58 protein-coding genes and 1 tRNA gene (2 of these 59 running past the window's edge) are annotated in these 55,211 nt (G+C 68.6%); 30 read left to right on the top strand and 29 right to left on the bottom strand.

The genetic code is table 11. From position 1 onward, the window contains the following. The 6 genes from H5V44_RS10900 to H5V44_RS10875 form a co-directional block, all read left to right on the top strand. A protein-coding gene (locus tag H5V44_RS10900; protein WP_185193136.1) for a hypothetical protein crosses the window boundary here: on the top strand, positions 1-224 show its 3' portion. 130 nt of this gene lie to the left of the window's left edge; only the last 224 of its 354 coding nucleotides appear in the window; its start codon lies off the left edge, out of view; it ends in the stop codon at positions 222-224. A 68-nt stretch (positions 225-292) separates the two neighbouring features. Then, on the top strand, positions 293-2,086 hold the full coding sequence (locus H5V44_RS10895; RefSeq protein WP_185193135.1) for a nitrite/sulfite reductase: 1,794 nt from the start codon (positions 293-295) through the stop codon (positions 2,084-2,086). Between the two features lie 80 nt (positions 2,087-2,166). Then, entirely contained in the window at positions 2,167-2,457 is a 291-nt protein-coding gene (locus H5V44_RS10890; RefSeq protein WP_185193134.1) for a DUF6360 family protein, read from the top strand. A gap of 107 nt (positions 2,458-2,564) precedes the next feature. Next, positions 2,565-3,158 (top strand): AsnC family transcriptional regulator, encoded by a 594-nt coding sequence (locus tag H5V44_RS10885; RefSeq protein ID WP_185193133.1) that lies wholly within the window; start codon positions 2,565-2,567, stop codon positions 3,156-3,158. A 107-nt stretch (positions 3,159-3,265) separates the two neighbouring features. Further along, a complete protein-coding gene (locus tag H5V44_RS10880) occupies positions 3,266-5,935 on the top strand; it encodes a heavy metal translocating P-type ATPase (protein WP_185193132.1) in 2,670 nt (889 codons plus the stop codon). Between the two features lie 107 nt (positions 5,936-6,042). Next, the gene (locus H5V44_RS10875) at positions 6,043-6,207 is read left to right on the top strand and encodes a hypothetical protein (RefSeq protein WP_185193131.1); all 165 of its coding nucleotides are present in this window, start codon (positions 6,043-6,045) and stop codon (positions 6,205-6,207) included. A 223-nt stretch (positions 6,208-6,430) separates the two neighbouring features. Here the strand turns inward: H5V44_RS10875 and H5V44_RS10870 are convergent, their stop codons facing one another. The 6 genes from H5V44_RS10870 to H5V44_RS10845 form a co-directional block, all read right to left on the bottom strand. After that, positions 6,431-7,441, bottom strand: a complete 1,011-nt coding sequence (locus tag H5V44_RS10870) for a lysylphosphatidylglycerol synthase domain-containing protein (RefSeq protein ID WP_185193130.1) — start codon at positions 7,439-7,441, stop codon at positions 6,431-6,433. A gap of 771 nt (positions 7,442-8,212) precedes the next feature. Beyond that, complete coding sequence (locus H5V44_RS10865) at positions 8,213-8,680, bottom strand: HVO_A0114 family putative DNA-binding protein (RefSeq protein ID WP_185193129.1); 468 nt, start codon at positions 8,678-8,680, stop codon at positions 8,213-8,215. Next, positions 8,661-8,969: a toxin-antitoxin system TumE family protein gene (locus tag H5V44_RS10860; protein ID WP_185193128.1), complete on the bottom strand. Its 309-nt coding sequence runs from the start codon at positions 8,967-8,969 to the stop codon at positions 8,661-8,663. The genes H5V44_RS10865 and H5V44_RS10860 overlap by 20 nt, the downstream gene beginning before the upstream one ends. A 439-nt stretch (positions 8,970-9,408) precedes the next feature. Further along, a tRNA-Gly gene (locus H5V44_RS10855) sits at positions 9,409-9,479 on the bottom strand. Between the two features lie 109 nt (positions 9,480-9,588). Beyond that, on the bottom strand, positions 9,589-10,401 hold the full coding sequence (gene panB, locus H5V44_RS10850) for a 3-methyl-2-oxobutanoate hydroxymethyltransferase (protein WP_185193127.1): 813 nt from the start codon (positions 10,399-10,401) through the stop codon (positions 9,589-9,591). A gap of 204 nt (positions 10,402-10,605) precedes the next feature. After that, on the bottom strand, positions 10,606-11,562 hold the full coding sequence (locus H5V44_RS10845; RefSeq protein ID WP_185193126.1) for a ketopantoate reductase family protein: 957 nt from the start codon (positions 11,560-11,562) through the stop codon (positions 10,606-10,608). Positions 11,563-11,743: 181 nt separating this feature from the next. Between H5V44_RS10845 and H5V44_RS10840 the strand changes: the two genes are divergently transcribed. Together H5V44_RS10840 and H5V44_RS10835 are read left to right on the top strand one after the other, a co-directional pair. Next, positions 11,744-12,577 carry an NAD+ synthase gene (locus H5V44_RS10840; protein WP_185193125.1) on the top strand — a complete coding sequence of 278 codons (834 nt, stop codon included), beginning with the start codon at positions 11,744-11,746 and terminating at the stop codon, positions 12,575-12,577. A gap of 84 nt (positions 12,578-12,661) precedes the next feature. After that, positions 12,662-12,913, top strand: a complete 252-nt coding sequence (locus H5V44_RS10835) for a DUF7533 family protein (protein ID WP_185193124.1) — start codon at positions 12,662-12,664, stop codon at positions 12,911-12,913. Positions 12,914-12,928: 15 nt separating this feature from the next. Here H5V44_RS10835 and H5V44_RS10830 read toward each other — a convergent pair whose 3' ends face one another. The 7 genes from H5V44_RS10830 to H5V44_RS10800 all read right to left on the bottom strand — a co-directional run bounded on the left by H5V44_RS10830 (position 12,929) and on the right by H5V44_RS10800 (position 20,195). Next, positions 12,929-14,134 carry a M24 family metallopeptidase gene (locus H5V44_RS10830; RefSeq protein WP_343067720.1) on the bottom strand — a complete coding sequence of 402 codons (1,206 nt, stop codon included), beginning with the start codon at positions 14,132-14,134 and terminating at the stop codon, positions 12,929-12,931. A gap of 6 nt (positions 14,135-14,140) precedes the next feature. Beyond that, the gene (locus H5V44_RS10825; protein ID WP_185193123.1) at positions 14,141-15,997 is read right to left on the bottom strand and encodes a UvrD-helicase domain-containing protein; all 1,857 of its coding nucleotides are present in this window, start codon (positions 15,995-15,997) and stop codon (positions 14,141-14,143) included. Positions 15,998-16,072: 75 nt separating this feature from the next. Then, positions 16,073-16,252: an HVO_0416 family zinc finger protein gene (locus H5V44_RS10820; protein ID WP_185193122.1), complete on the bottom strand. Its 180-nt coding sequence runs from the start codon at positions 16,250-16,252 to the stop codon at positions 16,073-16,075. A 100-nt stretch (positions 16,253-16,352) separates the two neighbouring features. After that, the gene (locus H5V44_RS10815; protein ID WP_185193121.1) at positions 16,353-17,897 is read right to left on the bottom strand and encodes a carboxypeptidase M32; all 1,545 of its coding nucleotides are present in this window, start codon (positions 17,895-17,897) and stop codon (positions 16,353-16,355) included. Positions 17,898-17,961: 64 nt separating this feature from the next. Further along, positions 17,962-19,074 (bottom strand): M20/M25/M40 family metallo-hydrolase, encoded by a 1,113-nt coding sequence (locus H5V44_RS10810; RefSeq protein ID WP_185193120.1) that lies wholly within the window; start codon positions 19,072-19,074, stop codon positions 17,962-17,964. Positions 19,075-19,378: 304 nt separating this feature from the next. Further along, positions 19,379-19,975, bottom strand: a complete 597-nt coding sequence (gene pdxT / locus H5V44_RS10805) for a pyridoxal 5'-phosphate synthase glutaminase subunit PdxT (RefSeq protein ID WP_185193119.1) — start codon at positions 19,973-19,975, stop codon at positions 19,379-19,381. 55 nt (positions 19,976-20,030) lie between these two features. Continuing rightward, positions 20,031-20,195: a preprotein translocase subunit Sec61beta gene (locus H5V44_RS10800; RefSeq protein WP_185193118.1), complete on the bottom strand. Its 165-nt coding sequence runs from the start codon at positions 20,193-20,195 to the stop codon at positions 20,031-20,033. A 210-nt stretch (positions 20,196-20,405) separates the two neighbouring features. On the opposite strand from H5V44_RS10800, the gene trxA reads away from it, so the two are divergent. Together trxA and H5V44_RS10790 are read left to right on the top strand one after the other, a co-directional pair. Continuing rightward, positions 20,406-20,684 carry a thioredoxin gene (gene trxA, locus H5V44_RS10795; protein ID WP_185193117.1) on the top strand — a complete coding sequence of 93 codons (279 nt, stop codon included), beginning with the start codon at positions 20,406-20,408 and terminating at the stop codon, positions 20,682-20,684. Positions 20,685-20,778: 94 nt separating this feature from the next. Beyond that, positions 20,779-20,928 (top strand): 50S ribosomal protein L40e, encoded by a 150-nt coding sequence (locus tag H5V44_RS10790; RefSeq protein ID WP_185193116.1) that lies wholly within the window; start codon positions 20,779-20,781, stop codon positions 20,926-20,928. 276 nt (positions 20,929-21,204) lie between these two features. Here the strand turns inward: H5V44_RS10790 and H5V44_RS10785 are convergent, their stop codons facing one another. Beyond that, complete coding sequence (locus H5V44_RS10785; protein ID WP_185193115.1) at positions 21,205-21,837, bottom strand: MBL fold metallo-hydrolase; 633 nt, start codon at positions 21,835-21,837, stop codon at positions 21,205-21,207. Between the two features lie 202 nt (positions 21,838-22,039). Between H5V44_RS10785 and H5V44_RS10780 the strand changes: the two genes are divergently transcribed. The 8 genes from H5V44_RS10780 (at position 22,040) to H5V44_RS10745 (ending at position 28,679) form a co-directional block, all read left to right on the top strand. Beyond that, positions 22,040-22,216, top strand: coding sequence for a DUF5786 family protein (locus tag H5V44_RS10780; RefSeq protein WP_185193114.1), 177 nt, complete (start codon positions 22,040-22,042; stop codon positions 22,214-22,216). 46 nt (positions 22,217-22,262) lie between these two features. Then, entirely contained in the window at positions 22,263-22,877 is a 615-nt protein-coding gene (locus tag H5V44_RS10775; protein WP_185193113.1) for an endonuclease dU, read from the top strand. A 24-nt stretch (positions 22,878-22,901) separates the two neighbouring features. After that, the gene (locus H5V44_RS10770) at positions 22,902-23,552 is read left to right on the top strand and encodes a uracil-DNA glycosylase (protein WP_185193112.1); all 651 of its coding nucleotides are present in this window, start codon (positions 22,902-22,904) and stop codon (positions 23,550-23,552) included. Positions 23,553-23,638: 86 nt separating this feature from the next. After that, entirely contained in the window at positions 23,639-25,285 is a 1,647-nt protein-coding gene (locus H5V44_RS10765; protein ID WP_185193111.1) for a histidine kinase N-terminal 7TM domain-containing protein, read from the top strand. A 71-nt stretch (positions 25,286-25,356) separates the two neighbouring features. Then, entirely contained in the window at positions 25,357-26,058 is a 702-nt protein-coding gene (gene hisH, locus H5V44_RS10760; RefSeq protein ID WP_185193110.1) for an imidazole glycerol phosphate synthase subunit HisH, read from the top strand. A 45-nt stretch (positions 26,059-26,103) separates the two neighbouring features. Then, the gene (gene pheA / locus H5V44_RS10755) at positions 26,104-26,910 is read left to right on the top strand and encodes a prephenate dehydratase (RefSeq protein WP_185193109.1); all 807 of its coding nucleotides are present in this window, start codon (positions 26,104-26,106) and stop codon (positions 26,908-26,910) included. Positions 26,911-27,267: 357 nt separating this feature from the next. Then, the gene (locus H5V44_RS10750) at positions 27,268-27,573 is read left to right on the top strand and encodes a CopG family transcriptional regulator (RefSeq protein WP_185193108.1); all 306 of its coding nucleotides are present in this window, start codon (positions 27,268-27,270) and stop codon (positions 27,571-27,573) included. A gap of 653 nt (positions 27,574-28,226) precedes the next feature. Further along, entirely contained in the window at positions 28,227-28,679 is a 453-nt protein-coding gene (locus H5V44_RS10745; RefSeq protein ID WP_185193107.1) for an Hsp20/alpha crystallin family protein, read from the top strand. A 301-nt stretch (positions 28,680-28,980) separates the two neighbouring features. Here the strand turns inward: H5V44_RS10745 and H5V44_RS10740 are convergent, their stop codons facing one another. Beyond that, a complete protein-coding gene (locus H5V44_RS10740; RefSeq protein ID WP_185193106.1) occupies positions 28,981-29,403 on the bottom strand; it encodes a UPF0146 family protein in 423 nt (140 codons plus the stop codon). 39 nt (positions 29,404-29,442) lie between these two features. Here H5V44_RS10740 and H5V44_RS10735 point away from each other — a divergent pair, with 39 nt between their 5' ends. From H5V44_RS10735 to H5V44_RS10725, 3 genes are all read left to right on the top strand, one after another. Next, on the top strand, positions 29,443-29,964 hold the full coding sequence (locus H5V44_RS10735; protein WP_185193105.1) for an archaemetzincin family Zn-dependent metalloprotease: 522 nt from the start codon (positions 29,443-29,445) through the stop codon (positions 29,962-29,964). 64 nt (positions 29,965-30,028) lie between these two features. Beyond that, positions 30,029-30,472, top strand: coding sequence for a universal stress protein (locus tag H5V44_RS10730; protein WP_185193104.1), 444 nt, complete (start codon positions 30,029-30,031; stop codon positions 30,470-30,472). Positions 30,473-30,503: 31 nt separating this feature from the next. After that, positions 30,504-31,592 (top strand): RNA 3'-terminal phosphate cyclase, encoded by a 1,089-nt coding sequence (locus H5V44_RS10725; protein WP_185193103.1) that lies wholly within the window; start codon positions 30,504-30,506, stop codon positions 31,590-31,592. 136 nt (positions 31,593-31,728) lie between these two features. Here H5V44_RS10725 and H5V44_RS10720 read toward each other — a convergent pair whose 3' ends face one another. From H5V44_RS10720 to H5V44_RS10710, 3 genes are read right to left on the bottom strand one after another with little or no spacing between them, the layout of a single operon-like run. Further along, positions 31,729-31,995, bottom strand: coding sequence for a hypothetical protein (locus tag H5V44_RS10720; RefSeq protein ID WP_185193102.1), 267 nt, complete (start codon positions 31,993-31,995; stop codon positions 31,729-31,731). A 12-nt stretch (positions 31,996-32,007) separates the two neighbouring features. Beyond that, positions 32,008-33,837 (bottom strand): ribosome biogenesis/translation initiation ATPase RLI, encoded by a 1,830-nt coding sequence (locus H5V44_RS10715; RefSeq protein ID WP_185193101.1) that lies wholly within the window; start codon positions 33,835-33,837, stop codon positions 32,008-32,010. Between the two features lie 3 nt (positions 33,838-33,840). Next, positions 33,841-34,155, bottom strand: a complete 315-nt coding sequence (locus H5V44_RS10710) for an EMC6-like membrane protein (protein ID WP_185193100.1) — start codon at positions 34,153-34,155, stop codon at positions 33,841-33,843. A gap of 257 nt (positions 34,156-34,412) precedes the next feature. Between H5V44_RS10710 and H5V44_RS10705 the strand changes: the two genes are divergently transcribed. Next, positions 34,413-35,003 (top strand): 50S ribosomal protein L15e, encoded by a 591-nt coding sequence (locus tag H5V44_RS10705; protein ID WP_185193099.1) that lies wholly within the window; start codon positions 34,413-34,415, stop codon positions 35,001-35,003. 225 nt (positions 35,004-35,228) lie between these two features. Here the strand turns inward: H5V44_RS10705 and H5V44_RS10700 are convergent, their stop codons facing one another. The 3 genes from H5V44_RS10700 to H5V44_RS17855 all read right to left on the bottom strand — a co-directional run bounded on the left by H5V44_RS10700 (position 35,229) and on the right by H5V44_RS17855 (position 38,306). Further along, entirely contained in the window at positions 35,229-35,825 is a 597-nt protein-coding gene (locus H5V44_RS10700; RefSeq protein ID WP_221625679.1) for a DUF7384 family protein, read from the bottom strand. Positions 35,826-35,869: 44 nt separating this feature from the next. Beyond that, positions 35,870-37,786, bottom strand: a complete 1,917-nt coding sequence (locus tag H5V44_RS10695; protein ID WP_185193098.1) for a beta-CASP ribonuclease aCPSF1 — start codon at positions 37,784-37,786, stop codon at positions 35,870-35,872. 154 nt (positions 37,787-37,940) lie between these two features. Then, on the bottom strand, positions 37,941-38,306 hold the full coding sequence (locus H5V44_RS17855) for an alcohol dehydrogenase catalytic domain-containing protein (RefSeq protein ID WP_343067719.1): 366 nt from the start codon (positions 38,304-38,306) through the stop codon (positions 37,941-37,943). A 246-nt stretch (positions 38,307-38,552) separates the two neighbouring features. Between H5V44_RS17855 and katG the strand changes: the two genes are divergently transcribed. Next, positions 38,553-40,688, top strand: coding sequence for a catalase/peroxidase HPI (gene katG / locus H5V44_RS10685; protein ID WP_185193097.1), 2,136 nt, complete (start codon positions 38,553-38,555; stop codon positions 40,686-40,688). Positions 40,689-40,995: 307 nt separating this feature from the next. Here katG and H5V44_RS10680 read toward each other — a convergent pair whose 3' ends face one another. After that, on the bottom strand, positions 40,996-41,181 hold the full coding sequence (locus tag H5V44_RS10680) for a hypothetical protein (protein WP_185193096.1): 186 nt from the start codon (positions 41,179-41,181) through the stop codon (positions 40,996-40,998). Positions 41,182-41,363: 182 nt separating this feature from the next. Continuing rightward, a complete protein-coding gene (locus tag H5V44_RS10675) occupies positions 41,364-42,668 on the bottom strand; it encodes a hypothetical protein (protein ID WP_343067718.1) in 1,305 nt (434 codons plus the stop codon). A gap of 232 nt (positions 42,669-42,900) precedes the next feature. On the opposite strand from H5V44_RS10675, the gene H5V44_RS10670 reads away from it, so the two are divergent. The 4 genes from H5V44_RS10670 to eif1A all read left to right on the top strand — a co-directional run bounded on the left by H5V44_RS10670 (position 42,901) and on the right by eif1A (position 46,485). Further along, positions 42,901-44,391: an amidase gene (locus H5V44_RS10670; protein ID WP_185193094.1), complete on the top strand. Its 1,491-nt coding sequence runs from the start codon at positions 42,901-42,903 to the stop codon at positions 44,389-44,391. 64 nt (positions 44,392-44,455) lie between these two features. Then, positions 44,456-45,214: an IclR family transcriptional regulator gene (locus tag H5V44_RS10665; protein ID WP_185193093.1), complete on the top strand. Its 759-nt coding sequence runs from the start codon at positions 44,456-44,458 to the stop codon at positions 45,212-45,214. 110 nt (positions 45,215-45,324) lie between these two features. Further along, positions 45,325-45,663, top strand: coding sequence for a hypothetical protein (locus H5V44_RS10660; RefSeq protein ID WP_185193092.1), 339 nt, complete (start codon positions 45,325-45,327; stop codon positions 45,661-45,663). 537 nt (positions 45,664-46,200) lie between these two features. Further along, positions 46,201-46,485: a translation initiation factor eIF-1A gene (gene eif1A / locus H5V44_RS10655; RefSeq protein WP_185193091.1), complete on the top strand. Its 285-nt coding sequence runs from the start codon at positions 46,201-46,203 to the stop codon at positions 46,483-46,485. 57 nt (positions 46,486-46,542) lie between these two features. On the opposite strand, the gene H5V44_RS10650 is transcribed toward eif1A, so the two are convergent. Beyond that, positions 46,543-47,658, bottom strand: coding sequence for a glycosyltransferase (locus H5V44_RS10650; protein WP_185193090.1), 1,116 nt, complete (start codon positions 47,656-47,658; stop codon positions 46,543-46,545). A 106-nt stretch (positions 47,659-47,764) separates the two neighbouring features. On the opposite strand from H5V44_RS10650, the gene H5V44_RS10645 reads away from it, so the two are divergent. Together H5V44_RS10645 and H5V44_RS10640 are read left to right on the top strand one after the other, a co-directional pair. Further along, complete coding sequence (locus H5V44_RS10645; protein WP_185193089.1) at positions 47,765-49,768, top strand: aldo/keto reductase; 2,004 nt, start codon at positions 47,765-47,767, stop codon at positions 49,766-49,768. Then, positions 49,765-50,640, top strand: coding sequence for a CDP-alcohol phosphatidyltransferase family protein (locus H5V44_RS10640; protein ID WP_246403907.1), 876 nt, complete (start codon positions 49,765-49,767; stop codon positions 50,638-50,640). Before H5V44_RS10645 ends, H5V44_RS10640 begins: the two co-directional genes overlap by 4 nt. A 172-nt stretch (positions 50,641-50,812) precedes the next feature. Here the strand turns inward: H5V44_RS10640 and H5V44_RS18265 are convergent, their stop codons facing one another. Together H5V44_RS18265 and H5V44_RS10630 are read right to left on the bottom strand one after the other, a co-directional pair. Beyond that, a complete protein-coding gene (locus H5V44_RS18265; RefSeq protein WP_343067717.1) occupies positions 50,813-51,730 on the bottom strand; it encodes a class II aldolase/adducin family protein in 918 nt (305 codons plus the stop codon). Then, the gene (locus tag H5V44_RS10630; protein ID WP_185193087.1) at positions 51,720-52,319 is read right to left on the bottom strand and encodes a hypothetical protein; all 600 of its coding nucleotides are present in this window, start codon (positions 52,317-52,319) and stop codon (positions 51,720-51,722) included. Before H5V44_RS10630 ends, H5V44_RS18265 begins: the two co-directional genes overlap by 11 nt. Positions 52,320-52,553: 234 nt before the next feature. On the opposite strand from H5V44_RS10630, the gene H5V44_RS10625 reads away from it, so the two are divergent. Beyond that, the gene (locus H5V44_RS10625) at positions 52,554-53,168 is read left to right on the top strand and encodes a molybdenum cofactor guanylyltransferase (protein WP_185193267.1); all 615 of its coding nucleotides are present in this window, start codon (positions 52,554-52,556) and stop codon (positions 53,166-53,168) included. A gap of 6 nt (positions 53,169-53,174) precedes the next feature. Here H5V44_RS10625 and yqeC read toward each other — a convergent pair whose 3' ends face one another. The 3 genes from yqeC to epsC all read right to left on the bottom strand — a co-directional run. Beyond that, positions 53,175-53,912 (bottom strand): selenium cofactor biosynthesis protein YqeC, encoded by a 738-nt coding sequence (gene yqeC / locus H5V44_RS10620; RefSeq protein WP_185193086.1) that lies wholly within the window; start codon positions 53,910-53,912, stop codon positions 53,175-53,177. 70 nt (positions 53,913-53,982) lie between these two features. Further along, a complete protein-coding gene (locus H5V44_RS10615; RefSeq protein WP_221625678.1) occupies positions 53,983-54,354 on the bottom strand; it encodes a CBS domain-containing protein in 372 nt (123 codons plus the stop codon). 55 nt (positions 54,355-54,409) lie between these two features. After that, on the bottom strand, positions 54,410-55,211 hold the 3' portion of the coding sequence (epsC, locus tag H5V44_RS10610) for a serine O-acetyltransferase EpsC (protein WP_185193085.1). 71 nt of this gene lie beyond the right edge of the window; only the last 802 of its 873 coding nucleotides appear in the window; its start codon lies off the right edge, out of view; its stop codon occupies positions 54,410-54,412.

The raw sequence follows: 55,211 nt of genomic DNA, 5'->3' as shown, positions 1-55,211 counted from the left end.
TCGTCGAGAACTTCCTCGACGTGGGGGTCGACGGCCGGACCGTGACGGCCCGCGTCTACGGCCAGTGCATCGCCTGCGGCACGAAATCGACGGTCGAGTGGGTTCCGGTCGGCCGGATCGTCGACGGCGAGTTCGTCCACATCGACCGCGAAGGCGTCCTCAGCGTGCGGGGAAGCACCCCCGACAGGGCTGCCGCCGAGGAACCGGAAAGAAGGTCCGGTTAGCGGGAGCAGCGGGGAGGGTTGACGCCATACGCCCTTCTTTGAGGGTGGAGGGTGTGTACCCGACAACGATGCCAACGGACGTGGAAAACTGGAAGTCGGAGGTCTACGGGAACGAGATCCGCGAACATCTCTTCGAGTTTGCGGAGGAAGGCTACGACTCGATCCCCGACGACGAGCAGGACGCGTGGTTCGAGCGCTTCAAATGGTGGGGGCTGTACCATCAGCGGAACGGCCAGGAGGGATACTTCATGATGCGGATCGGGACCCCGAACGGGGTACTCGAACCCGGCCAGCTCCGCGTCGTGGGCGAGATCGCCGACGAGTACGCCCGCGGTCCCGGCGTGAACCCGATCTTCGGCGACTCCTACGCGGACTTCACCACGCGGCAGTCGATCCAACTTCACTGGATCGAACTCTCCGACGTGCCCGCGGTCTTCGAGAAACTGGAGGAACACGGCCTCTCGACCCAGCAGGCCTGCGGCGACTCCTGGCGGAACATCGTCGGCAACCCCGTGGCGGGCAAGGACGGACAGGAAGTCATCGACGCCTGGCCCGTCATCCGCAGCCTCAACGAGGAGTTCAAAGGCAACGACGACCACTCGAACCTCCCCCGGAAGTGGAAGGTGTCGGTGACCGGCTCCGCCGACGGCTCCGGCCAGGGCGACATCAACGACCTCGCCTTCGAGCCGGCGTACAAGGAGATCGACAGCGTCGAGGGGACCTCGACGGGCAGCCGGACGGAGTCCGGCGACGGCGAGGACGTCGTCGGCTTCAACGTCCGCGTCGGCGGCGGCCTCGCCCGCAACGAGCCGCGGTTCGCCCGCGACATCGACGTGTGGGTCTCCCCCGACCGCGTCTCCGACGTCGCCGGCGGCCTCTCGGCGCTGTTCCGCGACCACGGCGACCGCGAGGACCGGTACAACGCCCGGATCAAGTTCCTCGTCGACGAGTGGGGTGCCGACGCGGTCAGGGAGACCCTGCAGGACGACTACGTCGACTTCGAGCTTCACACCGCGGGCCGGGACGTCCGCGAGGAGTACACCTACAACACCGGCGGCGGCGAGCGCAACGACCTCGTCGGCGTCCACGACCAGAAGGACGGTAAAAACTTCGTCGGCCTGAACGTCCTGGTCGGCCGGATGGGCGCCGAGGACGTCCTCGAACTCGCCGACCTCGCCGACGAGTACGGCTCCGGGGAGGTCAGGCTCTCCCAGCGCCAGAACGTCATCGTGACGGATATCCCCGATTCCGAACTCGACGAGTTCCTCGCGGAGCCGCTGTTGGAGCATTACTCCCCGGAGCCCTCGCCGTTCATGCGCGGGTCGATCGCGTGTACCGGCACGGAGTTCTGTTCGCTCTCGATCGTCGAGACGAAGAACCGTCAGGTCCGCTACGCCCGGTGGCTGAAGGAGAACGTCGCCCTCCCCGACGACGTCGAGGAGTTCCACATCCACCTTTCGGGGTGTACGGCGTCGTGTGCCCAGCCGCAGATCGCCGACGTGAGTCTCCGCGGTATGAAGACGCGGAAGAACGGCGAGGCCGTCGAAGCGCTCGATGTCGGCCTCGGCGGCGGCCTCGGCGACGACCCGCAGTTCGCGCGGTGGGTCACCCAGCGGGTCCCGGTCGACGAGGTTCCCGGCGCGCTCGCGAACCTGATAGAGGGGTTCGCCGAGCGGCGGGCCGAGGGAGAGGGCTTCCGCGAGTTCGTCGCCCGCCACGACGACGAGGAACTCGACGACCTCGTCGACCCCGAGGAGACCGACTACGAGGACCCGATGATGCACAACACCAAGATGACGTGGTACCCCTACGCCGACGACGACGGGCTGGACGCGAGTCCGCCCGCCCCCGCCGACGACTGAGGTCGCCGGCGGGGTTCGCGTTCCGCGCGTCCGATCCGACTACCGACACCGACTTCCCACCGACACGTCACAATACGCCAATGCCGAACCGACTGCTCAAGGTGAACGCCTACACCACGCTCGATCTCGTCGACGCCACCGCCCGCGGCCACGACTTCGAGGAGTCGGGCGTGGCGGTGTTGAACGTCACCTCCCCGCGGGAGAACCCCGACCACGTGAAGTTCCAACTGGAGATCGACAACAGCCACCTCGATTCGGTTCCCGCCCACGCCGACGAGGCGACGCTGTCGGCCGACCAAGCGCGGACGCTGGCGGACGCACTCAACTCACACGCTGACACGGTCGAGGCCGCCCAGGCCGACGAGGACTGACGGTCGGCGGCGGCAAGCCTTCGAAAGCTGTGGCTGATGAGTCCGCAAACTTTCGAATCCAAACTGTCGTGGGCAGCGGTTTTTAGCCTCCGGATCGAACGGCCGGTATGTCCACGCTCGACGAGACCGACGTCCGTATCCTCGAACTCCTCGTCGCGGACGCGCGACGCCCCTATAGCGACATCGCTGCGGAGGTCGACCTCTCGCCGCCGGCGGTCTCCGCCCGTATCGATCGGCTCCGCGAGTCCGGCGTGATCCGCCGGTTCACCGTCGACCTCGACCGCTCGCAGCTCCGGGCCGGCGTGCCAGTGCTGGTGACGCTTGCGCTCCCCGCCGACGTCGTAAGCGAGGTCCGCGAGGCGGTCGTGGCCGCTGACGCCGTCGAACACGCGTTCGTGACCGCCGAGGGCGACGTCGTCTTCCACGCGCGGTTCCGCGCCGACGCGGTCCGCGAGCAGCTCGGCCGGCTCGTCGACCTCTCTCTGGTCGACGACTACGAGGTGACGGTCGTCAGCGACGCGGAGTGGACCCCCTCGCTCGGGGGCGCGGAGTTCGCGCTGTCGTGTGCGGAGTGCGGCAACACCGTCACCAGTGAGGGGCGAAGCGAACGGTTCGACGGCGAGCAGTACCACTTCTGCTGTCCGTCGTGTCTGGCACAGTTCCGCGAGCGCTACGAGGAACTCGAAGCCGGTGCCGGGTGAGGCTTCGAGCCGGACCCCCACTTTTCGTTCGAAGGTTTCGATCCCCCGCGAGGACTGCTTCGAAAGGGACAATCGAGGTAAGAGTGGGACTCCTACACTGGCGTACAATGAGTACACGGACGATCCACCTCGACGTCGGGGGGATGACCTGCGCGAACTGCGCGGGGACGGTACAGGACGCCATCGAATCGCTCGACGGCGTCGAGGCCGCGTCGGTCAACGTCGCGACCGACGAGGCGACGGTGACCTTCGACCCGGAGCGAACGTCGCTGGCGGACGTGTACGGCGCGATCGAGTCGGCGGGCTACGACCCGGTTGCCGAGAGCGTCACCGTCGGCATCACCGATATGACGTGTGCCGACTGCGCGGCGACGAACCAGTCGACCCTGGAGTCGACGCCGGGCGTAATCCGCGCGAACGTGAATTTCGCGACCGACGAGGCGCAGGTGGAGTACGTCCCCGGTGAGGTCTCGATCGAGGAGCTCTACGACGCGATCGAGGCGGCGGGCTACACGCCCGTCCGGGAGACCGGGGATGACGGCGGCGACGCCGGTGCTGGTGACGGTGACGACGCCCGCGACGTGGCCCGGAACGACGAGATCAGACGGCAGAAGCGACTCACCCTGTTCGGCGCCGCACTCTCGACGCCGCTGGTTGCGATGCTTGCGCTCCACCTGTTCGCGCCCGGCGCGGTCCCGGCGACGATCCCCGGAACTCGGGTCCCGTTCGGGTGGGTCGCGTTCGCGCTCGCAACGCCCGTGCAGGTCGTGCTCGGCCGGGAGTTCTACGAGAACAGCTACACGGCCGTAGTCCGGAACCGGACCGCGAACATGGACGTGCTGATCGCGCTGGGGTCGACGACGGCGTACCTTTACTCCGTCGTCGCCCTGGTCGGGATCCTCCCCGGCGCGGGGCTGTACTTCGACACCGCCGCCCTGATCCTCGTGTTCATCACACTCGGCAACTACCTCGAAGCCCGCTCGAAGGGCCAGGCGTCGGACGCGCTCCGGTCGCTTTTGGAGATGGAGGCCGACACCGCCACGCTGGTCGACGCGGACGGGGCGGAACGGGAGGTCCCGGTCGAGGAGGTCGCGGTCGGCGACCGGATGAAGGTCCGGCCGGGCGAGAAGATCCCGACCGACGGCGTCGTCGTCGACGGCGAGTCCGCGGTCGACGAGTCGATGGTGACCGGCGAGTCCGTGCCGGTCTCGAAGACGGCGGGCGACGAGGTGGTGGGCTCGACGGTGAACCGGAACGGCGTCCTCGTCGTCGAGGCCACGAAGGTCGGCGCAGACACCGCGATCCAGCAGATCGTCCGGACGGTGAAGGAGGCACAGTCCCGCCAGCCCGAGATCCAGACCGTCGCCGACCGGATCTCGGCGTACTTCGTGCCCGCGGTGATCGCAAACGCGCTGCTGTGGGCGAGCGCCTGGCTGCTCGCGCCCGCCGCGCTCGCGGGGTTCGTGGCGGCGCTCCCGGTGTGGGCGGTCATCGTCGGCGGCCCCGCCGCGGCGGGTGGGACGGTCTCGGCGGTCGAGTTCGCCGTGCTGGTGTTCGCCTCCGCGGTCCTGATCGCGTGTCCCTGTGCGCTCGGGCTCGCCACCCCCGCGGCGACGATGGTCGGCACCTCGATCGGGGCGAACAACGGCGTGGTGTTCAAAGGCGGCGACGTCCTCGAACGCGTCCGCGACGTCGACGCGGTCGTCTTCGACAAGACGGGCACGCTCACCGAAGGCGAGATGTCGCTGACGGACGTCGTCGCCATCGAGCGCGCGCCGGACGGCGGCCGACTCCGCGACGACGACGGTTCGGCGTCCGGTGGCGAGCCCGAAGCCGGTCCGGATGCCGAGGCCGAGGTCCTCCGCTTGGCCGCGGCGGCCGAGCGGAACAGCGAACACCCCCTCGGTCGCGCCGTCGTCGCGGGCGCCGAAGCGCGCGGCATCGACGTCCCCGAGGCGACGGACTTCGAGAACGTCCCCGGGCAGGGCGTCCGCGCGACGGTCGAGGGCGCGACCGTCCTCGTCGGCAACCGCCGGCTGCTCGACGACGCCGGCATCGACACCGCGCCCGCCGAGGAGGAACTGCGGCGGCTGGAATCGGAGGGCAAGACCGCGATGCTCGTCGGGCGGATCCCGCGTGACGCCCCGGACGGGGCCGGGAGCGACGCGGGCGCGGTCGTCGGCGTCGTCGCCGACGCGGACACGGTCAAGCCCACCGCCGCCGACGCGGTCCGCGACCTCCGCGAGCGCGGCCTCGACGTCCACCTGCTCACGGGGGACAACGAACGGACCGCCCGCGCGGTCGCCGACGAGGTCGGGATCGACCCCGACAACGTCCGCGCGGAGGTGTTGCCCGACGACAAGGCCGCCGTGATCGAGTCGATCCAGGCCGAGGGGACAGCGGCGATGATGGTCGGCGACGGCGTCAACGACGCGCCGGCGCTCGCGACGGCCTCGGTCGGGACGGCGCTGGGCTCGGGCACCGACGTCGCCATCGAGGCCGCGGACGTGACGCTGATGCGCGACGATCCGACGGACGTGGTGAAGGCGATCCGGATCTCGGCGGGCACCCTCTCGAAGATCAAGCAGAACCTGTTCTGGGCGCTGGGGTACAATACGGCGATGATCCCGCTGGCGTCGCTCGGGCTGCTGCAGCCCATCCTCGCGGCGGGTGCAATGGCGCTGTCGTCGGTGTCGGTGCTGACGAACAGCCTCCTGTTCCGGCGGTACACCCCGGATCACGACTACCGGCTGCTGGGGATCCTCCGGCGCTGGTAACGTGGACATCCCGCCGTGTGGCCCCCCCGGAGCCTCCGACGGTGGCCCCGCGTGGACGTCGCAACAGGCGTGACGCTTATATGTGACAACGCCTACCATACGAAGTGATGGGAGTTCGTGACGTCCTCCCGATCCTGATAACCGGCGGCGGCGGTTCAGCGACCGACGAGCGCACACACGTCGAGTGTCGTGACTGCGGGACGAATCTCACGAGGGACGCCGAGGGGTGTCCGAACTGCGGTGGCGACGTTGCCGTCTACGACCTGTCGTAGTCGCGTCGGCGCGACGCCGTGAGAACCGCCAGTAAGCGACGACTCCGTCCCGGGTGCCGAGGCGACCCGAAAGCGGGCCGGCGGACCGACGCCGTGAACTCGATCCGGGCAGCGCCGCCGGAGCCGATCTATATAGCCCACAATACCGATCAGGGCACCGTTTCTGCTGGAGATCCGGGGTACGCCGACGGACGGCGGCCGACCGAGACCCCTTCAGAGGTGTTCACCCGGCGGTCGGCCGCCACCCGCGCAACGAGGCGACGCAGATCCCGCCGGCGACCGTGCCGAACGGGAGCGCGAGGGTCCGAACGAGCAGGACCGCCGCCGTCGCCCCGGCGACGGGGGCGCCGGTGACGGCGACCAAGGCCCCACCTAACAGGAGGTCGTACGCCCCGAGGCTCCCCGGGATGGGCACGACACTCGCGACCTGCGGGAGGGGAACGACGACGAGAATCGGGAGGAACGCGCCCCCGACTCCGACCCCGGAGAGGGCGACCCAGAGCGCGGCCGCGGTCAACGCCTGTTCGAGGAGTCCGCCGGCGGCGATGAGGGCCACCAACCCCGGCGTCTCGCGGAAGGCCACGATGCGCTCCCAGTACCGACTGACGGCGTCGACGACCGCCGCACGGCCGTACGACTCGTCACGATAGAGCCCGGACACGCGTCCGACGACCGGCGTGAGTCCCGCAACGAGCCCCGTCGAGAGTACCCGCCGGGACCTGAGCAACGCGCCGCCGAGTGCCACCAGCCCGACGGCCGACACGCCCAGCGTGAGCAGGATCCGCGTCACCTCCGGGGAGCCAGCCAGCACGAACAGGCCGACGAGGCCGGAACAGCCCACTTGTGTTCCCGACTTGACGTACTTCGCGGTCGAGCGGACGCCGAGCGCGTCGGAGTACCCTGCCCCGGTCGCGACGCTGAAAAAGCGGGCCATAATCGGTTCCGAACTGACCGGACCCGCCGGACTGAGCACGTCGAAGAAGTCGCCCGCGAGCGCGAACCGGACGCTGTCCGGACCCGAAAGCCCCTCGCCCAGCGGCTTGATCGACGCCCACACCCCGATCGCATCCGCCACGCCCTCAAGCACAACGAGGACGAACACGACCGCGACCACCCGGGGGCCGACGACGGCCAACCGATCTATGACGGTTCCGACGCCGACCGTGTAAAGATAGCCGCCCAGAACGAGCGCCCCGACGGCGACACCGACGAGAAACCGGAGGAATCGTTGCACGAATTGGGTCCTCTTGTACCGTGAGGGCAGTTCAGCGCCGGCGTACTTCGGTGTACTGATCGAATGATGACCGTCGCTGGCTTGCGCCCCGTCGGGCGGATTCGGCTGCGACGATCCGGCTGGCGGCTCGGCCTCCCGTGTCGAGACGGTCGCTGCCGCTCCCTGATTCGATTCCCTCGTCGCGATTTTCGCCTCGCTTCGCTCGGCAGAAACTGCGCCGACCGGGAGTCACGCGAGTGCAACGAGCGTGAGGTCGGCTGGCAAACGACCGCAGGGAGTGCGCCAGCCGGGAACTGAACCACGGTCGCTGCCGCTCCTGGTTCAATTCCCTCGTCGCGATTTTCGCCTCGCTTCGCTCGGCAGAAACTGCGCCAGCCGGGAGTCACGCGAGTGCAACGAGCGTGAGGTCGGCTGGCAAACGACCGCAGAGAGTGCGCCAGCCGGGAATTGAACCCGGGCTAGTGGCTTGGGAAGCCCGTTCCGTCCGAACGACAGGATTCGGCACCACCCCCGAATCCCTGCGCCATATCCCGGATTTTGGCCTGTTACAGCCGTGATTTGCGGGGCTTTACTTATAAAACCCGGGAGCGTGGCGCTTGGACACTAGCGATTCGGATGAAGGCTGTAGCTGGTTTCAGAGCCAGAATGTTCCCAGCGAGTCGGTGATTAACGACGGTTTTGACGAGGCCGGGATTTAGAGCAGCAAGAACCTGGGATTTCGGGGCTTACCCTGAAGGGTTGAAGCGAAGCGATCGAGCTTCCAAACAGGGACTACGCGGATGCGGCCGACTCTGACTCCTCGCCACGCGGCAGGCCGAACTCGACCTCAATCCGGACCGTGTCGTACGGGACGTACGGCTTCTTCGTGCGACCATCCTCTTCGAAGTGGATGATGTCGTACTCGGCCAACAGGTGAAGATCGTCGTGAACGTCGTGCACGTCACGATCGAGGCGACCGGCCAGCGCCCGGATGCTCTCCGGCGGCTGTTCCATCACCGTTTCGAGGAGCTCCATCCGCCGGTCAGTGAGCAGCTGTCGAAGCCGTGCCCGATCTTCGAAGTTGACGACGTGCGGGACTTCCTCGCCTTGCTCCCACTGCTCGGCGCGCTTGACCGCCGCCGCTTGGGCCTGCTCCGCTGGGAGTGACGTGATACGCAGCGTCGATGGGTACTCGACCTCGCTCGGGTCGGGGGTGAACTCGTCGTGTGTGGGTTCGGTGTCAGTCGGTTCGTTGCTCATAGATTTCGGTCACCTCGTTTTGGAAGTCGTCGATCAGGTCGGAGAGCCCCGCGAACTCCAGCTTCGTGATCTCACCCTCGGGCGGATGTCGGTGGTGTCGACCGACATCCAGGTGATACGGCGAGTTGTCGTACCGCAGGAGCGTGTCGCCGTCAGCGTCCATATACTGGAAGCTGTACTTCAATCCCTGCGGGTAGTCCTCGCTCACCGGGACTTGCCACGCGACCATCTCGTACCGGCTCCCATCCGGTTTCTCGCCTTCGTCCCGGTACAAGACCGTCGCAGGCATTATTCTCCTGTGTTGAGATGCGAACGCAAAGGCGTTAAGCCTTATCGTTGGGTATCAACCCCAACAGTAGACGCGCATTCTCGCCGCCGATTCCTGTCCTGGATCCTTCCCGGACGTGAGCAGCCACCGGATACAGGCTTCGCGCTCGGCACGGTAATCCTGCAGTTGCCTGAGATTGAGGTACACCGGTCCGTGGGCGACAACACGAGGGACACCTCATCGAGGTCGCTCATCGCCCGGTCACCTCGCGCGGGGGATGTGACTGTGTTCGGCTGGTCTGTATCCCCTTCGTTCGTGCGAATCGGGGTGGCGCGGCAACAGCGCTAATCGCCCGATAGCGTCGGGGTCGTCGGTTCGTCTGAATTCCTGTGGCGCAGCATTGTGGCGTCATCGTTGGCTCGTCACAGGCCAAAACCGCAGGACGGCGAAAGGATAGGGATGCGCCAGCCGGGAATTGAACCCGGGCTAGTGGCTTGGGAAGCCACTGTCCTACCACTGGACCACTGGCGCGCTCGCGGCTACACTCGGGCAAGGTCGTCGTGTGAGTATAAAACGTTCGGAGTCGGCGACGAGCCGCCGCTCCCACCCCGAGCCGGGACCGGTCGTCCGCCTCCCGGTCTCAGTTATCCAACTCCAGTCCCTCTTCGACATACGTCTCTTCCTCACCCGGGAACGTTCCCGTCGTGACCGCGTCCCGATACGCTTCGACGGCCTCGATCATCTCCCCGCGGACGTCGCCGAACGCCGTCGCGAACGGTGGCGCGCGCTCGGAGAGTCCCACGGCGTCGTTGACGACAAGCACCTGGCCGTCGGTCTCGGGGCCCGCGCCGATCCCGATGGTGGGGATGTCGAGTTCCTCGGTCACGATCGCTGCGAGGTTGGCGGGGATGTGTTCTAAGATCAGCGAAAAGGCGCCCGCCTCCTCGTGGGCCGCCGCGAGGTCGAGGATCTCCGCGGCGGCCTCCTCGTCGGTGCCCTGCCGCTGCAGCCCCACGCGGTTGATGTGCTGGGGAGTCAGCCCGAGGTGCGCCTGCACCGGGACCCCGAGTTCGACCAGCCGGCGGGTCAAATCAACGGTGTGGGGGCCGCTTTCGAGTTTGACCGCGCCGGCGCCGGCCTCCTTCAGCATCCGCCCGGCGTTGCGGACGCTCTCCGGTTCGCTCACGCCGTAGCTGAGGAAGGGCAAGTCCGCGACCACGAGGGCGTCGTCGACGCCGCGGGCGACCGCCGCGGTGTGGGTCGCGATCGTGTCGAGAGCCACCGGAAGCGCGGAGTCGTGTCCCAGGACCGCGTCGCCGATGCTGTCCCCGACGAGGACGACGTCGATCCCGGCGTCGTCGACGATCCGCGCCGTCGGGGTGTCGTACGCCGTCAACACCGTGATCGGGTCGGCTTCCGGGTCGCGGCCGACGATGTCCCTGACGCTCGGCATACTCCACAGGTGGGACGCGCCGGCGCATAAAAGGCCGGATAGCGGGTCTAATTGGCTTCGATCGAACGGGAACGACCCGGAAATACTGAACGGACATCGGCAGCTCCCTCACCCTCGGCCCCTTCCGGTCCCCGCGTAGATCGGACCGGTCGGCGTTGCTCGACAGGACGGAGTCGTCGCCGTATCCTCCATAGGTTGTGTCCGCTATCGAAGCCCTTCCCCCGCTTCCCACCCGCGGAGCAGCGCACACAGCAACCCGTTCACCGGGGCGTCGACCCCGTGTTCGTCGGCCCGCTCGGCGACGACCCCCGAGACCGCGTCGATCTCGGTCCGGCGGCCGGCGGCGACGTCCTGGAACATCGACGACCGGTTGTCGGCGGTCCGACGGGCCACCGTCTGCGCCGCCTCGACCGCCGCCCCCGCGTCGAGATCGACACCCTCGGCGCGGGCGACGTCGGCAGCCTCCCTTGCGGCCCGCGCGGCGTACTCGGCCGTCGGGCCCTCGAAGACCCGACCGTTCCGGATCCGTGCGAGCGCGGAAACGGGGTTGATGGCGGCGTTGACCGCGAGCTTCCGCCAGAGCCGACGCCCGATGTCGGACTCGACTTCCGCCCCGATCGACGCGGCCCGAAACGCCGCGGCGACCCCTGAGGCGGGGTCGGCCGCGGTCCCCCTTCCGTGTTCGTCCTCCCGGCTGACATCGCCGCCCTCACCCGCCGCGCCGTCGCCACGCCAGGCTCCGACGACGACGTCCCCGCGGCCGGTCCACTCTACGACTCCCGGCTCCGAAAGCATCGCACCGTGGCTCGTCGTTCCGGCGACGACCGGACAGTCCAGCCCGGCCGCGAGCGTCGCCTCGTTGCCGAGGCCGTTCTGCAGCGACACGGCCGCCCCGACGTCGCCGGTGGCGAGGTCCCGCGCGGCCCCGGCCGTGTCGTAGGCTTTCACCGTCACGACCGCGAAGTCGCAGTCGAGTTCCGTCCCGTCGGTCGTCGCCGCCGGCGACGCCTCGAAGTCGTCGACGCCGGTCACCCGGAGACCGTGCTCACGGACGGCGGAGATGTGGGGATCCCGCCCCACGAGCGTCACGTCGTGGGCGCCGTCGAGCAGCGCACCGAACAGGCTTCCCAGGCTGCCGGCCCCGAAGATGACGATCCGCATCGTGCCGTGGGTTGCGCTCGGGCGGACATAAACGCGGCCGTCCTTCGCCGTGGTGCGCCGGCGGCCACCGCAGGTCGCCGTTCCCCGTCGATCGGGCACCGATCCGCGATACAACCGAACGCTCGTCCAGATAATTCCGGACACAGGTGAGTATTAGTGTACGCAACCGTACGTACACACGATGAGCACGGATCAACAGGTCCTACAGTCCGACGCACCGCTCGATCTCCGGCTGTCCGACGCCGAACTCGACGCCACCGCAGCCCATCTCGCAGCGTTCATCGAGGACGTCGTCGACGACGCGGGCGCGGAGGGCGCCGTCATCGGACTCTCCGGCGGGATCGACAGCACCACCGTGGCGTACCTCGCGGTCGAGGCGCTGGGGCCCAGCAACGTCCACGGTCTGGTGATGCCCAGCGTCGCCAACTCGGAGGAGAATATGAGCGACGCCGAGTGGGTCGCCGAGGAGCTCGGCATCGAGTACGACGTCGTGGAGATCCAGCCGATCGCGGAGGCGTTCTTCGATGCGTTCCCCGAGGCCGCCGACGATCGGATGGCCGCGGGCAACGTCTACGTCCGGACCCGCGCGGTCCTGAACTACTTCGTCGCCAACCACGAGAACCGGGTCGTGCTCGGCACCGGCAACCGCGCGGAGGCGATGGCGGGCTACTACACCAAGTACGGCGACCAGGCGGTCGACTGCAACCCCATCGGCAACCTCTACAAACAGCAGGTCCGCCAGCTTGCGGCCCACCTCGGCGCGCCCGAGAACCTGGTGACGAAGACGCCCTCCGCGGAGATGTGGTCGGGCCAGACCGACGAGGCGGAGATGGGCCTGGACTACGACACCCTCGACGCAATCCTCGCGCTCCACGTCGACGGCCCGCTTTCGAAAGCCGCCACGGTCCGGGCGCTCAACGTCGACGAGAGCCACGTCGAGCGCGTGGTCGACCTCCACGAGCGGAGCGCCCACAAGCGGGCGATGCCGCCGGCGCCCGACCCGCTCCACCGGTAGGCGGGCGACAGCCGTCGCGGCGACTCGATCGAACCACTACCCCGACCGCGGCGCTTTTGCCCCGTCGCCGCCGATCGGCGGACGATGCGACTCGGGATCCTCGGCACGATCCAACTGGCCGCGACCGTCATCTTCGCCGCACCCGTGGGCATCTTCGGGCTGACCCGGCTCACGGAGGGCGACGTCTTGCTGGGCGGCGGGTTGCTCGCGGTCGCGGTCGCAATGGTCGCGCTGCCGCAGTACCTCACCACCCCGGGTGAGATCCCGATGAAGATCATCGAGGGGGTCGTGGGGCGGGCGGTCGTGACGCCCGACGACGACGAGGACGCCGAGTAGTTCCGGCGCGAACGCTCAGGGTCGCGGCGTGAACGACGGGTCGCCCTCGCCCAGCCGGTCGTAACCGTCCGCCGTCACGACAACGAGGGCGGACAGCCGGACCTCTCCCCGATCGGGCTCCGTCACTCCCGGCTCGACGGCCACGACGTGTCCCGGTTTCAGTTCCGCGTCGCTGTCGAGGAACGGCCGCTCACGCCGCGAGAGCCCGACGCCGTGGCCGGGCGCGGCTGCCTCCTCGGCCACCGCCGCGGGATCGAACCCGAACGCCGCGAGTTCGGCGTCTGCCTCCCGGCCGACCGCGCTCGCGACGGCGCCGGCCTCGACCTCGGCGAGCGCGGCGTCGAGCGCGGATTCGACCGCGACGTACGCCCGGCGTTCCCACCCGCCGTCGCTGTCGACGACGACCGTTCGGGTCACGGAGCCGTGGTACCCGTACGGCCCCCGCGGCGCGACGGCGACGACGACCGGGTCGTCAACCCGGATCCGGCCGTCAGTCCCGTTCATCCCGCCGGCTTCCGTCCCCGCCCCTGCGGCGACGACGGTGTTGCCCCCGCCCGTGACGCCGCGCCGGGCGAGTTCGGCGTTCGTCGCCCGTCGGAGACGGCCGGCGGTGACCGGGCGGCCCTCCGACCGAAGTTCGTCGCCGTCGACCTCGGCCGCCGCAAGTAGGCGCTCGGCCTCGCGGACGCCCGCCGTCGCCGCCCGCTGGACGGCGTCGATCGCGTCGGTCTCGCCGTCCGACTTGACGACGCGTGCCTCGGCGACCGCCGTCGTCGACCGGAGTTCGTAGCCCGCCCATTCGAGGTAGACCGCGGCGTCGTGGGGGATCGTCGGCGGCACAAGGACCACGGCACCCGGCGCCGCATCGCCGCGTTCGCGGTCGAGGATCGCGGCGGCGCGTTCGCCCGCCGGGTCGGCAACGCGGTCGACCGTGACCTCGCCGTCGAACCCGGCTTCCGCCGCCCTGACGCATCCGGCCGGCGCACACAACACGCTCCTGCCGGGAACGCGGACGAACGCGTACCCGCGTTCGGGGCCCTCGAACCGGGTCAGATACCGGAGGTCCGGATCGAAGCGGCCGCCGACCGCGACGAAGCCGGCGGCGCCGATGTCGTCGATCGCGGCGTCGACCGGGCCGTAGTCGATCCCCGGTGGCTCCGGAGTCAGGATTCGGTCGCGACCGGCGTCCCCGTTGGGATCGCCGGGCCGCTCGGAAGCCACGGCCGGCTACGCGTCCGGCTCCGGCGCCGGCGCGTCGGCCTCCTGGGCGGCGTCCAGCAGCTCCTCGACGGATTCCTCGCGGATCTCGTTGTGGAGGAGGACGCTGACCGGAAGGGTCGGCGCGCCGCTCACCAGATTTTCGAGGAGGACGAGCCGCTCTCTGGCCCGCGACATTCCGACGTAGAACACCCGCCGCTCGTTGTCGGTGAGGATCGGGACCGGATCGGTCTTGGAGGTGAACTCCTCGACGCCCGGCACCTCGGTATCGTCGACCGACGCCGCCATCTGTTCGACCACCTTCTCGGTCAGGTCGGTGGCGACGAAGACGTGGTCGGCCTCCCGACCCTTCGCGGAGTGGATGGTGCCGATCCGGACGCGGTCGGGGTCCATTTTCCGATAGTCGCCGTCGAAGTACGCCTCCACGGAGTTGCGCTGGAACGACGTGACCTTCCGGAGCATATCGCCCGCGGAATCGGCGTCGGGTGCGAACGGCGCGAACTCCGCGATAGTGTCGGGGTCGACCCGCAGTTCGGTGAGGTCGTCGGCGTTCGACTCTCCTTCGAGTTCGTCGATGTAGTCGAACAGTTCGTCGCGGTCGTTCGTCCCGAACGCCGACTCTTGGAGCATATCCGCGAGCCGGCGGGCCTGGAGGCCGTCGAGTTCCGTCCCCTCGTCGAGGGCCTCCACGGCGCGGACGTACTGTGTCAGCCGGTCGGTCCACATCCGCTGGTCGGTCAGCGCCGAAAAGGGCATCCCCAGCGGGAGGAACTCGTCGATAAAGCGGAACAGCTGGTAGCGTGCCCGGAACAACACCATAATGGTCTCGTCGTCGTCGCCGCTCTCGATGGTGTAGCGGACGTTGCGGGCGAGATCCAGCATCGAGGGGGAGTCGATCCCCTCGACGGTGCCGCCCTCCTTCCGCGGCCGGAGGTCCTTCTCCTGGCGGGTGTCGATGTGACGGATCTCCTGGTTCACCACGCTGAGCACCCGCGAGGGCAGCCGGTAGGAGTTCGGGAGGATCACGTCCTCGTCGCGGTCGGCGTCCAGCAGCAGGTTCGGGTCAGCGCCCTGCCACGCGTAGACCACCTGGTCGTCGTCGCCGGCGACCAGCACGCGGTCCATGTGCGGTTTCCACTCCTCGTAGACGTCGTACTGCAGGGTCGTGATGTCCTGGAACTCGTCGATCACCAGGTTGTCGACGTGAGGGACCAGCGACCGCTGTTTGACCCGTTCGAGCATGTCCGCGAAGCCGACCAGACCGTGTTCGCCCTTGTAGGCGCGCCACGCCCGGATGACCTCCGGCACGTCGATCCGGTCGTCGTCGGAGGGCCACGTCGGCGTGTACTTGTTACCCTCCTGGGCGTTGGGGTCGACCTCGGGGGGAAGTCGGACCTCCTCGACGTTCCACTGGAAGGGGACGTCGTACCAGTCGGCGACGTCGCGGCGGGTCCGCTGGAGCCACTGGCTCGTGGCGATGATCTTGTTGCCGATGGTGGTCGAGCGGGCGGTCCGCCGGCCCGCGCCGCTGTACTCGTCTTCGAACTCGATGCCGAACTCCTCGCAGAACTCCTGTTTGTCGTCCTCGCCGACGACGTCGCCGCGGGAGAGATCCAGCAGTTCGTACGCTTTCGCGTGCATCGTCGCCACGTTCCCCTTCAGCGCTCGGGGGGAGACGCCGCGGCGCTCCGCGAGGCGCTCGCGGACCTCCGCGGCGGCCGCCCGGGTGTAGGAGACGACGAGGATGTCGCGGATCGACACGTCCTCGCGCTCCAGCAGCTCGTCGACGCGGTCCAGCAAGGCGGTCGTCTTCCCGCTTCCCGGTCCACCGAACAACCGGGTGACTGTGGTGTCCGAGTCGGTCATTGGACCGTTCCACGCGCTTGTCCGTGATAAGTCACCTGTTTCGAGAAGGCGGCCCGCCCGGGCTTTCGTGTGCAGCTACTGGGGGTTCCACCCGCAGACTGTACAGTCGACGGCGTCGTCGTCGTGAAGCGCACCGCACTCCGGGCACTGCTTTTTGTTATACGACTCCTCCCATCGTACCGGCTCGGTCTCGTGACCGCGGTCGTCGAGGAACTCGTCGAACAGGGCGTCGTCCGGAGTTGGTGTCGCTGCCATACGGCCTGTGGTATGCGTTGTCATCACTTAGTTGTACCGCCGATTTCCGCGGGCCGAAAACGGACGTTCGACCGAAGTGAATACCGTTAAAATGGACCGTTCAGACGGTATCGAGGTCGTAGAGCGCGCCGTACTTCTCGGTGACGTAGTCGACGAACGCGTCGGCGGTGAACGGCGATCCCGTGGCGTGTTCGACCAGGTCGTCGGTCTCGTAGCGGGCGCCGTGGCGGTGGACGTTCTCGGTCAGCCACCCGTGGAGCGCGTCGAACTCGCCGGCGGCGACCGACGACTCAAGGCCGTCGATGTCGGCCTCGGCGGCGGCGTACAGCTGTGCGGCCATCGCCGACCCCAGCGAGTACGTCGGGAAGTAGCCGAAGTTGCCGTGGGCCCAGTGGATGTCCTGGAGACAGCCTTCGGTATCAGTCTCCGGCCGGATCCCGAGGTACTGCTCGTACTTGTCGTTCCACACGTCGGGGACCTCGGCGACGTCGAGATCGCCGCGGATCAGGTCGCGCTCGATCTCGTAGCGGATCACGACGTGGAGGTGGTAGGTGAGTTCGTCGGCCTCGACCCGGATGAGGTTGTTCTCGTACACCTGGTTTGCGGCCTCGTAGGCCTCCCGCGGGGTCACGTCCGACGCCTGGGGAAACTGTTCTGCGACCGTCGGGAGGAAGCTCTCCCAGAACGCCTGCGAGCGGCCGACGTGGTTCTCCCACAGCCGCGATTGGGACTCGTGGACCGAGAGGTCCCGATCCTCGCCCAGCGGGGTCGCGTAGTGGTCGTCCGGCAGCCCCAGCGTGTAGGTCGCGTGCCCGAACTCGTGGACGGTCGACAAAAGCGACCCCAGCGGGTCCGACTCGTCGAACCGGGTCGTCACCCGGGCGTCGAACGTCGTCCCCGACGAGAACGGATGGGGGGCGGTGTCGAGCCGGCCGCGCTCCCAGGGGTAGCCCAGCGCCGTCAACACGTCGCGGCAGAGTTCCTCCTGCGTGTCGGCGGGATACTCCCCCAGCGAGGTGAACGCGTCGGTCGCGAGGTCCGCCTCGGAGGCGCGGATCTCCTCGATCATCGGCACCAGCGTCTCCTTGAGCGTCGCGAGGATCGACTCTGCGCGCTCCAAGGGGAGACACGGCTCGAACTCCTCGAAGAGTACGGCATACGGGTCGCGGTCGGGGTCGATCTGCTCGGCGTACTCCCGGCTGAGTTCGACGTGGGTCTCCAGATGCGGCACGAAGGACTCGAAGTCGTCGTCGGCCTTCGCCGCCTCCCACGCCGGCAGCGCCTCCGAGGACGCCGTCGACATCTCCTCGATCAGCGACCGGGGGACCGCCGCCGCGCGGTCGTGTTTCCGGCGGATCTCCCTGACCGACGCCGACAATTCGGGGGTCAGCTCCGCGGATTCGAGTTCGTCGAGCGCCTCGGCGACGGCGTCGTCGGTGAGCAGTTCGTGGGAGAGCCCCGACAGCGTCGAGAGCTGCTGGGAGCGCGCCGGGGTGCCCGCCTCGGGCATCATCACCTGCTGGTCCCACGAGAGGACGCCGCTCGCCGCCTTGAGGTTCGCCACGCGCCGGTACTCCTCGAGGAGTCGCCGGTATGCGTCCGGCGCCTCCTCGGACCGCTCGGCCTCGGATGCGTCTGTCGCCATCGTTGGATGCACGCGTCGTACGGGTATCAACCCGACGGCTGTGCGGGGACGGCGGACCGCCCGCTCACGTCGCCGGCCACCGCTCGGCGACCCGCCGGTAGAGCCGTCGACACCGCTCTAAGACATCGAGCGAGACGCTCTCGGTCGCGGTGTGTGCCTCCCCCGGCTCGGCCGCACCGGCGACGACGCAGGTCGTCCCGGCGGCCGCGAGCCACCCGGCGTCGGTGGCGTGCGGCTTGACGACGTGGTCGGGCGTTCCTGTCTGTGCCGCGTCGGCGGCCGCGAGCGCGGCGTCGGCGAAGTCGGCGTCGTCGCACGCCATCGGGGGGAGGTCCTGGTCGACGGTCCACTCGACGCCGTCGACCGTTTCGACGCGGTCGAGCGGGACCCGCTCGCCCGGGACGGTTCGCTCGTCGACCGTGACCGAACAGTCCTCGGGGATCACGTTCCACCCCGACCCGCCCTCGATCCCGGTGACGGCGACGCTTCCCCGAACTTGGTGGCCGAGGACCGTGGTCTCCGGCGCGGGGAGGTCCCGCACGACGTCGACCGCGTCGCAGGCGCGGTAGACCGCGTTCTCGCCCGCGTCGGGCTCGCTGGCGTGGGCCGCCGTCCCGTGGGCCGTCAGGGTCGACCCCCGTCGGCCGCGGTGGGCGACCGCGACGTCGGTCGTGTCGGGGCCGGAATACCCCGTCGTCCCCTCGCCGACGACGGCGTAATCCGGCGCGAACCCGTCGTCGATGGCGGCGCGGGCGCCCACGCCGCCCCGCTCCTCGCCGGCGAACGACGCGAACACGAGTTCGCCGGCCGGGTCGGCGTCCCGGAACGCGAGCAGTGCGGCCGCGAGCGACCCCTTCATATCCGCGGTGCCGCGGCCGTGGAGCCGGCCCTCCCGCGCCTCGATGCGGTACTCCGGGTCGGGGTCGTCTGGCGTCCCCGACACCACCTGCGAGGGGTCGGGGTCGACCACGTCGTGGTGGCCGACGAGCGCGAGCGACGCCGCCCCCTCGCCCCGGCGTGCGAGGACGTTGCCGTGGTCGTCGCGGCGCACCGCGGCGTCGGTCTCCGCGCGCAGCCACTCCTCGACGGCGTCGCCGGCCGCCCCCTCGTCGGCGTGGCTCGGGATCGAAACCAGCCGTCTGGTGAGTTCCGCCACCGCCGCCGTGTCCTGGGTCACGTTCTTCGATGGGGTCGGCTCCGTACAAAAACCTCCGGAGTGGTCGGTCGCTCGTGTTTAGCCACGCGATGGCGACCGAACAACCGCCGACGGGCGGGACTGGAAGGGGCCGCGGTCTCGACGAAGACTGGCGAAGCAAGGACCGCAGGAGCGAGCCGGGCGAGACCGGATGTCTCGCTGGAAACCGGCGGCGAGCCGCCGGTGACGAAGCGAGCAACGAGGACCGCAGCGAGCCAATCGAGTCGCGAGCGCGGGGGCTTCCGGAGTCGCTATGTCGCCGTTCGCACCCACCCGAACAGTGCCATCACGCTTCGACCGCGACGTCCTCGAAGAACGCGAGGTCGTGGATCCGGCTGTCGGCGGTGAGTTCGGGGTGGAACGCGGTGCCGACCACCGGGCCGTCCCGGACCGCGACCGGGTCGCCCTCCCAGGCCGCCAACACCTCGACCCCCTCGCCGACCGCGTCGATGACGGGCGCGCGGATGAACACCGCCGGGAACGGCTCGTCGAAGCCGGCGACGTCAAGCGGCGCCTCGAAGCTGTCGACCTGCCGGCCGAACGCGTTGCGGTCGACGGTGGCGTCGATGAGATCCAGGGTATCCACTCGGTCGTCGTTGGCGTCGCTGGAAGCGACAATCAGCCCCGCACACGTCGCGAGCACGGGTTTGCCGGCGGCGACGTGGTCCCGTATCTCCCGATCGATCCCCTCCCGGGAGAGGAGTCGCGAGATGGCGGTCGACTCCCCGCCCGGCAGGAGCAGCACGTCGCAGTCCGGGACCGTCCCCGACTGCCTGATCTCGTGGACCTCGACGTCCTCGCCGTGGGCCGCCCCCGCGCGCCGGATCGCCGCCGCGTGCTCGGAGACGTCGCCCTGGACGGCGACGACACCTGCTCGTAACATACGTTACTGGACGAGTTGCGGCGACAAAAAGCGACCGTTCCGTGCGGTTTCCGCCTCAGATCGCGACGGCGTTCAGCACGAGGACGCCGACGCCGAACAGGAGGCCGAACGCGACGATGGTCTTCGGGTCGATCCGGATGGCGTTGCGGTCCTCGGCGTCGAAGTAGCGGACGAGTCCCGCACTGGACATCAGCCCGCCGGAGTTCTGGCCGCTGCTCATACCCGAGGGTTGGCTGTCTCCCGCCTAAACGTTTCGGATCGGCGGGTTCGTTTCCGGGGCTCGATCCCCGCCCCGACGAACGGCGACGTATAGGGGAGGACCCGCTCGGTTCGTCCGGTCCCGTCCCGCGCGGTCGATCGCGCTACCGGCCGGGTTCGGGGGTGGTGGAAACGCTTATGCGACGGCCGGCGCAACGGGGCATCGCACACGATGACTGTCCGACTACTGGATTTCTACGCCGACTGGTGTGGTCCGTGCAAGAAGCAGGACCCCATCCTCGAGGAGCTGGAGGCCGAGTACGACGACGTCGAGTTCCGGAAGATCGACGTCGACACCGAGCAGGACGTCGCAAACCAGTACCAGGTCCGATCGTTGCCGACGGTCGTCGTCGAGCGCGACGGCGACATCGTCGACCGGTTCGTCGGCTTCACCCAGCGGGAGGACATCGAGGCCGCCCTGGAGCAGGCCGCACAGCCCGCCGGCGCCTGAAGTTTGAAGTTCCGGCCGCGGCGCGCCCGGGTTCGTTCCGTGCCGCGTCGACCGTCTCGCAAGGGTTATGATCCCGCACCCGGAACTCACGGGTATGCCCAAGAACGACGCCGCGGTCGCACGCGAACTGGAGAAGCAGATCTGTATGCGGTGTAACGCCCGAAACCCGCAGCGCGCCGACTCCTGTCGGAAGTGCGGCTACAAGAACCTCCGACCCAAGTCGAAGGAACGCCGCGCCGCCTGACATCCTCCCGGGACTGAAGTCGTGGGGTTTCCGGTCACGGACCGGGCGTCCCACGGCGGAAGGTTCCCCACTCATCGACGGTGGGGTTGTGGGCCGTGCCAGTGCGGCCCCCGACCGAGATAGCGGGCTTCATCCACCTCCGCGTGGAGTGGGTATCCTCACCTCGGACTCGGCATCACAACCGATAACCATCGTAGTCGTTTCGGGTGGTGTCGGATTCATCCCACGACTGAACTCGTGGGCTTTCGCCTCGAACCACTGTAACGCCGCCTTTCGCTACTCGTCCGGATACTTCGGGTCCCGCCGCTCCGCCCGCGCTAACGCCCGCTCGATGACCGCCCGGACCGACTCGTCGGGCCCCGTCGGGTCCGCACGGTAGATGTCGCCGTGGCCGGCGTACAGCCCCGATACCGTCTCGGGCAGCCGGTCGAGCAGGGTCCGCAGGCTCCCGATCAGCCGCTCCCGCGACTGTCCGGGGTAGTCGGTCCGCCCGAAACTGCCGTCGTCGAACGCGCCGTCGTTGTACACCACCACGTCGCCGCTGAACACCCGCTCGCTGCCGACGAACGAGACGTGGTCCGCGGCGTGGCCGGGGGTGTGGACCACCTCGTAGGACTCCCCGCCGAGATCGATCGTCCGGCCGTCTTCGAGTCCGCCGGTCCGGCGCGGGTGGTCGCCGTGAGCGTAGAGGTCGGCGTCGAACCGGTCGAGCACCGCGTCGAGTTCCCCCACGTGGTCGCCGTGCTGGTGGGTGAGGTAGACGGCGTCGAGGTCCTCGACGTGGTCGGCGATCACGTCGTCGACGCCCGGCATCGTCCCCGCGTCGACGAGCGCCGGCGGGTCGCCCGCGAGCAGGTAGGCGTTGCAGGTGAACTCCGTTGCGCCCTCGGTAACGGTGTGAATCTCCATACGCCGGGGTACCGCCGCGGCGCGCAAAAAGCCTCGGCAGTCGCGGGGTGGGTCCGTTCGGCTCCCGCGGACGGCCCCCGATCGCCCGTTGCGGGCGGGGAGCCGCCGGCTCCCCCGCCGACGTACCGGCCGACTTCCCGCGTCGTGCCGCGGCCCGACTCTGCGTGTGTTTTTTATCGCTGCCCGTGTTACTGTACCACGTATGGGATTCGGGAGCTACGACGAGTCCGAACAGGAGAACCAGGACTTCGACACCGACCTCGACGACGAGGACGGCGTTGCCACCTCCCAGGCGGACCACGGCGGCGACGTCGAGTTCGAGATCGGCGCATCGAACGACGAACTTCTCGACCGGCTCAAGGACATCAAAGAGGAGTGACGACCCCACGGGTGGCGAACGGGCGCGGAAACGGCATCGAGCGACGGTGAAACCCGGGACCCGGGCGCTGGGCGTTGCCGAGTCGACGGTCGAGGACCACTGCCTGTTCTGCGGTGCCGTCGTCCGCGCCGACCGCGCCGTCGACGGCGTCAGCTTCGCGTCGGCGACCGTCGGCGGCCTCGACGCGACCGACGCGGTCCTGCGGCTGCTCGATCGGCTCGACCGCGACGACGTCCGGTACCTGCTGGTTTCGGGCGTCGCCCCCGCGTGGTTCAACGTCCTCGACCTCGACCGGGTCGCCGCGGCGGCCGACCGGCCGGTGCTCGCACTCTCCTATGAGGCGAGTCCGGGGCTGGCGCCGGCGATCGAACGGGCGTTCGAGGGCGAAGCCGCCGCCGAACGCCTGGCGGTCTACGACCGGTTGCCGCCGCGGCGACGCCTCCGCGTGAACGACGAAACGGTGTTCGTCAGAAGCGTCGGCCTCGGCGGGGAAGCCGCCGACCCCGGGGACGGCTCGACACCGACAGCGTCCGACGACGTGGCGCGGGTGATCCGGGCGTACACGCCGAGCGGCGGCCGCCCCGAACCGGTCCGGGTGGCGAGGCTGGCGGCCCGGGGCGCACAGGCGTGGCGCGCCGCCGACGCGGACCGTCACGGGTAAGTCCCGCCCGTCCGGCATTCCGGTATGACCTCCGGCCCCGACGACGCGACCGGCGGCGAGGGCCCGCCCGGCAGCGACCCCCCGACGACCGAGGGCGTCGACGTCGTCTCGTGTACCCGCTGTCCCCGGCTCGTCGAGTCGCGGTCGCGGATCGTCAACGGCGTCGGCCCCGCGGACGCCGAGCTGGTCTTCGTCGGCGAGGCCCCCGGCGCGAACGAGGACAGCGAGGGCGAACCGTTCGTGGGGCGCTCCGGGAGCGTCCTCGACGACGCGCTGCGGGAGGCCGGCCTCGCCCGGTCGGACGTCCGGATCACCAACTGCGTCCGGTGTCGGCCGCCGGAGAACCGCGACCCCACGGGCGAGGAACTCGACAACTGCCGTGGGCACCTCGCTCGGGAACTCGCCGCCGTCGACCCCGCAATCGTCGTGTCGCTCGGGAAGGTCCCCTCCGAACACCTGCTGGATCGCTCGGTCGCGGTCACCTCGGAAGCGGGCGACGTCGCCGACGTCCGAGTCGGCGACCGACCCTACCGCGCCGTGATCTCGGTCCACCCCGCGGCGACGCTGTACGACGGCGGCCAGCGGGAGACGTTCTTCGAGACGATCGCCCGCGCGGCCGACCTCGCGGGCGTCGGCGGCGACGACGGCGGCCAGTCGAGTTTGGGGGCGTTCTAACCGCCGGACCGCCCGCGCCGAGTATCAAATGATTGAATTGGACCGATAGGACTTAACCGGCCCGTCGGCTACCATCGCGATACCGTATGGCGGGGGTGCATCCGATACAGTTGGGCTACTCGCTCGTTTTCGGTGCGACCGCGCTGATCTGTTTCGCCGCCGTCCGCCGCGCGCTCGACCGTCTGGATGACTCCGACGCGCGGACCGGGCTGGTCGCGCTGCTTGCGACGACCGGACTGTGGGCGTCGTTCTACGTCGGCCGGATCCTCTCCGCGGCTCCGGGGGTTCAGTTGATGTTCTACCTTCTCGGCCTCATCGCGGGACTGGCGTCGGTCGGGGGGTGGCTCTACTTCTGCTCGGCGTACGCCGGGAAGTCCTACCACCGGACGCCGGCGTTCCGGCGGGTCGCGGTGTTCGTGTTCCTCACGATCATCGCGGTGAAGCTCACCAGCCCGGTCCACGGGCTGTACTTCTCGACCGCGCCGGCGACCACCCCGTTTCCGCACCTCGTGATCCGGCTGGGCACCCTCCACTGGATCGTCACCGGGCTGGCCTATGCGCTGTCGGCGATCGGCTTCTATATGCTGTTCGAGACCTTCCGGGGGTCGAACTACACCACCGGCCGGCTGAGCCTCCTGGTCGGGTTGGCGGGGCTGCCGGTGGTCTTCGACCTGATCGCGTATTCCGGGTACGGCCCCGTGCTCACGCTCAACTACGAACCCATCGGGGTCGCGCTGTTCGCCGTGGGCGTGCTCTACGTGGCCGACGGCAGCTTCGTTACGGTCCGGCGGTTCGAGCGTGAACAGCTCCTCGACGAACTCGAGGAGGGGATCATCATCGTCGACGCCGACTGGCGGGTCAAGGACACCAACGAGGCCGCCCGGACGCTGTTCCCCGAGCTGGCCGACAGCGTCGACGAGTCGGTTTCGGAGGTGGTCCCGGAGCTCGCCGAGGTGCTCCCGGCCGGGGAGTCCCGCGTGATCAGGGTCTCGGAGTCGGGCGTAGAGCGGCGGTACCTGCTGTCGATGCAGCCGCTGACCGTCGGGCAGACGACCGTCGGCCGGGCGCTGGTGTTGACCGACGTCACCGCGATCGAACGCCAGCGACAGCGGGTCCGCCGCCACGAAACCCAGCTCGACAACTTCGAGGAGGCGATCACCCACGAGCTCCGGAACACCCTCAACGTCGTCCAGGGGAACATCGAACTGGTGGCCGCGGATCTGCCCCCCGACGCCGAGGCCGAACAGCGGATCCGAACGGCGTCGGAAGCCGTCGACCGGATGGGGATCATCGTCTCGGATCTGGTGATGATCGCACAGCTCGGCCGGCAGGTCGAGGAGACCGAGACCGTCGACGTCGACGCGGCGATGCGGCGTGCGTTCGCCGCCGTCGCAGGCGCGGACTGCGGCCTGACGACGACGGGTCTCGGCGAGATCAGTACCGACAGACGGCGTACCGAGCAGCTGTTCGAGAGCCTCTTCGAGTTCTGCCTCCGGAACGGCGCCGAGGCCGTCGAGGCCTCACGGAACTCGGAGACGTTCGTGATCGAGGACGACGGGCAGCCGCTGTCGGCGGTGGACGTCGACCGGGCGTTCGCGTACGGGCAGGCGGTCCCCGACGCCGAATCGGGGATGTTGCTCCCGGTGGTGCGGACGCTCGCGGAGGCGAACGGCTGGACGGTCGACGTCGACGCCGCGTACGACGACGGCGCCCGGTTCGTGATCCGGCGGTAACCGCCGTCGCGTCGAGCGGGCGACCCGCGCGGCGTCGGAAGCGATTTGTTCTGCGGCCGCGAAGCCGACGTATGAGCGCCCAGACGGTAGCGGACGTCGTTTTAGTCGACTACGGCCTCGGCAACCTCCGGAGCGCCCGACGCGGGCTGGAGCGCGCCGGCGCCGCCGTCGAGATCACCGAGGACCCCGACGACTTCGCGGCGGCCGACGGGATCGTGCTCCCCGGCGTCGGCGCGTTCAGCGAGGGGATGGACAACGCCGGGCCGTTCCGGGAACCGCTGGCGGCGGCCGCAGACCGGGGCCAGCCGGTGTTCGGGATCTGTCTCGGGATGCAGATGCTCCTGACGACAAGCGAGGAGGCCGACTACGAGGGCCAAGGCGAGGTCGAGGGGCTTGATTTCGTCCCGGGCACTAACCTCCGGTTCGACACCGACCTGAAGGTGCCGCATATGGGCTGGAACGAACTCGACGTCGAGCGCGAGCACCCGATCGTCGAGGGGGTCGACAGCGTGGGATCGGAGATCCCACGGGCAGACGGAACCACTGCGGGTGGTTCCGTCGACGGGGAGCACGCGTACTTCGTTCACTCCTACTACGCCAGCCCCGAAGACCCCGACGCGGTCGTCGCGACCACCGACTACGGCACCGCGTTCCCGGCGGTCATCGCGAACGAGGCCGGCAACGTCTTCGGCACGCAGTTCCACCCCGAGAAGTCCGGCGAGACCGGGCTACGGATCCTGCGGAACTTCGTGGAGTACTGTACCGACCGGTAGTCGGGGCACCGAGGGCTTTTAGGATCCCCGGCAGTAGACCGCGCTATGCAGGTAGTCACGCTGGGCCCCGCAGGGACGTACTCCCACAGAGCCGCCCGGGCGGTCGACGACGACGTCGTCTTCCGGGAGTCGGTGTCGGCCATCGTCGCCGCGGTCGACTCCGGGGAGCACGAACGCGGCGTCGTCCCGATCGAAAACAGCATCGAGGGGAGCGTCACCGAGACCCTCGACGCCATCGCCGACGCCGAGATCGCGGTCACTCAGGAGGTCATCACCCCGATCCGCCACGCGCTTTTAGCGCAGTCGCCGAACTTCGAGACGATCGCCTCCCACTCCCAGGCGCTGGCGCAGTGCCGCGCCTACATCGAACGCGAGTACCCCGACCACGACCTCGAAGCCGTCACGAGCACCGCCGCGGGGGTCGAACGCGCCCGCGAGGACCCCACGGTCGCCGGGATCGGTCACCCCGACAACGCCGCCGGCGACCTCACCGTCGTCGCCGAGGACATCCAGGACCGCTCCTCGAACGCCACGCGTTTCTTCGTCGTCGCGCCGGTCTCCGCGCGGTCGGCCGGCGGCGGCAAGTCCACCGTGGTGGTCTACCCGAACGCCAACTACCCCGGACTCCTCTTGGAACTGCTCGAGGCGTTCGCCGACCGCGACATCAACCTCTCGCGGATCGAGTCCCGACCGAGCGGAAACCGGCTGGGCGATTACCTCTTCCACATCGACTTCGAGGCGGGGCTCTACGAGGACCGCGCGCAGGCGGCGCTCGACGACATCGAGACGATCGCTGCGGACGGGTGGGTGAAGCGGCTGGGATCGTACGACAAGCGGCACGTGCTCTACTAGAACCACCCTTTTATCCGAGGTTCTCGGCCGTACTCCGTGTGGCCCCGACCCCCCAGAAAAAATCCGTTTCACTCAGCGGAGTGAAGCTCGTGGGGCGTTTGCGCCCCACGGCGGATCAAAAACCCCGACTCACGGCCTTCGGAAGAGCAAGCTCTCCGGTGCCCCCGTCCCCCTCGGCTCACGGTGACTTCGGCCGTTCGTCGGTGACCCGCTCGCTCGCCTCGTTCGCTCGCGGATGCTCCCGGAACTTTCATACCGTCCTTCCCGATTACGAGGGTGTTATCAAACGGATCCGAGTAGAGCGACACAGTCAAACGGACAAAGATCGTATACGTAGACCTCAGATACACTTGAGTAATGAGCAAGACGAAAATCAATCTCCGGATTCCGAAAGACCTCGTCAAGAGGGCCGATGTCGTCGCCAAGATCACCGACAAAAGCCGAGGAGAGATCGTGACCGATGCGCTCCGAGACCACCTCACGGAGCTTGAGTCTCAAGAAGCGTTCAAACGGGACGTATTCGATCTCTATCTCGATGGTCGGATCAGTCTGGAGACGCTTAATCAGCTTCTCGACTCCAAAGACCCCGAATCAGTTCACGTCTCGAAAACGCTGCGCAACCAGGCAAAGGATCCTGATGACGACAATGCATCCGAGGAGTAGAGGGAATCATCTCACAGCGTGACTGTGATCCGTCTCTGATCGCCTCCACGTCCGTGGTCGGTAACACCTCTGCAGGCTCACCTGACGGCTATTTCGTTGCTGAGGAGGCGAAATGAACGACGACCGTCTGTTGCATACAGCCCCCGCATTCATACTGTCGGCGATAGTCGCGTGACGGATTTCGACACCCCGGGGTGTGGAAAATCTTCACGTAGTTATAGCCAACAGTATCAGCACGAGATCGGGTCAAGAGTTGCGGTGCTACCGAACTCACAACGGGAACTGAGGCGGTTACCCCCGGCTCTCCGGGCCCTTGCTCGCTCGCGTCCTGCAGTCAGTCGGCTCTCGTCTCATCGATCTCTTTGACGTTCAGACAGTAGCCGATCCGACCGCGTCCGCAGCACGGTGAACTTCGGAACGGGATTCGACGACGTTGATCGAGTTAGCGGGTCCTGACCGATTCCTGCGTCGGAACGAACAGTCCGCTGTGACGCCCTCCAACTACGACAAAGCGAACGTCATACTCCGTACGCCGCAGCGACGCCGCCGCCGCAGTCGGGCATCAGTACGGCCTCGCCGTGCGACCTGCGATCACGGCTCCTGGCGGCTTTAAGCTCTCAGAGGTCGAATGTACTGTCGGTGACTATCACACGATGACCCGTACTCCCGATTTCGACGGCGTTGAGACCGACACCCTCTTCGACCGGATGTCCCGGCAGTTCGAGGCGATGACACGACAGTTCGACGGCACGGGGACGTTCCGGCGCAACACCGCGGTGGACCTCCGCGACGACCCCGAGGCGTTCGAGATCGTGATCGACCTCCCCGGCTTCGAGAAAGCCGACATCGACGTCGCGGTCGCGGACCGCGAACTGACCGTCGACGCCGTTCGGGACACCGGAACGGTCTCGCCGAAGCGGGGCGACGACGACGGCCGGTACGTCCGCCAGGAGCGCCGCACCGACTCGATCCACCGATCGATCCGGCTCCCCGGCGAGGTTCGCAGCAACGACGCCACGGCCAGCTACAACAACGGCGTCCTCACCGTCTCGCTCCCGAAACGGACCGCCGACGACGAGGGCTCCCACCGGATCGACGTCGAGTAGCGACGGGCGGGTTCGGCACGCCGCAGCCCGCCCGAAGCCGCCGCGACGGGTAGTGGCTTTTTGACGTGGAAATTCCCGTCAGGACGACGAGCGAGTCGCCGCTTCGCCGGGCGTTTCGGTCCCTCCCCGTCCTCTGGGGGATCGTACCCGGGCTCTGTGTCATCCACGCGTCGCTGTTCGGCGGGTCGCCGTTTCCGTCCGTCGACGGCCCGTTGTGGGTCGGGTTCGGCGTGTTGATGGTGATACAGTCCCTCCGGCACCTCGGTAGCGGCGTGTCGTACACGGGACCTGGGCGGATGGCCTACCGGTCGTCACCGCGGGCGACGTACAGCGTCCCGCCTTCGGGGAGGGCTGTCGGCGTCGCCGGGACCGCCGGCGGGTCGCCGCCGAGCGTCGTAAACAGGAAGTCGGCGTCGACCGCGTCGGCCACGTCACGTGCCGGACGGTGGAGTTCGGGCGGAAGGTTCAGGCCGTACAGGAGGGCAGCCTCGTAGGTCGCTCCGGGGTGGTCGCGCTCGCTGGCCGCGACGACATCGTCGCGGACGAACGATACGGTGGCCGGGACCTCGACCTCGTCGGCCGCGACGACGTCCGTGGCGGTGACCGCGACCCCGGCATCCGCGAGGCTCGCGACCACCTCAGCCCGGCGACCGACGCCGATCTCGACCGCCGAGGCGTACCCCGAAAGTCGGCGGACGAGAGCGGTATCACGGCACGTAACCACGGCGGGATATTTATCACGCCACCCTGCTTAAGCCCTCCTATGCTCGTCGACATCGTGCCGATCGGGGATCTCCCGGCACAGGTCAAACGGGAGGCGTCGGCCGCGCTACGGGGGGTCTACGACTGCGAGGTCACGGTGGCCGAAGAGCAGTCGATCCCCGACGGCGCGTTCGACCGGAGCCGGAACCAGTACCGCGCCGAGCAGTTCATCGAGCTGGCGAGCCGGGCCGGAACGGGCGAGAAGAACATCGGGATCACCGCTCAGGACCTTTATTACCGCCGGCGCAACTACGTCTTCGGGCTCGCGTACCTCAACGGGAACGGCTCCGTGATCTCTACTCACCGCCTCCAGACCTCCTCCGACGGCGGGATCACCTCCAAACCCCAGTCGGAGGTGTTCGCCGACCGCGTCCGGAAAGAGGTGGTCCACGAGATCGGCCACACCCTCGGCTTGGAACACTGCGACAACAGCAAATGCGTGATGTCCTTCTCCCCGACCGTCCGCGAGGTCGACGTGAAAGAGGAGAACCTCTGTGGCTCCTGCAGCCAGTCGCTGTACTGAACCGGCCTCTCGCCACCGACGCAACAAATCCTTAACCCGAATCCGACCGTACGCACGACCACCGATGGAGTATCTCGTCGCAGTCGACGGTTCGGAGTCGAGCACCCACGCGCTCGAACACGCGATCGAGTTCGCCTCGCAGGCCGGCGCCGCCCTGCGCGTCGCCTACGCCGTCGAGCCGCGCATCCTCGTCGAGGGCGAGGAGGAGCCGACGAACGCCGCGGTCGGCGAGCGGATCTACACCGAGAACATCGAGGTCGCCGAGAACCGCGGCGAGGAGGTCTTAGCCGACGCCCGAGCGCAAGTGGAGGCCGCCGGGCTGTCCGCGGAGACGGAACTGCTCTACGGCGACCCCGTCGACAGCATCGCGGAGTACGCCGAGGGCGAGGGCGTCACCGGGATCATCGTCGGCCACCGGGGGCTGTCGAGCCAGGTCGAACGGATGGTCGGCAGCGTCGCCAAGGGGCTGGTGGAGAACGCCACCGTCCCGGTGACCGTCGTAAAGTGAGCCAGCGGACTGCCGCGCCGGAGACCCCCGCGTGATCGACCTCGACGGCAGCGACGGCGGCGGCCAACTGGTCCGGACGGCGCTTTCCCTCTCGGCGCTCGGCGGGGAGCCGTTCCGGATGGAGCGGGTCCGCGGCGACCGGCCGAACCCCGGGCTGAAGCGTCAGCACCTCGCGTGCGTCGAGGCGGTCGCCGCCCTCACCGACGCCGACGTCGAGGGGGCCGCAGTCGGGTCGGAGACGCTCCAGTTCGACCCCGTCGTCCGCCCCGACGCCGCGGCCGCCCCCGACGAGGTCGCGGTCGACATCGGGACCGCGGGCAGCGCCACGCTCGTCGCCGACACCCTGCTCCCGCTTGCGACGCGGATCGACGAGCCCCTCCACGCCCGCGTGACCGGCGGGACCGACGTACGGTGGTCGCCGTCGGCGGACTACCTGCGGCGGGTCAAGCTGCCGCTGCTCCGGGCGTTCGGACTCGACGCCGACGCGAGCGTGGAGCGCCGCGGGTTCTTCCCCGCCGGCGGGGGGCGGCTCGACCTCCGACTCCGGCCGTCGTCGCTGGCACCGATCGAACTCGGGTTGCACGATGGGGTTCGGGCCCCGGTGACCGACCCCCGGATCGCCGTCTATGCCGCCGCGGCCGACGACGTCGCCGACGGGGACCCCGCCGGGCGGCTGGCCGACGCGGCCGTGACGGCGCTCGGGGATCGCGACCTTGCCGGAAACGCCACAGCGACGACCGCGTCCGTCGAGGCCGACTCCACCGGGGCGGTGCTCACGGTCGTCGTCGCCGACGCGGCGGTCCCCGGGAGTACGAGCGGCCGGGCCGAGCCACGCGCCGGCTTCGTCGCCTACGGCGACACGACCGACGCCCCGTCGTCGCTTGCGGACACGGCCGCCGACGCGGTCGAGCGGTGGCAAGCGACCGACGCGCCGGTCGACGCCAACCTCGGAGATCAGCTCGTCGTGTGGCTCGCGATCGCCGGCGGGGCGGTCCCGATCCCGCGGGTCACGGATCACGTCCGGACTAACGTCGAACTCGTCTCCGCGTTCGGCTACGACGTCGCGATCGAGGCGCGGGGCGACGGGATCCCGTCGATCGTCTCGCCGACGCGGCGGTGATCCGAGAGCCCTCACAGCGGTGCCGTCCACCTCCCGCCAGTACCCCAGTATCAGTCAGCCGGCTGTCAGTATCGACAATCCGAGCGTTGGTTGTATCAAACGTAATTTCGTCGTAAGGTGTATGACCCAGACCGGATCATCCTACGCGGAAACGAGCGTTCCGGCCGGTGCGCTGTTCGTGGCGCTCGGCGTCGCAACCCGGGTCTCCCATCACTTCCTCGGCGTCTTCACCGGCTGGGGGTGGGCGACGGCCGTCGGCAGCCTCCGGGTGCTGTTCGGGTCGCTGCTGCTTTTCGCCGACGTCCGCGTCTACCAGTTCGAGCGGTCGCCGGTCGAGCGGCTGCTCGGTGACGGCGACGAACAGCAGTCGGCTCCGGCGCGTCGCAGCCCGGGTCCCCGTCAACGCCCGATCCCGCTACGGCGCGTAGTAGTACTCGCCTTGCTTCTTCTGTTTGCGGTCCAACTGGGAGTCGGGCTTGTTGATCCGGGGGCGTTTGGTCCGCTCGTCCCGGCGGAAGGTGATGTCCAGATCCCGGAGGAAGTCGTTCATCCCCGCACGCATCTCCTGGGGGACCCCCGCGTGCCCGTACTCGGAGGGTTTGCCGTCGAACACCATCAGCCGGTCGGCCAGCAGGTCGATCATATAGATGTCGTGATCGATCACGAGCACCGTCTCGTCGTGGTTCTCGGCGTACCGACGGATGGCCGTCGTCGCCTGCACGCGCTGTTCGACGTCGAGGTGCGCGGAGGGCTCGTCCATCACGTAGAGGTCCGCGTCCTCGGAGAGGGCGGCCGCGATCGCGACCCGCTGGCGCTCCCCGCCCGAGAGATCGTCGAGGTTCCGCTCCATAATCCGTTCGAGTTGGAGCGGCTTCGCGATCTCGGTGTTCCAGTAGGAGGTGCCGACGTCGCTCGTGATCGACGAGAGGAACGCGTCGACGCGCATCGGCTGGTCGATCTCGATGTACTGCGGCTTATACGAGATGTCGAGCCGGAAGTCGAGGTCGCCCTCGTCGGGCTCCAGCGCTCCGGTAAACAGCTTCGCGAGGGTCGACTTCCCGATCCCGTTGGGGCCGACCACGCCCAGGACCTCCGACTCGTAGATGGTGCCGGACTCGACCTCCAAGGAGAACTCCCCGTCGCCGTAGGACTTCGACAGCGCCGGGTAGTCGACGAGCGGCGTCGACTTCGAGGTCTCCCGCGGCGCGTGCTCGTGGAACTCGATCTCGTCGGGGCGGATCCGCATGTTCTCGTTGGAGAGATACCCCGTGAGGTACTCGTTGATGCCGTTCCGGACCGACTTCGGATCCGTGATGACGCCGAAGGCCCCGGGTTCGCCGTACGCGACGTGCAGCGAGTCCGCGAGCAGATCCAGGATGGCGAGGTCGTGTTCGACGACGAGGACGGCGCGATCCTCCTCGTCGGCGAGTTCGCGGATCAGCCGCGCCGCGGTGACGCGCTGGCCGATGTCGAGGTACGGCGACACCTCATCGAGGAAGTAGAAGTCGCGGTCCCGCGCGAGGGTGGCCGCCAGCGCGACCCGCTGGAGCTCCCCGCCGGAGAGGGTGTCCAGCGGCTGGTCGACGACCGGCCGGATCCCCAGCCGGTCGATGTAATCGTCGAGCGCACCGCGCTCGTCGGTGGATTCGAGCAGGTCGATGGTGGTTCCGCCGAACTGCGCGGGGAGTTGATCGACGTACTGGGGCTTTCGTGCGATGGTGATCTCCCCCGCCTGGACCCGCTCGATGTAGGTCTGGAGTTCCGTCCCGCGGTAGCGGTCGAGGACGCGTTCCCAGCCGGGGTCGGTTCCGTAGTCGCCGAGGTTCGGGACCAACTCGTCGGCCAGCGCCCGGACCGCAGTGGTCTTCCCGATCCCGTTGGGGCCGAGGATCCCGGTCACGGTCCCGGGCTCGGGGATCGGGAGGCCGTAGAGCGCAAACGCGTTCTCGCCGTAGCGGTGGACCGGATCGTCCTCGAGTTCGGTGGGGAGGTTGATTATCTCGATCGCGTCGAAGGGGCACTTCTCGACACAGATCCCGCAGGACTCCCCGAGGCAGATCTCCTCGGAGATCCGTATCTGATCGGGGTCGCCGTCGAACGGCTCGTCGTCGTCGTAATACTCCTCGCGGGTGACGATGCACTCCTGGCCCGTCCGGTTCGGGGGGCAGTAGCTCGCACACTCGTAGTTACACCGATCGGGCTGACACCGGTCGAGGTCGACGACCGCGATGCTGTCGTCGGCCATACGTTAGATCGCCACGCCTTCGGTCAACAGGACCCCGAACGTGACGAACCACAGCGTGAACGTCATAAACACCACGTAGAGGTAGTCCTTCGCACCGAACTCCGAGACGTCGATGCCGATGACGCGCAGGATCGGCAACTGCGCGGCGATCAGTGCGCCCACGATGAGCAGCGACTGTCTGCTGGCGGCGTCCTCGACGCCGGTGCCGACGAACCGGGCCGACACCAGCGCCGCGATCACCCCGGCGAGGCAGGCGAGCGTGGTGACCGTGACCCCCCGGAGGTGGTCGGAGAGGCCGCCCTGCGATTCCGTAGCCATACGTACGTCTCCGACACCCGGCGTCAAAAGCCGTTCGTTCCGGCCGTCGGGGGCGGGCGCGGCGCGACGCTCGGATCGTCGGCTCCGGACGCCAGCCGTCGCGGCCCGCCGCGGTTTCGAAGTGGTTAAAACCGCCACGGCGGTAGGAGAAACAACTCGCTGGTCGAACGGGACGCCAGCGGGCACCCGAGGGATCGGGACGAAATGTGGGTCGGCGTCGAACGCCGCCCGAATCGGAAGCGCCCGTGGTGAAACCAATGGCACGAAGCTTCTACTCGCACATCAAGGAGGCCTGGAAGCAGCCCGGTGACGGCAAGCTCGCCGAGCTGCAGTGGCAGCGCAAACAGGAGTGGCGCGACGAGGGCGCCATCGTCCGGATCGACCGACCGACGCGACTCGACAAGGCCCGCGAACTCGGCTACAAGGCCAAGCAGGGCGTCGTCGTCGTCCGCGCCTCGGTCCGGAAAGGCAACGCCCGCAAGCAGCGGTTCAAAGCCGGCCGCCGCAGCAAGCGGCAGGGCGTCAACCGCATCGGCCGCCGGAAGAGCATCCAGCGCATCGCCGAGGAGCGCGTCGCCCGGAAGTACCCCAACCTCCGGACGCTCGCCTCCTACTGGGTCGGCGAGGACGGCTCCCAGAAGTGGCACGAGGTGATCCTCGTGGATCCCGAACACCCCGCGATCGAAACCGACGACGACCTCTCGTGGATCTGCGACGACGACCACAAGGGGCGGGCGTTCCGCGGGCTCACCAACGCCGGCCGCTCGAACCGCGGGCTTCAGAACCGCGGGAAGGGCGCCGAACACACCCGGCCCAGCATCGGGTCGGAGAAGCGACGCGGGAAATAAGCCCACCCACCTTTTTACTGCGTCGGGTCGCGCGAAGCGCGACCGCTCCTTGCAAAAAGCTGGACCAAAAAATTCGCCGACATCGCGGCCTCCGGCCGCTCGTCGGCGTGAACCGCTCGCTCACTTCGTTCGCTCGCGGATATCACATAGCCGGCTACCGACTGTCTCACTCCAGAGGGCAACTCCGACGACGAGAGACTCCGACACCGACCCCGATGCGACACCCTATTCCCGCGGGTCGCGGTCGGGGCCGGGATACGCCCCGCCGACGACTTCCGGATACAGGCTCGCGGCGTCGAACAGCGCCGCGAACGCCTCGGGGTGGCGGGCGCTCACCGTGAGATCGGTCCCGAGCGTCGCACCTGCCTGCGTCGATAGTAGCCGGTCGTCGAACGTGAGCAGATGCATCGCGCCGCCGCGGTAGGCGCTCCCGAGAGCGGGGTTGTCGCCGGGGGGATGCGTGACTGATTCCCGCCAGTCCGCGAGGCGCTCGCGCCACGCCGCCGCGAGGTCGGGGTCGGCGAGGTCGGCGATCGTGGCCGCAGCGTCATCGAGGAGCGGGTCGCTCGCGAGCAACGCGGTCCAGCTGTGGCTCCGGAGGGGGTCGAGCGCGTCCCTGGCGGCGTCGCCGACGAGGAGGTCCGCCGCGAGCACGTCGGCGTCGGCGACGACGCGGGCCGGGCCGGAGTCGGCCGGCGGCGCGGGGTCGGCGTCGGGTGGATCCCCGTCCCCGGAGCGGACCGATTCGACCGCCTCGCGGACCGCGCGCTCGTCGGCGTCGATCCCGGCTGCGCGCTCGAACAGCGAGCCCCACGAGTCCATACGCCCCGTTGACTGTCGGCGATAAGAAGGGTGGCGATGTGCGCCTAATCGAACCGGAACGTCTCGAGGTTCCGCGGCGCGTAGGTCCGCATCCCGAACTCCTGGTAGAGCCCCGAGGAGAACTGATCGGTGGAGGCCTCGTCGCCGTGGACGCAGATGACCTCCTCCGGTCGGGGGTTCATCGTCCCGACGAAGTCCTCCAGGCCCTGCCGGTCGGCGTGCCCGGAGAACCCGCTGACCGACTGGACGTCGAGCCGGAGGGTGAGCTGTTCGCTCCGGCCGCCGCGGTCGGAGAAGGGGATCTCCCGGCGGCCGCTCTGGATCCGCCGCCCGAGCGTGCCCTGCGCCTGGTAGCCGACGAAGATCAGCCGGTTGTCGGGGTCGCCGCCGAGGAGTTCGAGCCACGACATGATCGGCCCGCCGGTGACCATCCCCGACGTCGAGAGGATGACGCAGGGTTCCCCACCCGCGACGTCCTCGCGCATCTCCTGGCCGCCGTCGACCTGCTGGAACTGCTCGGCGAGAAACGGGTTCTCCTCGTCGTGGAGGATCCGGTCCCGGAGGCCGTCCCGCAGGAACTCCGGGTACGCGGTGTGGATCGCGGTCGCCTCCCGGATCATCCCGTCGAGGTAGATGGGCATCGTCGGGAGCTTCCCCTCCCGCATCGCCTCCTCCAAGACGAGCATCAGCTCCTGGGAGCGGCCGACGGCGAAGGCGGGGATGACCACGGTGCCGTCGTTCGCCGCCGTTTCGCCGATCAGCTCGATCAGGTTCCGTTCGGAGTCGTCCTGGTCGGTCTGGTAGTCGTCCCGGCGGCCGTACGTCGACTCCATCACCAGCGTCTCGACGCGGGGGAAGTCGTTGGCGGCGCCGTTGAACAGCCGGGTGTCGGTGTGGTGGATGTCGCCGGAGAAGACCACGTTGTGGAAGCCGTCGCCGATGTGGAAGTGCGTGACTGCACTCCCCAGAATGTGGCCGGCGTTGTGGAACGTGAGCTTGATATCGGGCGCGATGTCGGTCACGTCGCCGTAATCGACGGTGATCGTGTGTTTCAACTCCTCGCGTACCATCTCGGAGGCGTACGGTGGCGTCCGGCCCTCCTTGGCGGCGACGTCGAGGTAGTCGAGCTGGAGCAGCCCCATCAGGTCCCGCGTCGGTTCGGTGGTGTAGATCGGGCCGTCGTAGCCGTATTTGAAAAGCAGGGGGAGCAGCGCGCTGTGGTCCAGGTGGGCGTGGGTCAACACGACCGCGTCGAGGTCGGCGATGGGGTTGGCCTCGGGCACCTGGAGGTACGGGACCTCGCCCTCGGCGCCGGGCTTGTCGCCGCAGTCGATCAGGACGCGCGTTTCGGGCGTCGAGAGGACGAACGCCGCGCGGCCGACCTCCCGGCAACACCCCAGGGTCGTGACCCGGACCCACTCGGTGTCGCCGTCGGGCTCCCTGTGGATCTCCTGGCCGACCCGCTCGAGGAAGTCCCGCCGGTCGTCGCGTTCCTGCATCAGGAAGTTCCGGACGTTGTCGACGGTCGAGGACTCCATCGGCGGCGTCCGCAGCACCTCGGGCGTCCATCCGACCTCCTGGGTGATCTCCCGGAGGGTGCTGGCGCGGCGGCCGATCACGAGCCCGGGTTTTTCCGCTTCGATCAGGACCTCGCCGGTCGCCGGGTAGAACTCCAGGTTGGTGATCCCGGCGTCGTCGGGGATCAGACTGAGGATCTTGCCTTTCGCCTCCGCGGGGTCGAGTTGGACTCCCGCCGCGGGGCGGACCGTGATCCGTTTCCGGAGGATGCTCGCGAGCCGACGGATCAGGCCGTCGCGCTCGGCGAACTTCTTCGGCGTCTCCGTGTAGACGACGAGTTTCGGGCCCTCGTAGGCGACCCGGGAGACGACGAGGTCGTCGGGGATCTCGTCTTCGAGGCGTGTTCTGACCGCTTCGAGCGGATCGGTGTCGTTCGTGCTCATACGTGTCTGGAACGTCGTAGGTCGGAGCCACCAGAAGTCGTGGTCGCGTCCACCGGAGTGCCGACGGGGCGGTGCCCTTTCGACTCCGACCGGACCGACGAGTTCGCTCATCGATCCTTACCCCACAGGGGATATAAACGTTTTCAGTGCGTCGTTACGCCTCGCTCACGCGGCGGATGGGTTTGATCGCGCTGCCCTCCTCGGATGCCTCGACGGCGTCCCGGATCTCGTCGAAGTCGTAGTAGGTCACCAGTTCGTCGAACGGGAACTTCCCCCGGCGGTAGGGTTCGATCAGGTCCGGAATGAACTCCGTGGGGGTGGCGTCGCCCTCGACGACGCCGGAGCCCTCGTGGCCGAGTACCGCCGGCAGCGGCGTCGGATACGTCTGATCCCGGACGATCACGTCTGTGTGGCAGACGCCCGCGCCGACCACCTCGTTGTCCTGCGGTTCTTCGAGTTCGACGGTCTCGATCTCGAACGGTGCGCCCTCCCCGTTGGTGACAGCGGCCTGGATTTCCACCACGAACGAGCACACGAAAATCTACCGTTCCAAAGACTCCCCCACCGCACGTCGATCTCCGGAACCCCGCCGGTCGGCCGGATCCCGACGGTGCGGTCGGAGCCGGTCCAGCGACGCGAAACCGCCGGCCGTTCCGCCCGCCCGCCGACGTAACGGTTCGGGGAAGCTGCACATATCTTGGGGACGCAGAAGGGTTTCACACCGGAGTGAACAAGATTATATGCCAAAGAAGCAAAGATCACGGTAATGTCTAAGCCCGACAAGGACTGGTGGCCGAATCAACTGCAGTTGGATATCCTCGACGACAACGGCCGGAATCCGGGGCCGATGGGGGATGACTTCGACTACGCCGAGGAGTTCCGGAAGCTGGACCTCGACGCGGTGAAAGACGACCTCGAGGAGCTGATGACATCCTCGGAGGACTGGTGGCCCGCGGACTACGGCCACTACGGCCCGCTTTTCATCCGGATGGCGTGGCACAGCGCCGGCACGTACCGCACTGCCGACGGCCGCGGCGGCGCGGCCGGCGGCCGACAGCGGTTCTCACCCATCAACAGCTGGCCCGACAACGCCAACCTCGACAAGGCACGGCGCCTGCTGCTGCCGATCAAACGGAAGTACGGCCGGAAGCTCTCGTGGGCCGATCTGATGATCCTCGCCGGCAACGTCGCGATCGAGTCGATGGGGTTCAAGACGTTCGGCTTCGCTGGCGGCCGCGAGGACGACTTCAAGGGCGACGACGCCGTCGACTGGGGGCCGGAGACGGAGCTCGACACCCAGGAGCGCTTCGAGGCGGCCGGGGAGATCCAGGACGGCCTCGGCGCGTCCGTGATGGGCCTGATCTACGTGAACCCGGAGGGGCCGAACGGCCAGCCCGACCCGATGGCGTCGGCGAAGAACATCCGGCAGACGTTCGACCGGATGGCGATGAACGACAAGGAGACCGCGGCGCTCATCGCCGGCGGCCACACCTTCGGGAAGGTCCACGGCGCCGACGACCCAGACGAGAATATGGGGCCGGAACCGAACGCCGCGCCCATCGAGCAGCAGGGGCTCGGGTGGGAACAGGAGGGCGCAACGAGCGGCGCGATGATCACGAGCGGGATCGAGGGACCCTGGACCTCCTCGCCGACCGAGTGGGATATGGGGTACATCAACAACCTGCTCGAATACGAGTGGGAGCCCGAGAAGGGCCCCGGCGGCGCGTGGCAGTGGACGCCGAAGGAGGGCGAACTCGTCGAGCCGGCGCCGGACGCCCACGACCCCGACGAGGAGGTCACGCCGATGATGCTCACGACTGACATCGCGCTGAAGCGTGACCCGGACTACCGCGAGGTGATGGAGGAGTTCCAGGAGAACCCGATGGCGTTCGGGATGGCGTTCGCGAAGGCGTGGTACAAGCTCACCCACCGGGATATGGGCCCGCCCGAGCGGTTCCTCGGCCCGGAGGTCCCCGACGAGGAGATGATCTGGCAGGACCCCCTGCCGGACGCCGACCACGACCTCGTCGACGACGCCCAGGTCGCCGACCTCAAAGGGATGATCCTCGACTCGGACCTGACGGTCCCGCAGTTGGTGCGGACCGCGTGGGCGTCAGCGTCGACGTACCGCGACAGCGACAAGCGCGGCGGGGCCAACGGCGCCCGCATCCGGCTCGAACCCCAGCGGAGCTGGGAGGTCAACCGGCCGGACGAGTTGGAGACCGTTCTCGAGACCTACGAGGGGATCCAAGCGGAATTCAACGCCGCGCAGTCGGACGACACTCGCGTCTCGCTCGCGGACCTGATCGTGCTCGGCGGTAACGCGGCGATCGAACGGGCCGCAGCCGACGCCGGACACGACGTCGAAGTCCCCTTCGAGCCGGGCCGGACCGACGCGTCCGCCGAACAGACCGACGTCGGCTCCTTCGAGGCGCTGAAGCCGAAGGCCGACGGCTTCCGGAACTACCTCGGCGACGGGCTCGACGAGCGCCCCGAGGAGACGCTGGTCGACAAGGCGGACCTGCTGAACCTGACGCCCACCGAAATGACGGTGCTGGTCGGCGGGCTGCGGGTGTTAGACGCCAACTACGACGGCTCGGACCTCGGCGTCTTCACCGATCGTCCGGGGACGCTGACGAACGACTTCTTCGTGAACCTGTTGGATATGGGCACCGAGTGGGAGGAGGCCCCCACCTCGGAGCCGATCTACGAGGGGTACGACCGCAAGACCGGCGAGCTTAAATGGGAGGCGACCCGCTTCGACCTCATCTTCGGGTCGAATCCCCGGCTTCGCGCCCTCGCCGAGTTCTACGGGAGCGACGACGCCGAGGCGGACTTCGTCCAGGACTTCGTCGACGCCTGGAGCACGGTGATGCAGGCCGACCGGTTCGACCTCGAGTAGTCGTCGTCGGCCCCCGTTGGCGGCCCGTCGGTATCGCCGTCGCGGACTCGCTTCTACCGTCGATCCCCACACGGACCGACCGATGTCGCGGTTGACGGCCCCAGTCGGCTGTGCTATCGGAGTCAGACGACCATATCCTCGACAGTTTATCTTCTCGATAAGTATAGCAAGTTCTAATATTTTGAAAACGAAAATTTTGAAGGAACGGGTTACGGAAGGTCTGAAACCCGTGGTTTGTCGAGTTCGGGCTGAATATATAAAACGAGAACATATAGTATTCAAACGATACTATCGACGGCGTTCCGGTTCAGTCGTCGAAGTACCAGGTGCGGCTCCCACCGTGGATCAGGGTCCCCGTGTCCGTCCGCGGTAGCGACCCGCCCGCGACCACGTGCGACCGCGGGCGATTGAAGTTCGTCAGCGTGCCGCGATCCGGGCAGTGGTCCTCCAACCGCTCGGGCGTGACGCCGTCGGAGACGACGACCGCCGCCACCGAGACATCCCCCGCCGAACGCGGTTGCGTCTGCCCCGGGTGCCGCGATGAACTGCCGCCGGCTACGGGTCGGCATACGACAGATTCCTGTGATTAATACAACTATCCGTACGAGTAGTTACCATCCGTCGCCGACGCGGCGCACGGCGACCGACCCCGGAGAGCGTCGAACCGGGCGGACGTCAGACCGAGTAGTCCGCGGTCTTCCGCTTGTCCTCGAAGTACGGCGCGGGCGCGACCGTCGCCGAGACGTGCTTCCGGACGTGGTCCTCGACGCGGGGGTTCCCCGAGTCGGGGTCGCCCCGCGGGATCTCGACTTCGGTGCCGGGCTCCGCGAGGTCGGTGTCGATGGCACACAGCGAGAACATCCGTTCTTCCCAGTAGAGGTAGCGGGTGTTACACGCGATGCCGACCGGGTCGCCGCCCTTCAGCACCTTGTCGTTCTGCGTCAGCGCCCACTCGGGGACCGGGAGGTCGGTGTACCGGTAGGTGTCGCCGTCCTCGAACGCCGACCGGTAAAGGTCGCGGACGTCGTCGCTGTCCCACACCAGGGTAACCCGCTCGCGGTCGGGGTTCTCATACTGTTGGCTATAAGTACGCGACGGTTTTCGACACCCCAGGGTGTCGAAATCCGTCACGGGACGATAGCCGACAGTATCAGTCTCCGCCGCCAGGGCCTTCGGGCCGACGAACTCGTGATCGAAGTCGACGAACCGGCCGTGGCCCGCCTCGAACGGCGTCAGGTCGTGGTCGGTGATGTCCGCGGAGTCGAGGCTGCCGCCGATGGCGAGTGCGCCCTCGAAGGAGGCGGCGTCGAGCCACTCCCGGTACGCCTCCATCCCGTCGTGGTAGATCGCGGGCAGCGGGATCGACATCCACGCCGCGGTGATCACGTTGGTGGGGTAGGCCTTCCCGCCGATCCGGCGGATGTCGTAGTCGCGGCCGGTCTCCATCGGCGCCGACCGGACGTCGTCGGCGAGTTCCCAGGGGCCGACGAACTCGAAGCCGGGTTCGTTCATCATCCCGTGCCGGAGGGGGTTGCTCCCGTGGCCTGCGACCGAGACCTCCCGGAAGTTGAAAAAGGGGATCTCGGGCAACGGTTCGTCGGCGACCTCCGTGATGAGCGCCACGGCGTCGGGGCCCTGCACCTGGTACCGGAACGACTTCGGCGGTCCCTCGCGGATCCCGCCGTGTTCGTCGCGCTCGACCGTCGCGTCGTAGTCGCCGGTTTCGAGGTGGTACTGCACCCAGTTGATCGGGCCGTACCCGACGAGGGTGAACTCCTCGTCGTCGAGGTGAAACAGGATGCCGTCGCCGATCAGGTAGCCGTCGGGGCTGCAGGCGACGAACTGCTTTGCCTGCCCCGGCTCGAAGCCGTCGAAGTCGTTGGTCCCGAGGTCCGCAAACACGTCCAGGGCGTCGGGGCCCTCGACGTGGAGGTCGGTCATGTGGCGCGAGAGGTCCGCTACGCGACGGTGTCGGCCCACGCCGCCAGTTCGTGACTTCGCTCGGGAGGTCCGCGAACAGGCGGAGATGTCCCGAGTCCGCGTACGAGCCGATCCGACTCACGAACTCGACCGGACTCCCGGCTGCCCCCAGCACATCTTGAAGACTCCGTGTCGTACGGTGTTCGAACGTCTCCAATACAGTATCCAGTTCTTTTTTGAGGCTCCCTCCTCGGCGAAAGGTAATTGACCCTCGGCGTCCTGTCACGGACCGATGCACCGGTTCGGATCCGTGTCCGAGAACGACGTCGAGTCACTGGCCGGAACGCTCGGTCTGACGCTCGCTGCGGGCGAGTCGGAAGCTGCCGCCGACCGGCTCGACGCCCTCGCGGACGTGTACGCGGCGCTCGAAGACGCGCCGGCGGGCGGCGTGACACCGGACCCGGCGGACGGGGACCGCTTCGAGACGGCGCCGTTCCGGCCGCCGGACGCCGAGAACCGCTACAACCAGTGGCTGACGCGGTTCGCGCTCACGAGGGACGGAGCGACCGGCGACCTCGACGGGCTCGACGTGGCCCTGAAGGACAATATGTGCGTCCGCGGCGTCGAACTGACCTGCGGGTCGCGGGCGCTCGAGGGGTTCGTCCCCGGCGACCACGCGACAGTCGTCGATCGGTTGCTCGAGACGGGAGCGACGCTGGTCGGCAAGACGAACATGGACGAGTTCGCGTTCGGGCCGACCTCGGAGACGAGCGCGTTCGGGCCGACGGCGAACCCGGTCGACGCTGACCACGTCGCGGGCGGGTCCTCCAGCGGAAGCGCTGCCGCCGTTGCCGCGGGCGAGGTCGACCTCGCACTCGGGACCGACACTGGCGGCAGCGTCCGGATGCCCGCGAGCTACTGCGGCATCGTCGGGGTCAAACCCTCGTACGGGGCCGTCCCCACGTACGGCGTCGCGGACTTGGCCCACTCGATGGACCACGTCGGAACGCTCGCCCGCGACGTCGAGACCGCCGTCCGGGGCCTCGACGCCATCGCCGACGCGCAACCGGGCGGCGACCGGGCCGCGTTCAGCGACGACCTCGGTACCGACCCCGAGCGGCTCCGGGTCGGCGTCGCTCCAGGGTTCTTCGAGCACCACGTCTCCGAGGCGGTCGAGCGGCGCGTCCGCGACGCCGTCGACGAACTCCGCGACGCCGGCGCCGAGGTCCGCCCCGTCGAGGTCCCCGCGCTCGAGCACTCCCGCGAGGCGTGGTGGGGGATCGCCCCGGTCGAGTTCGCGGCGACGTTCGCGACGAACGCCGCGGGGGTCTGGCGCGAGAAGCCGGTCGAACCGAGCCTCGCCGCCGCGATCGCGGGCCTCCGCGGGTCGTCGAGCCGCACCCTCGGACCGAACGTCAAACAGATGCTCCTGCTGGGGGCACACCTGCTGCAGACACACGAGGGGTATCACTACGTCCGGGGACAGCACCTCCGGGCCAGGCTCGACCGGGGGTTCGACGCCGCGCTCGCCGACGTCGACGTCCTCGCGACGCCGACGACGCCGACGACGGCCCTGGCGATCGACGGGTTCGAGCGGGGGACGACGCCGCCGGTCAACTGGGACACCCACCCGACGAACCTGACCGGCCATCCCAGCGTGAGCGTCCCCTGCGGCGAGGTCGACGGCCTGCCGGTCGGCCTGCAGTTCGTCGGGGCACACGCCGCCGACGCGACGGTGCTGGACGTCACGGCGACGTTCGAGAGCGTTTCGTCGGTAGGGTGACCGAAGGGTCGACCCGCGGCGTCGAGCCCCATCGTTTCATATTACTGGGGCCTGATCGCTCGGTATGACTCCCGATTCGGTCCCACTCCAGACGGTGGCGCGGGCCTTCGAGGTGCTTGAGTTACTGGAGCGTGAGGGGGAAGCCGGCCCGGCGCGGATCGCGACGCTGATGGACGTGACCCGCAGCACCGCCCACGACTACCTGGTCTCGCTCGCGTCGACGGGGTTCGTCGTGAAAGACGAGGGCAAATACCGCATCGGCTACCGGTTCCTGGAGCGCGGGAGCCGGCTCAAACACCGGAGCCGCTTTTTCAACTCCGCGGACATCGTCGTCCGGAAACTCTCGGCGGACTCCGGCGAGCTTGCGCAGCTCGGGTGTGCGGAGTCCGCCGACTGGGTGATGCTCCACGAGAGCGGCGACGTCACGTCGGTCCAGACCCGGACGTATCCGGGGTTCAGAACCCCGATCCACAGCCACGCCGCGGGGAAGGTGCTGCTCGCGAACTTCCCGGCCGAGCGGATCGACGAGCTGCTCGACGTCGACGAGCTCGAGGCCGTGACCGAACACACGATCACCGACCCCGACGCGCTCCGGCCGGAACTGGAGACGATCCGCGAGCAGGGACACGCCGTCGACCACGAGGAGCAGGTGATCGGGATCGGGTTCGTCGCGTGCCCGGTGCTGGAGGATGGCGAGCTGTTGGGGAGTGTCTCGGTGGCGTGTCCGACCGGGCGGCTCCGCCAGGACAGCTACCGCGAGGACCTGATCAAGACCGTCCAGGCGGCCGCCGAGGAGATCAGCGTCAACTACCGGTACCACTGAGTTCGCGAGCCGTCGGCTACTGACCGCGCGCACCGTCGGCGTCCGCCCCGGCGGCGGCAGCCCGCTCGACGGGAAACGTTATCATCGCCTCATCGAATCGGTTCGGTGGTATGTTGCTCCCACAGTCGTTCGAGCACTCGGTCGCGCGGACGCCCGACCGGACCGCCGTCGCCTACCCGAACCACGGGACGGAGTACACCTCTGCTGAACTGTGGGACGAGGCCTACGCCGTCGGGACCGCGTTGCGGGAGCGGGGGATCGTGGTCGCGTTCGTCGCGGCCGACGGCGACGTCACGGACGAGGAACTCGACCAGTGGCGTGAGGGCAGCAACGACCTGGCGAACTACAAACGGCCCGCGGAGCACCGCTTCCTGGGGCACCTCCCGGGGGAAAGGTCGAGCGGACCAAACTCGACGACGACGCCGTGTAGCCGCCGTCCCCGACACTGAGATTACCCCCGCGCCGGTGTCGGTTCGGGTTCCCGCCGTGATTGTCGTCCGTCCGGTAGTTACGGACGAAACGGAACGCGACGGCGGGTCGGTCCCGTGTCGCGTCCGCGGCGCCCGGGGGTTCTGCCGGCGCCGTAACAACGGTACGCCTGTTAGTATGCCGGGTAGCCGACCCGCCTTGTGCTCCCGAGGGCGTCGACCGGTTCTCCGAAACCCCGAACAACCCCGTCAGGAACGTGACTGCTTGGAGCCGGACCACGCCTGCTTGCGGGATAGGTGCGTCGCGATGTGCTGTCCGCATTTATCGGATGATCTTCGACCGACGGTGTATCGGCCGACCCCAATAGTTCGAATTTGTATATTTTGTATATCCTACCGGAACGTATGGATTCAAAGAACGCTCGAAACGATCTCTTCTTTGCACCCGATGGAAAAATCAGAATATAATATACAAAAACTGTCATAATACTCAAACGATCACGAAACGCCCGACGCTCGTAACCGTCCATTTATCAGGACGCCCGTCGTATTGAAAGTATGACTGAGGAATCAGGGCGTCGGAACCTCCGAATGCCCGACGACAAGGAGCTGTTCGCCGTGGTAACGGAACACAACGGCGGCAATCACGTCCGCGTCCGGTGTGCGGACGGCAAAAACCGGATGGGCCGGATCCCCGGCCGGATGAAGTACCGGACCTGGATCAACGAGGGCGACGTCGTCCTCGTGGAGCCGTGGGACTGGCAGGACGAGAAGGCCAACATCGAGTGGCGCTACTCCGAGCAGGACGCCGAACAGCTCCGCGAGGAAGGCCACATCGAGTAGCTCCGGGCCCGTCATCGGCGTTTTTCCGCCGTCCCCCGACTGTGACCGACACCACGTTCAGAGCTCCCGAGCGACGGCGTTGCGGATCGCCCGGCGGAACCGGTCGCTCGCGAACCGATCCGGCGGCAACGTGGGCGGATCGTCGGCGTCGGCAGCCGCGGCGATCAGGTCGATCGCCTCCGACGTCGACCCGAACAGCCGGTCCCCGCGGCCGTCGAGGATCTCCCGCTGTCCGCCGCTGTTGGGGGCGAACGCAACCATCCCGCCGGCGACGTACTCCGCGACCGACATCCCGAAGTGTTCCTCCGGCTTGCAGTTCAGGCCGTATTTGCGGGTGCAGAGTAGTTCCTCCAAGCGTTCTCGCGAGGCGTCGCGTTCGACGGTCACGTACGGCCGCTCGGCCGCCATCGACTCGACCTGCCGCACATAGCGGCGGTAGGCCCGCGGCGCGGCGCCGACGATATGCAGCGTGAGGTCGTGGCCCCGTTCCCGCACGCCGTCGACGATGCGGATCGCATCCAGAATCCGCTTGTCGGGCGCGAGCCGTCCGACGACGACGAGTCCGTCCCGCCGCTCCGCCCAGTCTACCGCCCCTTCGATGGGGTCGACCGGCGGGTGGAGCACCGACGGCCGCACGCCGTAGACGTCGTCGACGACGCCGGCGGTCCACGCGGAGTTCGCGAGCAGCGCGGTTCCGTCGCCGAGACCCTCGGGCCGGGGGGCCGCAAGCCGGCTCCACACGCGGTTCAGCCGCCCGCCGTCGTCGCCGGGGCGACGGTCGGCGTGGAACTGCGGGTAGTGGACGTACTGCACCGACGGGGTCGGCAGCGACACCTCGTTTGCGGTACTCACGACGAGATCGAACGACGGCAGCTCCCCGTCGACGGCCCGGCGGAGCAGGACGCTCCGGAGCGCCAACTGCGGGCCGATGGCAGGGGCGCCCGCCGACAGCAACCGCGCTACCGGCCTCCCCCCCGCGGGTATCCGCACGTCGAGCGCGGCCGTGTCGAGGTCGATCCCGAAGCGTGCCGCGAGGTCCCGGGGATCGGTTTCGGAGATCGTATACAGCGTGACGGCGTGGTCCCGCTGGAGCGCCGCACAGGCCGTCAGACACACCACGTCGGCCCCGCCCTGGAAGTCGAGCGTGTTGTGGAACACCGCTACCCGGGCCATACTTCCCGTACCGGCGGCGGCGACATATACGACCGGGGTTCTCGACGGGCTGCCGTCGACGACATCGGCCCGCGCGTTTTTCACTGTCGGGGTCGACTAAGCGCCTATGCAGTGTGCGTTCGTCGGCGCGGGTGCCGTCGCGCGGCAGTACGCCGACGGCCTCGCCGAGTCCCCGCTCGATCTCGCCGCCGTCTGCGACCTCGACGCCGGGCGCGCGGAGTCGGTCGCGAGCGCCCGTGACGCCGCGACGTACACCGACGTCGACGCGCTTCTGGCCGCCGAGTCGGCCCCGCTCGTCGTGAACCTCACCGGCCACGCCGCACACGCCGATGTCACCGAAACGTGCCTCCGTGCCGACCGCCACGTCTTCAGCGAGAAGCCGCTCGCACTCGACGCCGCCCGCGCGGCCGAACTCGTCGCGACTGCCGAGGAGCGCGGACTGGGGCTTTCGTGTGCGCCGATCACCCACCGGTGCGACGCCCAGCGTCACGCCGCTTCGCTGCTGTCTGACGGCCGGTTCGGCCCGGTCCGACTGGGGTACGCCCACGCCCACGTCGGCCGCGTCACCGAGTGGCACGACAGCCCCGCGTCCTTTCTCTCGGTTGGACCCCTCTATGACGGCGCGGTCTACCCGCTGTCGCTCCTGACCGCGTGGTTCGGCCCCGTCGGACGGGTTCGAACCGCCGACGCGGTCGACGTCTGGCCCGACAGGGAGTCGCAGCGACCCGAACGCCCCGCCCACGTCGAGGCGACCCTCCAGTTCGCCGACGGCCCCGTGATCCGGCTCACCGCCAGCCTCTACGCCCCGCACCGCAGCCGCGAGTTCAACAGCCTCGAACTCCACGGCGACGACGGGTCGCTGTATCTCACGGACTCGGGGGCGCTCGCGGCCGACCGCGACACCGTCCGCGTCGGCGGTGCGGGCCGACCCTACGTCCCCGCGCCGCATCCCGCCCCGCGCCGGGAGTCGTCGTATCTCTCGGGACCCGAACGGCTGGCCGCCGCCGTCGACCGCGGGGCCCGCCCGACCGGGAGCGCCGCCCGCGCGGCCCACGTCGTCGCCGTCTGCAACGCTGTCGAGCGCGCGGCCGGCGCCGGCGGACCGGTCGACGTCCCGCACCCCGACCTGGAGTCGGCGGGGCCCGAAACCCCGCCGCCGACCCGCCCGGAGCCGGCTCCGAACGGGGGCCCGTCGGGGTCGACGACGCCCACCGATACACCAGCACGCCCCGCCGCGATCCGGCTCCCGTCCGTCGGGTTCGGCTGTTCGCGGTACCGGGACGGCGAGTACGTCGACCGGATCGACTCGATCGCGACCGCCCTCGACGCGGGCTACCGCCTGTTCGACTCGGCGGAACTCTACGGCAACGAGGCGCGGATCGGCGACCTGCTCGACTCGCCGGGGTCGCCGGACCGCGAGGGGCTGTTCCTGATCAGCAAGGTCTGGAACACCAACCACGAACACGTCGCGGAGGCGTGTCGCGGCAGCCTCGCGGAGTTGGGGATCGACTCCGTCGACGCGTACCTCCTCCACTGGCCCGACGCGTGGGCCTATCAGGGGCCGCTGTCGGAACTCGCGGAACTGCCCCCCGCCGAACAGGAGGCGCTGACGTTCCCGACCGACGACGACGGCGACCCCGACACCGTCGACGTTCCCCTGGTCGAGACGTGGCGTCGTCTGGAACGGCTCCACGACCGGGGGCTCGCCCGCACGATCGGCGTCTGCAACGTCTCCCTCGACCACCTGGAGACGATCCTCGACGCCGCCCGCATCCCGCCCGCGATCGTCCAGGTCGAATCCCACCCGTACCGCCCCCGAACGGACCTGATCGAGAGGTGTCACGCCGAAGGGATCCGGGTACTCGCCCACTCGCCGCTGTCGGCCCCGGGACTGCTCGACGAGCCGATCCTGGCCGAGATCGCCGCCGACCACGGCACAACCCCCCCGGCGGTCGCGATCGCGTACCACGTCGATCGCGGGGTCGTTCCGATTCCCGCGAGCAACGATCCCGACCACGTCGTCGCGAACCTCGCGGCCGCGCGGTTCCGGCTGACCGACGCCGACCGCGAGCGGCTGGCGACGCTCGAAGACCCGGGGTTCGAGCGATGACCGACGCCCCGGCGGTCCCGGCGACGCTCCGGCGGGAGTGGGCGGCCGTCGCGGCCGCGATGGCGTTTCTGACGGTCGGCGGCGCGTGGCTGCTCGCGCTGACGATCGACGGCGACATCATCTTTCTCCTGGGGCTGCTTGCCGACCTGGCCCGGCTGTCGGCCCGCGGGATCGTCGACCTCGCGGACGCCGTCTGGATCGCGTCGGGCTTCGCGTCGGTCCGGTGGCTTGCCCCCGTAGCGGCGATGGTGAGCTTCCAACTGTGGTTCTCGTACCGCCACCTCGACGCGAACCGGCCAGACCGGGCCGACGGCGTGTCGGTTCACCGGTCGCTCGGGCTCCCGAACCTGGTCACCCTGGGTCGCGGCGCGCTGCTGGCGGCGCTGTCGGGGTTCGCCGCGCTCACCCCCCGCCCTGAGATCGCGTGGCTCCCCGCGGTGCTCTACGGGACGGCCTGCGGAATGGACCTCCTCGACGGCTTCCTCGCGCGCCGGAGCGAACGCACCACCCTCCTCGGGGCGAAACTCGACCTGGCGATCGACACCACCGGGTTCCTGGTCGCGCCGGTGGTTGGCGTGCTCTGGCACCAACTTCCGGTCTGGTATCTGTCGCTGTCGGCCGCGCGGTACCTATTCAAACTCGGGTGTTGGTTCCGCAACCGACAGGGGAAGCCGGTGTTCGACCTCCCGCCCAGCCTCCTCCGGCGGCCGCTGGCGGGGATCCAGATGGGGTTCATCACGTTCGCGTTGATACCGATCGTGCCGCTTTCGACCGTCCGGCCCCTGGCTGCGGTGGTGCTCGCAGCGTCGCTTGCGGTGTTCGTCCGCGACTACTTCGCTGTCGCCGGGACGCATCCGTCCGACGGTGTGTGAGTGGGCCGTCTCCGGGATTCAACTGGCGTTCACGTTCGGAAAATACTAATAATTTTGTTAATTAACGTGTGGAACGAATACGTTTCGTATCGCGTTTCAGCCGTTTCTGATCCCGGAATCGAAATCTGACCGTCTAATCATAATACAGCAATGAAATACAGTATACTGATAGTTATCCGCCCTGTCCGTAGTCGCTGAACCGGTCGAACAGGTGTTCGAGTTCCTCCTCCGGGAGGTGGGTCGGGTCGCCGATGTTCTGCCCCTGGTAGTGGATGCGGGCGCAGTACTCCACCATCAGCGCGACCTCGAACGCCGAGTCGGCGTCCCCGCCGACCGCGATGACGCCGTGGTTCCCCAGCAGGCAGGCGTTGTGGTCGTCGCCCAACGCCGACACGGCCGCAGCTCCGAGTTCCTCGCTGCCCGGTTCCTCGTACGGCGTGACCGGTACCTCCTTGCCCGCGAACGCGATGAGGTAGTGGGTCGCCGGGATCGGTTCGTGGAGGGCGGCGAAGGTGCTGGCGTACGGGGAGTGGGTGTGGACGACTGCGCCCACGTCGTCGCGCTCGCGCATTATCTGCAGGTGCATCGGCTTCTCCGACGACGCCGCCAGTTCGCCCGCGACCTGCTCGCCGATGTCCTCGCGGGGATCGTCTGCGTCCAATACGGCCTCGCCGGCGCGGAGGGGTACCGCGCGTCGATCATCCACGCGTTCGGCCACGGCTTCGACGTCCACCAGGGGACGATCCACGGGGTCGTCGCACCCCACGTCCTCCGGTGCGTCTTCGACCGGGTCGAGGGACGCCGGGACCCGCTTGCGTCTGCGCTCGGTGTCGCCGACGCCGGTGCGGACCCGGCCGACGCCGTGACCGACGCGGTCGCGGGCGTCCGCGACGACCTGGGGCTCCCGCGTCGCCTCCGCGGCGCCGCCGCCGTCGTCGCGGTCGGATCTGCCCGCCGTCGCCGCCGCGATCCGGGACGACGACCTGCTGGGGGTCGTACCCGAGGGGGTCGACCCGAGCACCGAGGAGACCGCGACGGTGCTCGACCGCGCGTGGTGACGACGCCGCTTGTGGTCCCGGTCAGGAGTCACTCTCGGTGCCGACGTCGACATCCGCCTCGGCCAGCGCGTCGGCCAGCCGCGACCCCGGCGGGACGGCGTCCCGGAACGCCGCCGATTCCACGCCCACGTCGCCGTTGACCGAGAGGAAGCCGAGCCCGCCGTCGGGGGCGGCGTCGAGGTTCGCCAGAAAGGCCACCTTCCGGGCGGCGGGGACCCCGTCGATCGAGAGGTCGGGGTCGACGGAGGCGTACAGCGACCGGTGTTCGATCACGTGTTCGACGCAGTCGACCGTCGGCGCGAAGAGCAAAAGCAGGTGCACCCCCGGGCCGTCCCGGGCCAGACTGGCCCGGAGGTCGTGGTCGTCATCCCGGAAGAAGTACCGCTCGGTCCGGCGGTACTGCCGGAGGATCTCGTTTGCGCCCGACGCCATCCGCACGGCGGGGTCGGCTTTCAACTCCGCGAGGTAGGTCACCCGCTCCGGCGGCGCGGTCCGGGCGTAGACGTCGACGACGCCCCGGGTGCCGTAGTGGTTATACGGCTCCTCGAGTCGGATTTCGGGGTCGTCGAAGGCGGCCTCGAAATGGTCGACCACCGCCGTCGCCAGTTCGTCCTCCCGCATCGTCGAAACGGAGATCACGCCCGGATATATGTACTCGGGTGCCGGCGGCCCGGAACGGCGATGCCGGAGGCCGGCGGCCCGGAACGGCGATGCCGGAGGCCGGCGGCCCGGAACGGCGATGCCGGAGGCCGGCGGCCCGGAACGGCGATGCCGGAGGCCGGTGGCTCGACGGCGACGGCGGGCGACCTCGTCGCACTCGTCACCTTCTTGCGTCGCGGTCGGGAACTCGGAGGTATGCGCGCGTGTCTGGTGCTCGCCGGCGGCCGCTCGACCCGGTTCGGCGACAGCGACAAAGCGGTTGCCGACCTCGCGGGGACGCCGATGATCCGCCGGGTGGTCGACCGGATCGCAGGCGTCGTCGACGAGGTGGTGATCAACTGTCGTGCGGATCAGGTCGATTCCATCCGCGACGCCGTGGCCGGCAGCGGCTTCGAGCCGACGTTCGCGGTCGACCGCGAGACCGACGAGGGGCCGATGGCGGGGATCGCTCGCGGGCTTGAGGCCGTTTCGGCGGAGTACGCCTTCGTCGTCGCCTGCGATATGCCGTTCGTCGATCCCGACTTCGTCGAGTACCTGTTCGAGCGTGCTGCCGGCCACGACGCCGCGGTCCCGCGCCCCGACGAGTGGTATCAGACGACGCAGGCGGTTTATCGGACCGAGACGATGACGCGGGCGTGTCGGCAGGCGCTGGACCGTGGCGCCGACCGGATCGTCGCGCCGCTCGGTGACCTCGACGAGATCGTGGTCGACGGCGCGGAGATCGAGCGGGTCGCCGCCGCCGACACCTTCGACAACATCAACACCCGCGAGGAGTTCCGAACCGCAAACGAGCGGCTCGCTGGGGAGTAATCCCGCTCAGACCACGTCGACGACGGGGTCGTCGGCGCGCATCTCCGCGAGCACCACCCGCGGGACGTCGATCCGGTCGTGGATCCCGCTGGCGACGTCTCTCGCCGCCGCTTCGAGGGCGTCGTCGTCGACCATATTCAAAAGTGGAACGTACGTCGCCCCTTCGGGCACGTCCTTCCGCCCGCCGCGGTCGCTGGCGAGCACCGCTGCCACGTCTTCGGCCGCGATCTCCTCGCCGGGTTCTACGCCGGTGATCCGGCTGACCTCCGGAACCCGATGCACCAGCTCCTCGGAGAGCGGTTCGCCGACGACGTGGACGCTCGCGATCGCGACCACCGTGTCGGCGGTGGCGGGCAGCCGCGGCTCGTGGTCGTCGGGCGCCTTGAACCGCCGCATCCGGGCGCCGTCGGCCTTCAGGAGGACCGGCACGTCGAAGTCGGCGAGGCGATCGACGACCGCGAGGTCGTAGCCCCGATACCGGTCCTCGCGTTCCCGCTCGGGGACGACCCCCAGCGGCCATTCCCCGTCGTCGTCCCGTTCGAGCGCCGCTTCGAGGGTTCTTGTCGGGTCCTCCGTGACGGCGACTCGTCCGGCCCACTCGTCGAAGATCGGGATCCGGACCGTGGCGGTGACGACCGCGCGGTCCAGCCGTCGGGCGAGCGCCGCCATCGTGGTCTTCTTGCCGCCGGCGCCGACGACGCACGTCGTCCCTGTGGCGGCCTCCAGCGCGTCGACGATGTCCATACCGGCACCACGCCGTCGGCTCGTTTGAATCGTGCGGTCGGCGCCGCGGTCCGCTCCGGACCGGTACCGCCTACGAGACTTCGGCGGTGATGTCGGTCGCGGAGATCATCCCGACGAAGTCGTCGTCGACCACCGGGAGGTGGCTGATGCCGAGGGTCTCCATCATCGCCGCGGCCTCGGTGAGCCGGACCCCCGGCGGCACCGTCTCGACGGCTTCGGTCATCACCGCCGAGACGGGGGTCTCTCCGGGGTCGAGATCCTCCGCGACGGTGTCGATCACGTCGGTACTCGTGACGATACCGACCTCGGTCGTCGGGACCAGCAGCGCGTTGACGTCGCGTTCGCGCATCAGCCGCGCCGCCTCGGCGACGCTCGCGTCCGGACTGACGGTCACGAGCGCGGTCGACATCACGTCGCGAACCAGCGTCGAACTGTTTGACATACCCCTACCGACACGGCCGAGCGGTTTCGCTTTTTCGTCCGCAGCGCGCCGGCGGTCACTCCTCGTACCGTTTCCGCTCCTGGGTCGGGTGGCTTTTGATGTACACCTTGGTGTGATCGGGGACGTCCTCGGTGATCCAGGAGTTGGCGCCGATGCTGACGTGGTCGCCGACCGTGATCGCGCCGAGCACCTTCGTGCCCGCCCCGATCACGACGTGGTCGCCGATGTCGGGGTGGCGCTTGTACCCCTTCTTCAGGGCGTGCTCGTCGCCTTCCTCCTCCTCGAAGTGGAGCGCGCCGAGCGTCACGTCCTGGTAGAGCCGGACCCACTCGCCGACGGTCGCGGTCTCGCCGATCACGACGCCGGTGCCGTGGTCGACGAAGAAGTACTCGCCGATCTCCGCGCCCGGGTGGATGTCGATCCCGGTCCGGGTCTTCGCGTACTCGGTCAGTTCGCGGGCGTACTCCTCGGCGCCGACGTCGTAGAGCACGTGGGCGACGCGCTGGACCGCGATCGCTAAGAATCCGGGGTACGACCGGATGATCTCCATATACGTCTTCGCGGCGGGGTCGCCCTTGTACGCGGCCTCGACGTCGCGTTTCAGCACCCGCCGGAGCCGCGGCAGGCTGTCGATGAGCGCCGACACCGTCTCGCGCGGCCGCGTCTCGCCGTCGGAGTACGGGCAGATGCCGGCTCTGAACAGTTCGCCGAGTTCGTCGAGGTGTTCGAGCACCGCGAGTTCGTCGCGGACGAGTTCGGGCGCGTTCCAGCAGGTCGGAAACAGCAGTTCCTGCAACAGTTCGACCTCCTCCCGACGGTGGTTGCGGTCCGGAAAACACGCCGTCACGCTGGTCGGG

Source organism: Halobellus ruber (genome assembly GCF_014212355.1).
GTDB classification, from domain to species: domain Archaea; phylum Halobacteriota; class Halobacteria; order Halobacteriales; family Haloferacaceae; genus Haloquadratum; species Haloquadratum rubrum.
This window is presented reverse-complemented; position numbering and strand designations above follow the sequence as displayed.

Bases quoted from the DNA above. Each gene is read 5' to 3' on its own strand.
- H5V44_RS10895 (WP_185193135.1), top strand. From the start codon at position 293: ATGCCAACGGACGTGGAAAACTGGAAGTCGGAGGTCTACGGGAACGAG.
- katG (WP_185193097.1), top strand. From the start codon at position 38,553: ATGTCTAAGCCCGACAAGGACTGGTGGCCGAATCAACTGCAGTTGGAT.
- H5V44_RS10750 (WP_185193108.1), top strand. From the start codon at position 27,268: ATGAGCAAGACGAAAATCAATCTCCGGATTCCGAAAGACCTCGTCAAG.
- panB (WP_185193127.1), bottom strand. From the start codon at position 10,401: ATGCCGAGCGTCAGGGACATCGTCGGCCGCGACCCGGAAGCCGACCCG.
- H5V44_RS10735 (WP_185193105.1), top strand. From the start codon at position 29,443: ATGCTCGTCGACATCGTGCCGATCGGGGATCTCCCGGCACAGGTCAAA.
- pheA (WP_185193109.1), top strand. From the start codon at position 26,104: ATGCAGGTAGTCACGCTGGGCCCCGCAGGGACGTACTCCCACAGAGCC.
- H5V44_RS10840 (WP_185193125.1), top strand. From the start codon at position 11,744: ATGAGCACGGATCAACAGGTCCTACAGTCCGACGCACCGCTCGATCTC.
- eif1A (WP_185193091.1), top strand. From the start codon at position 46,201: ATGACTGAGGAATCAGGGCGTCGGAACCTCCGAATGCCCGACGACAAG.
- H5V44_RS10700 (WP_221625679.1), bottom strand. From the start codon at position 35,825: ATGGACTCGTGGGGCTCGCTGTTCGAGCGCGCAGCCGGGATCGACGCC.
- H5V44_RS10665 (WP_185193093.1), top strand. From the start codon at position 44,456: ATGACTCCCGATTCGGTCCCACTCCAGACGGTGGCGCGGGCCTTCGAG.
- H5V44_RS10640 (WP_246403907.1), top strand. From the start codon at position 49,765: ATGACCGACGCCCCGGCGGTCCCGGCGACGCTCCGGCGGGAGTGGGCG.
- H5V44_RS10815 (WP_185193121.1), bottom strand. From the start codon at position 17,897: ATGGCGACAGACGCATCCGAGGCCGAGCGGTCCGAGGAGGCGCCGGAC.
- pdxT (WP_185193119.1), bottom strand. From the start codon at position 19,975: ATGTTACGAGCAGGTGTCGTCGCCGTCCAGGGCGACGTCTCCGAGCAC.
- H5V44_RS10865 (WP_185193129.1), bottom strand. From the start codon at position 8,680: ATGAGCAACGAACCGACTGACACCGAACCCACACACGACGAGTTCACC.
- H5V44_RS10745 (WP_185193107.1), top strand. From the start codon at position 28,227: ATGACCCGTACTCCCGATTTCGACGGCGTTGAGACCGACACCCTCTTC.
- H5V44_RS10835 (WP_185193124.1), top strand. From the start codon at position 12,662: ATGCGACTCGGGATCCTCGGCACGATCCAACTGGCCGCGACCGTCATC.
- H5V44_RS10845 (WP_185193126.1), bottom strand. From the start codon at position 11,562: ATGCGGATCGTCATCTTCGGGGCCGGCAGCCTGGGAAGCCTGTTCGGT.
- yqeC (WP_185193086.1), bottom strand. From the start codon at position 53,912: ATGGACATCGTCGACGCGCTGGAGGCCGCCACAGGGACGACGTGCGTC.
- H5V44_RS10660 (WP_185193092.1), top strand. From the start codon at position 45,325: ATGTTGCTCCCACAGTCGTTCGAGCACTCGGTCGCGCGGACGCCCGAC.
- H5V44_RS10880 (WP_185193132.1), top strand. From the start codon at position 3,266: ATGAGTACACGGACGATCCACCTCGACGTCGGGGGGATGACCTGCGCG.
- H5V44_RS10695 (WP_185193098.1), bottom strand. From the start codon at position 37,786: ATGAGCACGAACGACACCGATCCGCTCGAAGCGGTCAGAACACGCCTC.
- H5V44_RS10800 (WP_185193118.1), bottom strand. From the start codon at position 20,195: ATGAGCAGCGGCCAGAACTCCGGCGGGCTGATGTCCAGTGCGGGACTC.
- H5V44_RS10825 (WP_185193123.1), bottom strand. From the start codon at position 15,997: ATGACCGACTCGGACACCACAGTCACCCGGTTGTTCGGTGGACCGGGA.
- H5V44_RS10890 (WP_185193134.1), top strand. From the start codon at position 2,167: ATGCCGAACCGACTGCTCAAGGTGAACGCCTACACCACGCTCGATCTC.
- H5V44_RS10625 (WP_185193267.1), top strand. From the start codon at position 52,554: ATGCGCGCGTGTCTGGTGCTCGCCGGCGGCCGCTCGACCCGGTTCGGC.
- H5V44_RS10730 (WP_185193104.1), top strand. From the start codon at position 30,029: ATGGAGTATCTCGTCGCAGTCGACGGTTCGGAGTCGAGCACCCACGCG.
- H5V44_RS10780 (WP_185193114.1), top strand. From the start codon at position 22,040: ATGGGATTCGGGAGCTACGACGAGTCCGAACAGGAGAACCAGGACTTC.
- H5V44_RS10710 (WP_185193100.1), bottom strand. From the start codon at position 34,155: ATGGCTACGGAATCGCAGGGCGGCCTCTCCGACCACCTCCGGGGGGTC.
- H5V44_RS10715 (WP_185193101.1), bottom strand. From the start codon at position 33,837: ATGGCCGACGACAGCATCGCGGTCGTCGACCTCGACCGGTGTCAGCCC.
- H5V44_RS10785 (WP_185193115.1), bottom strand. From the start codon at position 21,837: ATGGAGATTCACACCGTTACCGAGGGCGCAACGGAGTTCACCTGCAAC.
- H5V44_RS10885 (WP_185193133.1), top strand. From the start codon at position 2,565: ATGTCCACGCTCGACGAGACCGACGTCCGTATCCTCGAACTCCTCGTC.
- H5V44_RS10615 (WP_221625678.1), bottom strand. From the start codon at position 54,354: ATGTCAAACAGTTCGACGCTGGTTCGCGACGTGATGTCGACCGCGCTC.
- H5V44_RS10860 (WP_185193128.1), bottom strand. From the start codon at position 8,969: ATGCCTGCGACGGTCTTGTACCGGGACGAAGGCGAGAAACCGGATGGG.
- H5V44_RS10650 (WP_185193090.1), bottom strand. From the start codon at position 47,658: ATGGCCCGGGTAGCGGTGTTCCACAACACGCTCGACTTCCAGGGCGGG.
- H5V44_RS10770 (WP_185193112.1), top strand. From the start codon at position 22,902: ATGACCTCCGGCCCCGACGACGCGACCGGCGGCGAGGGCCCGCCCGGC.
- H5V44_RS10630 (WP_185193087.1), bottom strand. From the start codon at position 52,319: ATGCGGGAGGACGAACTGGCGACGGCGGTGGTCGACCATTTCGAGGCC.
- H5V44_RS10765 (WP_185193111.1), top strand. From the start codon at position 23,639: ATGGCGGGGGTGCATCCGATACAGTTGGGCTACTCGCTCGTTTTCGGT.
- H5V44_RS10645 (WP_185193089.1), top strand. From the start codon at position 47,765: ATGCAGTGTGCGTTCGTCGGCGCGGGTGCCGTCGCGCGGCAGTACGCC.
- H5V44_RS10790 (WP_185193116.1), top strand. From the start codon at position 20,779: ATGCCCAAGAACGACGCCGCGGTCGCACGCGAACTGGAGAAGCAGATC.
- trxA (WP_185193117.1), top strand. From the start codon at position 20,406: ATGACTGTCCGACTACTGGATTTCTACGCCGACTGGTGTGGTCCGTGC.
- H5V44_RS10820 (WP_185193122.1), bottom strand. From the start codon at position 16,252: ATGGCAGCGACACCAACTCCGGACGACGCCCTGTTCGACGAGTTCCTC.
- H5V44_RS10705 (WP_185193099.1), top strand. From the start codon at position 34,413: ATGGCACGAAGCTTCTACTCGCACATCAAGGAGGCCTGGAAGCAGCCC.
- H5V44_RS10875 (WP_185193131.1), top strand. From the start codon at position 6,043: ATGGGAGTTCGTGACGTCCTCCCGATCCTGATAACCGGCGGCGGCGGT.
- H5V44_RS10670 (WP_185193094.1), top strand. From the start codon at position 42,901: ATGCACCGGTTCGGATCCGTGTCCGAGAACGACGTCGAGTCACTGGCC.
- hisH (WP_185193110.1), top strand. From the start codon at position 25,357: ATGAGCGCCCAGACGGTAGCGGACGTCGTTTTAGTCGACTACGGCCTC.